Raw genomic sequence first — 55764 nt, forward strand, 5'->3', positions numbered from 1 at the left:
CACGGCATCAACACCTCCCGCAAAGCGAAAAGTGTTACCCATGTCTCCGGTACAAAACGTCACCTATCTCTCAAGTCGGACAGCCCAATAGCTACAGCGGCTTGCAACTCATCCCGAAACTTCCAAGATCGAAATCTCGCACAGAAACCGGGCTGTCAAAAGCCGCGCCGGTTGGACTGCATTCGCCGCTTACTTCTCGAAATCCGGGCGCAGGTGCGAATAAGCGCCTTCAAAAAATAGGGATGGACCGCTTCGGCGGGCTTTTGGTGTCGCCACACGGCATACCAGCAAAAGAGGCCCGTCGCTCCGCCAAGCGCCAGGCCTCAATGTCGCGGCCTGTTTCAGGGGACGCGCGACAGGAACCGTCTTAGAAGTCTCAATTCTTCTTCACAATCCAAGAAGTTATCCCTCACCGTCATGGGCCCTGAGTTTCAGGGGCCTCGTCGCGATCAACTTATCGCGATCAAAAAAGAGGCCCGCTGCTTTTTCAAACAACGAGCCTCTGTTGGGCCGCTTGGCGGAGCGACCGCATGCAAATTCGCCTTTCGTGCATGAACGTCGAATGAACAAACAGCTTTTTCTGCCGCCGAGAAACAACCCGTAAAAATCAGGAGAGCGGCATGGATCGGAAAGCCGCCTCAGTCGTTATTCAACCATACAACAATGGAGGATAACATGCTGAAGGGTATTGCATTGTGGGCTATGGGCGTTCCGATCTTCGTGATCATTCTGCTTTATATGTTCGTGTTTTAAGCCAATCCGCAGTCTCTGACGCGGAAAAGGCCCTGAAACGAAAAAGGCGACCGCTTTGACGGTCGCCTTTTGTTTGTTTGAGGGGGGCGTGTCAGCCCAGATCGCCGATCAGCCGCGCGGCCGTTGCGCCGTCGGTGCGGCGGATGTCGATCTCGTCGCGGTGCTTGGCGAGGAGCTCGCTGGCCAGCAGTTTTTCCGCAAGATCGGCGGGCAGTGAGAGAATGACCCGGTCGCCCTGTTCTTCCGACGCACCGACACTGCGTTTGCCGGCGATCATGCCGCCCGCGACCGTGTTGTTGGTGTCGGGATCGATCAGGATGAAGGAACCGGTCGCGCGGTTCTGTTCATAGGGATCGAAGATCGCCGTCTCATCGAAGGAAAGCCGCACCTTGCCGATGGCGTTCATCGGCAGTGCGGTTTCATGCGCCTGCCATTCGCCTTCCTTCAGGTTCAGCTGGCTGACGGGCTGCACGCTGACGCGCTGGCGGCGGCTGCCGCTTTTGAGCCAGTAGCGCTTGCCCGCTTCGATGCCGCCGGGCTGCAAGGCCACGATCTGCGCGTCGAAGGCAAGGCCCGTCTGTGGCTGCGCCTCAATGGAAACGATCATGTCGCCGCGCGAGACGTCCACCTGACGGTCGAGGACGAGCGTGACCGCATCGCCCGCCACGGCGGCATTGCGCACCAGATCGAAGGTAACGATCTGCTTGACGTTGGCGACCATGCCGGAAGGCAGGACGACGACGCTGTCGCCCGGCTTCACCGAACCGCCGGCAACCGTACCCTGATAGCCACGGAAACTTTCACCCGGCCGCGAGACGCGCTGCACCGGAAGGCGGAAGCCGCCGGACTGCGCGGAGCGAACGGTGGCCAATTCCAGCGTTTCCACCAGCGTCGGGCCTTCATACCAGGGCATGGCGGCCTTGCCGGAGAGAACGACGTTTTCACCCTTCAGCGCCGACATCGGAATGGCGGTGATCTGCTTGATACCGAGGTTGGAGGCGAAATCGCGGAACTCGTGGGCGATCAGTTCGAAACCGGCTTTGTCGTAATTCGTCAGGTCGATCTTGTTGACGGCCAGCACGAATTGCCGGATGCCCATCAGCGCCGCGATGGTGGCGTGGCGGCGGGTCTGTTCCAGAATTCCGGTGCGGGCATCGACGAGCAGCACGGCAAGATCGGCGGTGGAAGCGCCGGTCGCCATGTTGCGGGTATATTGCTCATGGCCGGGCGTGTCGGCGACGATGAAGGCGCGCCGGTCGGTTGCGAAATAACGATAGGCGACATCGATGGTGATGCCCTGTTCGCGCTCGGCCTGCAAACCGTCGAGCAGCAGCGCGAAATCGGGCAGGCCGAGATCGTTCTGCTTGCCGCTGTCGCGGTGCAGCGTGGCGGCCTGGTCTTCCTTGACGGCCTTGGTGTCCCAGAGAAGACGACCGATCAGGGTCGATTTGCCATCATCGACGCTGCCGCAGGTGATGAGACGAAGCGGACGCGTGTCGCGGGCCGCCTTCGAATGTTCGGCAAACGGCAGAATGGTGGCGGAAGAGGAGGGGGTGTTGGCGGCGGCGGTGCTCATCAGAAATACCCCTCGCGCTTCTTCTTCTCCATGGAACCGGACTGGTCGCGGTCAATCGCACGGCCCTGTCGTTCGGAAACGGTGGCGATTTCGAGTTCCGCGATCACCTCCTGAAGCGTCGCGGCTTCGGAACGGATCGCACCGGTGAGCGGGAAGCAGCCGAGCGTGCGGAAGCGGATCGAGCCATGCTTGATCTCTTCGCCAGGCAGCAGTTCCAGACGCTCGTCTTCGGCAAGGATCATCATGCCGTCGCGTTCAACATAGGGACGCTCGGCGGCGTAATAGAGCGGCACCAGCGGAATGTTTTCCGCCTCGATGTAACGCCAGATATCCACTTCGGTCCAGTTGGAGAGCGGGAAGGCGCGCACGCTTTCGCCCTTGCGGACCATGCCGTTATAGATGTTCCACAGTTCCGGGCGCTGGTTGCGCGGGTCCCATTTATGGTCAGGCGTGCGGAAGGAATAGATGCGCTCCTTGGCGCGGCTCGCTTCCTCGTCACGGCGTGCGCCGCCAAAGGCTGCGTCGAACTGGCCGGCGTCGAGAGCCTGACGCAGCGCCTCGGTCTTCATGATGTCGGTGTAAAGCGCCGAACCATGGGTGAAGGGCGTCACGTTTTCACTCGCACCGCGCGGGTTGGTATAGGAGATCAGGTCAAGATCATATTCCTTGACGATCTTGTCGCGGAATTCGATCATTTCCTTGAACTTCCAGCCCGTATTGACGTGCAACAGCGGGAAGGGCACGCGGCCGGGGAAGAAAGCCTTGCGCGCGAGATGCAGCAGCACGGAACTATCCTTGCCGATGGAATAGAGCATCACGGGATTATCGAATTCGGCGGCGACTTCGCGGAAAATATGAATAGCTTCGTTTTCAAGCGCCTTCAGATGGGGATCGAGCGGCGGCTTGGATGCGACAGTATTCTTGCTGTCCGTCTCGTGGACTGCGTTGGACATTGTGAACTCCGGAAATGGTCTGAATGATTATCGTTGCGGGATGGCGGAAACGGCGGGTGTCTGCTCCGCACCGGCGACATGAAGACCGCATTCGCGCTTCTCGTCGTTTTCCCACCACCATCGTCCGGCGCGCTCAGGCTCGCCGGGCTTGATGGCGCGCGTACAGGGCTCGCAGCCGATGGAGGGGTAACCGCGCTGATGCAACGGATTGACGGGAATGTTCTCCTGGGCGACATGCGCCCGGATGAGGTCGATATCCCAGTCAGCCAGCGGATTGATCTTGATGAGATTGCGATCCGCGTCGAATTCGGCAAATGGCGTCGTGGCGCGATTGCCCGACTGTCCGCGACGGAGGCCGGTGATCCAGAAGGCGGCGCCTTCGAGCGCCTTGCCAAGCGGGATCAGCTTTCTGACATGACAGCAGGCGTGACGGGCTTCGACGCTTTCGTAAAAACCGTTCAGGCCGTATTTTTTGGCATAGGCGTCGATATCGTCCTGCTCCGGTCGGAACCGGCGGATTTCGATGCCGAAACGCTCTTCGGTTTCGTCGATGAGATCGACAGTTTCCTTGAACAGCCGGCCGGTTTCGAGCGTCACGACGTCGATCGGCAGGCGGTGCGTGCCGATGGCGGCCGTAATGACCTGATCCTCGATGCCGAGGCTGGTGGTGAACACCGCCCGCCCACCAAGGCCGGCGATAAACGAAAGCCGACCCGAAAGATCGAGCCCGGCAAGCGTGGCGTCGAGAGAAGCGGCATCGGCGGAGGCATTTGCTGAATTGATCGTCGCTGAATTGATCGTCATTGTCACGTCCGGGATTTCCATGGCCGATTATTGTTGAAATCCGGCTATGCGAACAGAAATGACAGTCTTTGTGCGCTGCACTTCAGAGCAAAAATGCCTCACGCGCACGATCTATGAGCAAAAGATGCCCGTTCACCTTCTTTGCAGCTTGGATTTGAATTGTGACAACTTCTGCGCTAAGCGGGAATTGCCGGGTATCCGGGCTTGTGGTCTACTGGTTTTACGATGATTTCGCAGAAGGCAAAATACGCGCTGAGGGCGCTCCTTTCGCTGGCCAAGGCCGACGGCGCCTGTCCTGTGCAGATTTCCGACATTGCCCGCGAACAGGCCATTCCGAAAAAGTTTCTGGAACAGATCCTGCTCGAAATGAAGAAGGAACGCCTGGTCGAAAGCCGGCGCGGCAAGCAGGGTGGTTATCTTCTGGCGCGCCCGGCATCGGACATCACCTTCGGCGAAGTGCTGCGCCTCATCGACGGGCCGCTCGCGCCCTTGCCCTGCCTGTCACAGACCGCCTATCGCCGCTGCGAGGATTGCGATGGCGAAAAGCAGTGCGAAATCCGCCACGTCTTCGCCCGCGTGGCCGACGCCACCCGCAACATTCTTTTCAACACCACCATCGCCGATGCCGTGGCGGGTGTTGAAGTGCCCGAGCTTCTGACAGCCTGACGAAAAAATTGTCTAAAACCTCATAATATTTTCCGCCATAGCGGCAAAAAATCATCAAAAATGTGAAACGCTTTTGCATTCAGCAAAGTTTTACACGACGCTTGTTGCGCCTTTCGCTTACGCTGCGCTGTTTTTGTTGCCCGGAAAAACGCTCTCGGGAAACAGTTTTTCGATCGTATTCGGCCTCATTGACCAACTCTACCCAACCGGTAGAGTTAAGCCGTCGCAATCAGGAGGGAATACCGATGTCCAAGCTTCTGTCCGGTTTGAGCGTTGTGGCGCTTGGCCTTTCACTGGCGCTTGGCGGCGCTGGCTCGGCCGCTGCGCAGACCAAGCTGCTCAACGTGTCCTACGACCCGACCCGTGAACTCTACAAGGATTTCAACGAAGCCTTCGCCAAGAAGTGGAAGGCCGACACCGGCGAGGATATCACCATCCAGCAGTCGCATGGCGGCTCCGGCAAGCAGGCCCGTTCGGTTATCGACGGTCTGGAAGCCGACGTGGTGACGCTGGCGCTGCAGAGCGATATCGACGCCATCGTTCAGAACTCCGGCAAGATCAACAAGGACTGGCGCACCCGCCTGCCGCATAATTCCTCGCCTTACACCTCCACCATCGTCTTCCTCGTTCGCAAGGGTAACCCCAAGGGCATCCATAATTGGGGCGATCTGGTGAAGGGCGATGTGCAGATCGTGACGCCGAACCCAAAGACCTCTGGCGGCGCGCGCTGGAACTACCTGGCGGCCTGGGCCTGGGCGAACGAAGAGTTCAAGGGCGACAAGGACAAGATCGAGGCCTATGTCGGCGAGCTTTACAAGCGCGCCCCGGTTCTTGATACCGGTGCCCGTGGCTCCACGGTGACCTTCGCACAGCGCCAGATCGGCGACGTGCTGCTCGCCTGGGAAAACGAAGCCTATCTCGCCGGTCAGGAATTCGGCGCTGACGCTTTCGATATCGTCGTGCCGCCGATCTCGATCCTTGCGGAACCGCCGGTCGCCGTGGTTGACGCCAATGTCGATGCCAAGGGCACCCGGAAGGTGGCAGAAGCCTATCTGCAATATCTCTATTCCGACGAGGGCCAGAATATTGCGGCGAAACACTTCTACCGCCCGTCCAATCCCGCTGCGGTTTCCAAGGATCTGCTCAAGCAGCTGCCCGAGATCAAGCTCGTCACCATTGACGACCCGCAGTTTGGCGGTTGGGCGAAGGCGCAGCCTGAACATTTCGGTGACGGCGGCATCTTCGACCAGATTTACAAGCCCGCCAAGTAAGCGGATGATGGGGTGAAACGTCGTCATCCGTCCGCGGGGACAAGGCGATGAAAGCCTGATCGACCGGACCTCGTGCCGGTCGATACTTTGTAATGGACGCCGGGAATACCGGGTCCCATAGGGCATTTTCAGGACAACCGACCCCGGTTTCTGTCCTGAAAATAAAATAGAACAAAGTTTATCCGGAGCCTTGATGAGCAATAATACATCCGGAAACAGGTGGAAATGGCGGCAGTCGAGCGTCATACCGGGCTTCGGCCTGACGTTTGGTTACACCGTGACCTATCTGTTTCTCATCATTCTTATTCCGCTGGGCGGTCTCATATGGTCCACGGCGAAACTCGGTTTTTCAGATTTCATTGCAATCGCCACGGATAGCCGCACGCTGAATGCGCTGCGTGTCAGTTTCGGCACGGCATTTCTTGCCGCGCTGGTCAACGCCGTCTTCGGCGTCATCGTCGCCTGGGTGCTGACGCGATATCGCTTCCCCGGCCGCCGCTTTGTGGACGCCATCGTCGATCTGCCCTTTGCCCTGCCGACGGCGGTGGCGGGCATCGCGCTCACCACGCTATATGCTAACAGAGGTTGGGTCGGCTCGCTGTTCGAACCCTTCGGCATCAAGATCGCGTTTACGCCGACCGGTATCGTCATTGCGCTGATCTTCATCGGCCTGCCCTTCGTGGTCCGCACCGTGCAGCCTGTCATGGAGGAGATCGACCGGCAGGTGGAAGAGGTGGCGGCAACGCTTGGCGCCAATCGTTTTCAGACTATCAGCCGCGTTCTTTTGCCAAGCCTCACGCCCGCCATCCTCACGGGTTTCGCGCTCGCCTTTGCGCGCGGCGTTGGGGAATACGGCTCGGTCATCTTCATCGCCGGCAATATTCCCTACGTCTCGGAAATCGCGCCGCTCCTCATCGTCATCCGGCTGGAGGAGTTCAATTATGCGGCCGCGACGGGCATCGCCACCATCATGCTGATCATCTCCTTCGCCATGCTGTTCCTCATCAATCTCATTCAGGCCTGGAGCCGAAGGAGGTACGGTTATGTCTGAGACCGTTTCCCGCACATCCCCCCGGCCGTTCCGCGATCCCGCCAGCGAGAGCCTTCCCGCCCGGCTGGCGTTGATTGCGATAGCGTTCCTGTTCCTTGCGGCCTTTCTCGTGCTGCCGCTGGTCTCGGTCTTCTTCGAAGCCTTCCGCAAGGGCGCAGACGCCTTCTGGGAGGCGATTGTCGAACCCGACGCACTCTCCGCCATCCGCTTGACGCTGCTCGTCGCGGCCATTTCCGTGCCGGTGAACCTGATCTTCGGGGTGATGGCCGCCTGGGCGATCGCGAAATTCGAGTTCAAGGGCAAGGCGTTCCTGATCACGCTGATCGACTTGCCGTTCTCGATCTCGCCGGTCATCTCAGGTCTGGTCTATGTCATCCTGTTCTCGTCCCATAGCGTGCTCGGGCCATGGCTGAAGAGCTACGGCATAGAAATCCTCTTCGCCGTGCCCGGCATCGTGCTCGCCACCATCTTCGTCACCTTTCCCTTCGTCGCGCGCGAACTTATCCCGTTGATGCAGGATCAGGGCAATGGTGACGAGGAGGCGGCGATTTCGCTCGGCGCCTCCGGCTGGCAGACCTTCTGGTACGTCACGCTGCCCAATATCAAATGGGGTCTGCTCTACGGCGTTCTGCTCTGCAACGCCCGCGCCATGGGGGAGTTCGGCGCCGTCTCTGTGGTGTCAGGTCATATTCGCGGCGAGACCAACACCATGCCGCTGCATGTCGAGATACTCTATAATGAGTACAATATCGGCGCGGCCTTTGCTGTGGCGACGCTGCTCGCCGGTCTGGCGCTGGTGACGCTCGTTCTCAAAACCATTCTCGAACTACGCTTTGGCGCGGGCAACGCAGCCGGCAAGCATTGAAAGGCATCTTCATGGAAGTGAAAGTCTCCGGCATCACCAAGCAGTTCGACCGCTTTCCGGCGCTGAACGACGTGTCGCTCGACATTCGTTCCGGCGAGCTGATCGCGCTGCTCGGTCCTTCCGGTTCCGGCAAGACGACGCTTTTGCGTCTGATCGCCGGTCTCGATCAGCCGACGACCGGCCAGATTTTCTTCGGCGACGAGGATGCCTCGCACCGCACGGTGCAGGAGCGCAATGTCGGTTTCGTGTTCCAGCATTACGCCCTGTTCCGCCACATGACGGTGGCCGACAATATCGCCTTCGGTCTCAAGGTACGCCCCTCCGCCACGCGTCCGCCGAATGCGGAAATCCGCAGGCGCGTCTCCGAACTTCTCGACATGGTGCATCTCTCCGGCCTTGAGAAGCGTTACCCCTCGCAGCTTTCCGGCGGTCAGCGTCAGCGCGTGGCGCTCGCCCGCGCCGTCGCCATCGAGCCGAAGGTCTTGCTTCTCGACGAGCCCTTCGGCGCGCTGGACGCCAAAGTGCGCAAGGAGCTGCGCCGCTGGCTGCGCGAGTTCCACGACCGTACCGGCCACACCACTGTCTTCGTCACCCACGATCAGGAAGAGGCGCTGGAACTGGCTGACCGCGTCGTCGTCATGAGCCAGGGCAAGATCGAGCAGGTCGGCACGGCGGATGATGTCTATGACACGCCCAACTCCCCCTTCGTCTTCTCCTTCATCGGCGAATCCTCCAACCTGCCGGTGGCGATCCGCGACGGCCACGTGCTGTTTCAGGGCGAAAGCATCGGCATCGACGAGAACGGCACAGGCGAGGGCGAGCTTTTCTTCCGTCCGGAAGATGTGGTGTTGACTGAGGAGAAGGACGCGCTTTACGGCAAGGTCACCACCTGTCGCCGCCTCGCGGGCGCCCGCATCGCCGAAATCGACATCGCCAATAACGGCCACGAGCCCTATCACCTCGAAATCGAAGTGCCGCTTAACGCCGCCGTGGCCGTGGGCGCGCAACTGCGCTTCCGCCCGACGCGGTGGAAGGTGTTCGGGAAGAAATAAGGGAGACGTGACCGCAGTTGGCAGTTGATGATTTCAACTGCGGTGAACTGCGATGTGATTAAGGAGATTTTCTCGTCGCGAGAGAACCGCACCGGCACTCGAGGCGCAGATCTCCCCAATACTCAAAGCAATACGCAGAAACGGAAAAGGGCCGCCGAAGCGACCCTTCCATGAGTTTGGTCCTGTTTACAGACCCGGGACTGTTTCTCAACGTTCCGAAGGCAAAGAAGTTTACGCCGAGGGCTGCCCCGTCGCAAAACCACCCTTTCCATTGCCTGCACCAGAGACCGAAATCTCACTAGACATTGGATCACCTCCTTCCGATACGTTGAACATAATTAGAAGGTAGTACGATTCGTCAGTAATGCAAGGGGCACTCGTCACGACACCTTCATCACGATCTTGCCGATATGGCTGCTGCTTTCCATCAGCCGGTGCGCTTCCGTGACCTCGTCCAGCGTGAACACCCGGTTGATCACAGGCGCGACCTTGCCGCTTTCGATGAGCGGCCAGACCTGCTCGACAAGCTCATCGCGGATGGCGCGCTTCTCGTCGGCGGTGCGGGGCCGCATGGTCGAGCCGGTGACGGTCAGGCGTTTGACCATGATCGGCCGCAGGTCGACTTTTTCGGCCGTCGCACCACCCAGAAAGGCGATGATGGAGAGGCAACCGTCCTTAGCGAGTGCGGCAAGGTTCCTTTCGAAATAAGATGCACCGATCATGTCGAGAACCACATCGACGCCCTTGCCGCCGGTTTCGGATTTCACGACCTCGGCGAAATCTTCCTCGCGGTAATTGATCGCGCGCTTAGCGCCGAGCTTCACGCAGGCCTCGCATTTTTCCGCTGAGCCCGCCGTGGCGTAGACTTCCGCGCCAAAAGCCCTGGCGAGCTGGATGGCCGTCGTGCCGATGCCGCTGGTGCCGCCGTGGATGAGCACGGTCTCACCCTCCGTCAGGCCCGCCATCTGGAAGAGATTGGCCCAGACGGTGAAGAAGGTTTCCGGTAGCGCGGCCGCTTTGACGGCATCGTAGCCCTTGGGGAAGGGCAGGGCCTGCCCGGCGGGAACGGCGCAAAATTCGGCGTAACCGCCGCCATTGGCGAGCGCGCAGACCTTGTCGCCTGGCTTGAATTCGGTGACGCCTTCACCCAGCGCAACCACCTCGCCGGCGATTTCCAGCCCGAGAATCGGGCTTGCACCTTTTGGCGGCGGATAGATGCCCTGTCTTTGCGCGACGTCGGGACGGTTGACCCCAGCCGCCTCGACCTTCACCAATATCTCCCCCTTGGCGGGTTTCGGTAAAGGCGCTTTTGAAGACTGCATCACTTCCGGGCCGCCATGGGACGGCAGGTCGATGAAGCGCATTGTTTCGGGCAGGGTCTTGGTGTCGGACATGGGCAGGGGCAACTCCTCACTTGTCGGCCTCACCCGAAGATGTAGGTCAGATGTGTGCTCGAGGGAAGGAGGCCGTTGGTCGCGAGTGTCAATTTGTCTCGCCGAATACCCTGACGACGAGACCGCCTTCGTTTTCCTTGGCGGCCGCCTTCACACCGGCAATCTCGCTGCCGATTCGTTCGGGATTGGCGATGATCGACCCTTTCGGCAAAGTGAGGACACCGATGGAACAGCGCAGCAGCGCAAAGTCCCGTTCATCGCCGTTGCGGTCCTGCCCCTTCATGCATCCGGCAGCACGGTCTTCGTCGGAATAGAGCCCGGCGACATCGTCGTGGAAATCGCTGAGCAGCCGCTCGAGGATTTCCGTCAATTCCTCCACAGACCAGTCACGCACGCCGATGAAAAAATCGTCGCCGCCAATATGACCAAGGAAGCAGTCGCCAGCGAAGAAGTAACGCCGCATCAGCGCTGAAAACAGGGTGATGGCGTGGTCACCGGCGTTGAAACCGTATTTGTCGTTGAAGGGTTTGAAATTATCGAAGTCGCAATAGCAGAAGAAGCGCGTCTCGTCGCCGTCGCTGCAGCGGTCGGTAATGAAGCCGCCAATCGCGCGGTTGCCGGGCAGCGCCGTCAGCGGGTTCTGGTCCTGCGCCATCTTCAGCTGTTTTTCATTGATGACCTTGATGAGCGAAGCGGCGGAAACGATGCCGGCATAACGCATGTTTTCTGTGAGGATGATGCAGGCGCTGCCGCCCATGCTGGCGAACATGTTCATCAACTGGTCCGCGTCGGCATCGAGGCCGACGATCGGTGCGGGGTCGACGAAATGGGAAATGGTGCGCTCATAAATCTTGTTCTTGAGCAGATCGCGGCCAAAGGGCCGGTAGATATATTCCTTGAGGTGATATTCGTTGATGACGCCGCGCGGTTCGCCATTGGCGTTGAGAACCGGGAAGAATGCCTGCTGCGGGTTTCTGCGGAACAGTTCGAACACGCTGTCGACGCTGTCATGTTCGAACACGGTGGGAAGGCGTTCTATTTCCCGGCGGATCAGAATCTCGTCCAGCGTCTGGCTGTTGCGCCGCGCCACGCCCATGCGGTTGAGGTGCGGAAAACTTTCGGGCAATTCGCTGGTGAAGACCGTCGGTCTGGCGATCAGCCAGCCCTGCACCAGATCGACGCCGAATTCGCGGCAGGTCAAAAACTCCGCCTCGGTTTCGATACCTTCCGCAATGACCCTGACGCCGAGAATATGAGCGATATTGACGATGTTGCGCACAAGGTGCTGCTTGCGCGGCAATTGGTCGACGCCCGTGATGAAATGCCGGTCGATCTTCAGGTAATCCAGCGGGAAGTCGCAGAGCAGCTTCATCTCTCCATGGCCGGCGCCGAAATCGTCGATCGCCAGCTTGAAGCCTTCCTTGCGCATGCGGGCGATCAGCGCCGTGAATTCCGGCACGCTGGTATTGTCGAAACGTTCGGAAAGCTCGAAGCAGATCGAGGAGGCCGGTATGCCCGCCCGCGCCAGATAGCCGACGAGCTTGTCCAAAATGGCGTCGCCATGCGGGATCAGCCGCACATCGAGATTGAGAAACAGGGTGGCGGAGGAGAAGTCGGGCAGCGTGGAGAATTTCGCGAGCGCGCGGCTTGCCAGCATCTGCTCGAAGGCCTTCAACTCGCCATCTGCGGCAGCCTGGTCGAGAAGCGCCAGCGGACTGGAAAAACCGAGCCGGTCATGGCCGCGCATCAGCGATTCATAACCGAAGATCGTGCCTGTCGTCGCCTCGACAATCGGCTGAAACGCCGTTTCAAGCACCAGTTTCGCCATGGGAAACATATGCCCGGAGGCAAAACGCCTTATGACATCGTTCTCCAGCGTGACGGCCTGCATTTCTATTTCTCCGCTGTTGCCGGTCCCTTTGGTGGCGCGCCGTATGGAATGCGCCATCGGGAACCCGTCTCTTTTGCGGCGAACAATCGCAGATTACAGGTCAACAAAAGCTTTCACGACTGTGAAGCTTTGATGAACGTTTTGTTACAACCCTTTCAATATGGAAGGTTGTTACGCCGGGCCTTATGCCCGGCGGATATGCCCGGTGTGTGCGGCATAAAGTTCCGCAACATTCATGCGTTCCCGGTCCGCTTCGACAGGTTCGGTCGACGTTGCGCCGACGCCATGTTCGGCGGAGGCAGCCCATAGTCTCAGCGCTGCCCTGACGACCTCGCTGCCGGATGCGTAAGCGCCGCAATTCACGGCCTCGCGCATTCTTGCTGCCTGTTCCGGGGAAATCGACACTGTCACCATTGGCATGATATCACTCCCTTCTTTAAACACTGCGAACGGTCTTTCGATGTATGGGATCGGGTGCCGTCGTGGTCTATGGCGGGCGTTTTTATCGTCTTTCGTCTGGCGCCGCTTCCAGCGAAATTTATATCGTCATCAATATTAGCACGAAACGCGTTCCATTCCCAATTCGCAGTAAATCACGGTTTAGTTTTTCCCGCGTGAGCCGGGCGGCGGCGTGGCTCGCCATGCTGGGCGGATAAGCGGCAACCTAAAGCTCCCCGGCGGCAGAAAATATGATCTATCGCAAATCAGCGACAAAAAATGGCGCGTTTTTTATTGATTGATTGATCAATCAAGAATATTTTGCCCGCCATCAAGGAGACGCTTATGCCCAAGATCGGAATGGAGCCTTTGCGCCGCAAGGCGCTGGTGGATGCGGCACTGCGCACCATAGGTCACCATGGTTCGCTGAATGTGACAATGTCCGACATCGCCCGGGAAGCGGGCGTGTCGGCGGCCCTTGCGCATCATTATTTCGGCAGCAAGCAGCAGCTGCTTCTGGAAACCATTCGCAGCCTGCTGCGCGATCTGAGGCGTGATGCCGTGGCGGCATTGATCCGCGCCTCCGGTCCGCGCGAAAAGCTGAGCGCCATCGTGCATGTTTCCTTCCAGAGCGACCAGTTCACGCCGGAAACGGTGGCGGCGTGGCTTGCCTTTTATGTCGAGGCGCAGCGCTCGGAAGAAACCCGCCGCCTGCTGGTCCTTTATTCCCGCCGCCTGCGCTCCAACCTCATGGCGAGCCTCAACCGGCTCTGCCCGCCCGATGATGCCGCGCGCATTGCGGAAGGGGCGGCGGCACTGATCGACGGGCTTTATATCAGGCACAGCCTGCGTTCCGCGCCGCTCGGCCTCGCTTCCGCGCCGGCGCTCGTCGAGGACTATTTCGACACGCAGCTCAAATCTTTTCCCGATGGACAGCGCGCCAAGCCGTCCGTCCGTATTCTCTAGGAGACTTCGACATGACCATCGCCACGCCGCTCAGGGCGCAGCCGAAAGCCTCGCATTTCATCGACGGGGACTATGTCGAGGACAAGACCGGTACGCCGTTCGAAAGCATCTTCCCTGCGACGGGCGAGGTGATTGCAAGGCTGCATGCGGCAACACCCGCCATCGTCGAGCGCGCCATCGCTTCGGCCAAGCGCGCCCAGAAGGAATGGGCGGCGATGAGCCCCATGGCCCGCGGTCGCATCCTCAAGCGCGCCGCCGATATCATGCGCGAACGCAACGATGCGCTTTCCACGCTGGAAACGCTGGATACCGGCAAACCCATTCAGGAAACCATCGTCGCCGACCCGACCTCGGGTGCGGATGCCTTCGAATTTTTCGGCGGCATCGCGCCTTCGGCTCTGAATGGCGATTACATCCCCCTCGGTGGCGATTTCGCCTATACCAAGCGCGTGCCGCTCGGCGTCTGCGTTGGCATTGGCGCGTGGAACTATCCGCAGCAGATCGCCTGCTGGAAGGCCGCGCCTGCGCTGGTCGCCGGCAACGCCATGGTCTTCAAGCCCTCGGAAAACACCCCGCTTGGCGCCTTGAAGATCGCCGAAATCCTCATCGAAGCCGGTCTGCCAAAGGGCCTGTTCAACGTCATTCAGGGGGATCGTGATACCGGGCCGCTGCTCGTCAACCACCCGGATGTCGCCAAGGTTTCGCTCACCGGCTCAGTCCCGACCGGCCGCAAGGTGGCTGCCGCCGCCGCCGGGCATCTGAAACATGTGACGATGGAACTCGGCGGCAAGTCGCCGATGATCGTTTTCGACGATGCCGATATCGAAAGCGCTGTCGGCGGGGCCATGCTCGGCAATTTCTATTCCTCCGGCCAGGTCTGCTCCAATGGCACGCGTGTCTTCGTGCAGAAAAAGGCGAAGGAACGTTTCCTCGAAAACCTGAAAAAGCGCACTGAGGCGATGATCCTCGGCGATCCCCTCGATTACGCCACTCATCTCGGCCCGCTGGTCTCCAAGGCCCAGCAGGAGAAAGTGCTTTCCTATATCGAGAAGGGCAAGGCGGAAGGCGCGACCCTCATCACCGGCGGCGGCATTCCCAACAATGTCGCGGGCGAGGGCGCCTATGTTCAGCCGACCGTGTTTGCCGATGTGACCGACGACATGACCATTGCCCGTGAAGAAATCTTCGGCCCAGTCATGTGCGTGCTGGATTTTGACGACGAAGAAGAGGTTCTCGCCCGCGCCAACGCCACCGAGTTCGGCCTCGCCGGCGGCGTCTTCACCGCTGATCTCGCCCGCGCTCACCGTGTGGTGGATCAGCTGGAGGCGGGGACGCTGTGGATCAACACGTACAATCTCTGCCCGGTGGAAATTCCCTTCGGCGGCTCGAAACAATCCGGCTTCGGACGCGAGAATTCGGCGGCGGCGCTGGAGCATTATAGCGAGTTGAAGACGGTTTATGTGAGCACGGGGAAGGTGGACGCGCCTTATTGATGGGGCGGTGCGTGGGGCTTCACCCCCCTCTGCCCTGCCGGGCATCTCCCCCTCAAGGGGGAAAATCGGCAAGCGGCGCCACCACCACTTCATTCGCTAACGTTGAGATGGGCGCGACCTCGCCGCAGATCGATCTCCCCCCTTGAGGGGGAGATGTCCGGCAGGACAGAGGGGGGGTGAAGCCACAGGCGCAGATGTTCATTCTGGAGATGTTTCGAAATGCAAGCAGATTACGTCATCGTCGGCTCCGGTTCCGCAGGCTCCGCCATCGCCTATCGCCTGTCGGAAGATGGCCGCTATTCCGTCATCGTCGTCGAGGCCGGCGGTTCCGATTTCGGCCCCTTCATCCAGATGCCGGCGGCTCTCGCCTGGCCGATGAGCATGAAGCGCTACAATTGGGGTTATCTCTCCGAACCAGAGCCCAATCTCAATAATCGCCGCATCACCGCCCCGCGCGGAAAAGTCATCGGCGGCTCGTCCTCCATCAACGGCCTTGTTTACGTGCGCGGCCATGCGGAGGATTTCAATCGCTGGGAAGAGCTTGGCGCGCATGGCTGGGCCTATGCGGATGTGCTGCCTTATTTCAAGCGCATGGAGCACAGCCACGGCGGTGAGGAGGGCTGGCGCGGCACGGAAGGGCCGCTGCATGTACAGCGCGGGCCGGTCAACAATCCGCTGTTTCACGCCTTCATTCAGGCCGGCGCGCAGGCCGGTTTCGAACTGACCGACGATTATAACGGCTCCAAGCAGGAGGGTTTCGGCCTGATGGAGCAGACCATCCATAATGGCCGCCGCTGGTCCGCCGCCAACGCCTATCTGAAACCGGCGCTGAAGCGCGGCAATGTCACGTTGGTCAACGGTTTCGCCCGCAAGATCGTCATCGAGAACGGTCGTGCCGTGGGTGTCGAGATCGAGCGAAGGGGCGTGGTGGAAACCATCAAGGCCGGTCGTGAAGTCATCGTGTCCGCATCCTCCTTCAATTCGCCGAAACTGCTGATGTTGTCGGGCATCGGCCCTGCCGCGCATCTGAAAGACATGGGCATCGAGGTGAAGGCGGATCGTCCCGGTGTCGGCGCCAATCTTCAGGATCATATGGAGTTTTATTTCCAGCAGGTCTCCACCAAGCCGGTCTCGCTTTATTCATGGTTGCCATGGTTCTGGCAGGGCGTAGCCGGTGCGCAATGGTTGTTGTCGAAAGGCGGGCTCGGCGCCTCCAACCAGTTCGAGGCCTGCGCCTTCCTGCGCTCCGCACCCGGCCTGAAACAGCCTGATATCCAATATCATTTTCTGCCCGTCGCGATTTCGTATGACGGCAAGGCGGCAGCGAAAAGCCATGGTTTCCAGGCGCATGTGGGTTACAACCTGTCGAAATCGCGCGGCAATGTCACGCTTCGCTCCGCCGATCCGACGGATGATCCGGTCATTCGTTTCAACTATATGAGCCATCCCGAAGACTGGGAGAAATTCCGCCATTGCGTGCGCCTGACGCGGGAAATCTTTGGCCAGAAAGCATTCGACGAATTCCGTGGCCCGGAAATCCAGCCGGGTGAGAATATCGAGACCGACGAGCAGATCGATGCCTTTCTGCGCGAGCATCTGGAAAGCGCCTATCACCCCTGCGGCACCTGCCGGATGGGCGACAAAAACGATCCGATGGCGGTGGTCGATCCCGAGTGCCGCGTGATCGGCGTCGAAGGACTGCGCGTTGCCGACAGCTCGATCTTCCCGCACGTGACCTACGGCAACCTCAACGGCCCCTCGATCATGACGGGCGAAAAAGCCGCTGATCATATTCTCGGCAAAACCCCGCTGCCCCGCTCCAATCAGGAGCCGTGGGCGAACCCGCGTGCGGCCGTCAGCGACCGGTGAGAATCAATGATAATCATCCTCGCGCTGGTGGCGAACGGCGGCTATTGTGACGGTTTCCGGGCTGTCGATGCGAAACAGCACGATATAGCCTGATGAGCCGAAAGGTATGAGGAGTTCGCGTATCAGGCTGTTGTCAGGGGATGCCTTGCGGCAGCTGAACGGGAAGTCGGTCAAAATCTCGAGGCCCGCCCTGACAGCGCGGATCGCCTTGTCCGCGACATCGATATCGTAAACAATCAGAAAATCATAAATGCGATCAAAGTCATCTAACGCTTCCTGGGTATAGCGAAGCGAATATGTCATTTGCGCTTTGCAGCCTTTGCCGCATCGAGCTTCCGTTCCATCATCGAGAGGACATCGTCGGTCGTATAGTACACGCCTGTTCGTTCAGCCTCTTCTAGCGAAGCCAAGCCCCGCGCAATGAACTCCGCCTGCGATTTACGGATTTCTACCTGCCGTCGTACGGAATCTTCAACGAAAGAGGAGAGCGTCTCGCCATCCTTCAGCACGCTTTCCGCTGCTTCGCGAAAATCGGCCGTCACCCGCAGCGAGGGAAGTGTCGCCGTTTTCATGTTGCATCTCCTTGCGTTGCAATTGCGATGCGCAACTTGACCCGGCTGGATGGAATTGTCAAATGCAAAACTTGCAATCACCGTCCGGGAGGCCGATAACGAACACCCGCCTTGAACACCAATTACCGATCCGGATTGCCATGCCCGCCGATTACAAAAAGCTGAAGATGCTCCGCCGTTCCCGTGTCGTCTGGGGCTCATGGCGGGTGTGGAGGCCGAGGGCGGTTTTCTGGATAGGTGCGATTGCGGTTGGCCTTATCAGCGTCGCTTTTGCCTGGGCGGCGGATCGGGCCCAGCACCTTTTCTTCGCGGCAACCTCATCGGGGGAATGGGCGTTTCTGCTGCCGCTCATCATCACGCCGCTCGGCTTCACGCTCTGCGCCTGGCTCGCGATCACGGTTTTTCCCAATGCCGGCGGTAGCGGCATTCCGCAGGCCATCGCTGCGCGGCACCTGCGGGAAGATGCGGACCGTTCGCGGCTTCTGTCGCTGAAGCTCGCTTTCGGCAAGGTGGTGCTGACGGTCGCCGGTCTGCTCTCCGGCGCGTCCATAGGCCGTGAAGGCCCGACCGTTCAGGTTGGCGCTTCGATCATGCTGCAGGCAGCCCGCTGGGGCGGCATGGCGCAGGCGAAGGGCCTCATTCTCGCCGGTTCGGCGGCAGGCATTGCGGCGGCCTTCAACACGCCGCTTGCGGGCATCGTCTTCGCCATCGAGGAAATGAGCAAGACCTATGAATCCCGCGCCAATGGTCTGGTTCTCACTGCCGTCATCCTGTCGGGCCTTGCCTCGCTGGCTCTGGTCGGCAGCTATACCTATTTCGGCACCAGCTCGGTCATGGCGAAAACGACGATGGACTGGCTGCTGGTGCTCGTCTGCGGTGTCGGCGGTGGTGCATTTGGCGCTCTTTTCAGCTCTGGCGCCCTGCGCCTATCTGCGCGCATCCGCCGTTTCGCCCAGACCATGCCGTTAAAGCGGATGCTGGCAGTGGCGGCGGCCTGCGGCCTTGCCTCCGCGGCAATCGGAATAGTGTCTGGAGGCGCCACCTTCGGAACCGGTTACGAACAGGCGCGTGCCGCAATCGAGGGCGAGGCCGCGCCTACCTTCTTCTTCATCGAAAAACTGGCGGCGACGTTCCTTGCCATGATCTCGGGCATTCCCGGCGGCATTTTCGCGCCGTCCTTGTCCGTGGGCGCGGGTTTCGGCAGCACCATGGCCACCTTGCTTGGCACCAGCATCGGCCTTGGCGCCATCGTCGGCATGGCGGGTTATTTTGCGGGCGTGGTGCAGGCGCCGATGACGGCCTTTGTCATTATCCTTGAAATGACTGGCAATCATGAAGGCGTCATGCCCATCATGGCCGCATCGATGCTGGGATATCTGACATCGCGGCTTTTCTCCCGCGAGCCGCTTTATCATGGCCTGTCGCGGGTCTTCATCGCCCAGAGCATCCGCGCCCGACGCGCCGCTCAGGCCAGCGAAACGTAACCGTTTACGCGCGGATGCCCGCCACGCCGAAATAACCGAGCCCCGGTATCTTTACGCCGGGCCGGCTGAAATCGATGCCGGCGACAAGGCCGAGAAAATTCACCTCGAGACCGCTGCGGGCACCCGCCGAAACGCCGAACAGGCCGCCAAGCGAAACGCTTACATCCTTCCAGTCGTCGGCGATGTGGTAAAACGCGCCGTCCGGCAGATAATCGCGACCGACCGCATCCGGCGGCAGCACGACGCCGAGTTCCGGCACGCTGCGCAGCACATGGGCGACGAAGGTGTTGGAGTTGGGGCCGGGATAGATGCGATAGCCGCCCGGCTTGCCGTAGGGATAGTCGGCAATCGCCTTTTCGATCTTCGGGATCAGCTTTTCCGCTTCCGCGCCGTGAATGGCCACCACCTGACGCGGCATGTTGGAATACCAGTAGGCATCCGCCGCATAACCGTTGTGGCGGATCGGCGTGCCCCAGCCCACCTTGTCATAACGGTCATAATTTGTGGCGTCCGGCTTTTTCAGCACGACCCAGGCATGGCTGGCGACCGAGCCCTTGAAACCGCCGGTCATGGCGGAAAAGACGTAGACGGCGGCTTCTCTGTTGCTGGACGCGGCCGGCAGCATGCCGGAGGACGACCATCTCGCGGCATTCCAGCCGCGCGGATGGTCCTTCATGGCCCACAGGCCGGCCGATGCCAGCGCGGGAAGCAGATAGATAACGGCAATCGCCAGCAGCAGACGTTTTGCAAATTTCACTGATAGCCCCGTGCATCGAAAAATCAATTGCGGTATCAACCACATGAAATCAGAATTTTTTGAGGCCGCAAAAATGAACAATTCCGTTACCGTCGAAGTCACCAGGGGTAATCTGGTCGAAAGCCGCCATCATGGTCTTGCCGTGGTGGTGGATGGCGATGGCGGCGTGCTGTTTTCGGCTGGCGATATTGAGCGCGGCATCTTTCCGCGTTCCGCCTGCAAGGCCATGCAGGCGCTGCCGCTGGTGGAAAGCGGTGCTGCGGATGCCTATCAGTTCGGCAGCCGCGAACTCGCACTTGCCTGTTCCTCCCATTCCGGCGAGGACGCGCATGTGGAACTCGCCGCTTCGATGCTGGCGAAGGCGGGCAGGGACGTGGATACGCTGGAATGCGGCGCGCATTGGTCTTCCGACCAGAAAACCATCATCCATCAGGCCCGCACGCTGGAAAAGCCGACGGCGCTTCACAATAATTGCTCCGGCAAACATTCCGGTTTCATCTGCGCCTGTTGCCACGCTGGCACTGACCCAGAGGGTTATGTCGGTTACGATCATCCGCTGCAGCAGGAAATCCGCGCCACGATGGCAAGCCTGACGGGTGCTACTCTCGGCCATGACAATTGCGGCGTGGACGGCTGCTCCATCCCCACCTATGCCGTGCCGCTCAAGGGGCTGGCCCATGGTTTCGCGAAAATGGCGACGGGCAGGGGGCTGGAACCGGGCCGTGCGAAAGCCTCGCGTCGTCTCATCGAGGCCTGCATGGCTGAACCCTTTTACGTGGCGGGCACTGGCCGCGCCTGCACGAAGCTGATGCAGATCGCGCCGGGAAAAATCTTCGCAAAGACCGGCGCGGAGGGCGTCTTCATCGCCGCTCTGCCGGCAAAGGGCATCGCCATGGCGGTGAAATGCGAAGACGGCACGACGCGTGCGGCAGAAGCCATGGTTTCGGCATTGCTCGCCCGCCATTTCGATGAAGGCAGCGCCGAACAACAGGCACTGAGCGGCATGGCGAACCGGCAGATGCGCAACTGGAACGGCATCCATGTCGGCGATGTCAGGGTCGTCGGTCTCTAAATAACCTTTGACGCGGCCGTTTGCCGGCACGATGATGGTGCGCCCTGCGTGTGACGGCCATCCCTTGGTCGCCGCGGGTCGGCGTCCGTACGAGGAAGAAACGGGCGCTTCATTGCTTTGGAGGTCGCATACCCATGTTCACACTGTTTTTTTCTCCCGGTTCCTGTTCCCGCGCCAGCCATATCGTGCTTGAGGAATCCGGCCTGCCTTACAAGGCCCACCGCGTCAATTTTGCGGAAGGCGAGCAACGCTCCGAGGCATTTTTAAAGATCAATCCCAAGGGCCGCGTGCCGGCGCTGGCAACGGCAAGCGGCGTGCTGACGGAGACGCCCGCCATCCTCGCCTTCATCGCCCAGATGGCGCCTGAGAAGAAACTCGCCCCGCTCGACGATCCCTTCGAATTCGCGTTGATGCAGTCCTTCAACTCCTTCATTTCTTCGACGGTGCATGTCGCCCATGCCCACGGCCGGCGGGGCAGCCGCTGGGCGAATGAGGAAAGTTCGCTGGCCGATATGAAGGCGAAAGTGCCGCAGACCATGGGCGAGTGCTTCGAACTGATCGAACATGGCATGCTGCACGGCCCATGGGTTCTGGGCACCGCTTATTCGGTTGCCGATCCCTATCTTTTCGTCATGTCCGGCTGGCTGGAAAGCGACGGCGTGGATATTGCCCGCTTCCCGAAGGTGCACGACCATTTCCGCCGCATGAACGACCGGCCGGCGGTGCAGCGGGCGCTTGCGGGCGAGAGGGGTTAATAGTTACTGTCGTCATCCTCGGGCTTGTCCCGAGGATCTGCAACGTATTGATTTTATTTGACGTGGTTGGATCCTCGGGACAAGCCAGAGGATGACGTTGAGTACGGAGGGACGTCTCCAGTCCGCGCCCAAAGCTCGTGTCAAGCCGCCTCGGCGGCCCGGCTGTCCCACATGGTCTTGAACGCCGTGCGGGCCTGGCAACGATCCAGCCAGGCTTTCAGCGCCGGATGGGCATCGAACAGCGGTTTGTGGCCCTGCGCGTAACGAACGATTTCCGCCGCGTTGAGATCGGCCACGGTGAAACGGTCTCCCACCAGATGATCATGGGTGGCGAGATGCTGCTCCAGCACCCGGAAGGGGCGCTTCAGCAGGCGGGCGGCGACGTCGATAACAGCCTTACCAGTATCGCTTTCCGACAGGCCCTCGGCGATGGCGGAGGAAATCTTCAGCGAATTGGTCTCGATTTCGGTGGCGGCGAAGAAGGACCATTGCAGCATCGCCGCATCTTCCTTCAGATCGACCGGCGCAAGCGGTCCGCCATATTTGCGGGCAAGGTAGAGATTGATGGCCATGGATTCGTAAAGCACCATGCCGTCATCCTCAATGCAGGGAATGGTACCCATCGGGTTGACGGCGAGAAATGTGGGAGACAGCGTGTTGAGCGGCGCATCCGCAGCCAGCGGATCGGCAAGGCGGCGGGCCTGTATGACGGGCACATGCTTGAATTCTATGCCCAGTTCACCCGCAAGCCACAGCGTGCGCGTGGCGCGGGAACGGTAGACACCGTAAATCGTCAACATCGAAATTACCCCTTGACCAGTTCGATGCGCCGCACGTTACGGTTTCGTCGCTTTAAAGTGAAGTTGCAGATCCTTGGGCCAACTATGATTTTTTCTGATCCGCGAATAAGTCCGTATCCGGTGACAGGCGATATTCGAAACGGTCGATAAAGCGTTCGAACAGGCGGGCGAATGTCTCCACATCCTCTGCCGGCCAGCCATCCATCACGTCCTCGATGACGCTCATCTTGGTCCGGCGCATTTCCTGCAAAAGGCTGGTGCCGAGCGGCGTAATCTCGACAATGCTGCGGCGGCCGTCTTCCTGGGAAACGCTGCGTTTCAGCAGGCCGCGTCCCACCATATCCGCCACCACCCGGCTACCGCGTGAGGGATCGATGCGCATGCCCTCGGCAATCGCACCCACGGTAACATCGCCTTCGGTGCGGCGCAGAATGTCGAGAACGTCTATATGGGAGAGTTCAAGACCCGGAGCGAGCTTGGCAAGCGCCATGCGGCCGATGATGCGGCGGCCGATCATGATGCGCATGCGCGTCATCGTATTGCCGATCCGCTTGATGTCCTCGGGCAGATCCTCGTTCCAGTTTTCCTCGCTCGCCACGCTTTGCCGTTCCTTTCATTGCCAGTTCGCGATCACATTTAGCGCGAATAACATGGATGTCAAAAACTTGCCATTGACATATATGTGCTGATAGCACACAAATTGCCGTAGCAAAACCGCCGTAGCCAACGAGATTTTTCATGGATATGTCCACCGCCCCCGTGGCGCCGCTTGTGTCGGATCATCGGCGCAGGCTCATCGTCTTTCTGTTCCTGATGCTGGCCATGTTCATGGCAACTCTCGATAACCAGATCGTATCGACAGCGCTTCCCACCATTGTCGGTGAATTCGGCGCGCTGGAGCGTTTCGGCTGGATCGGCTCGGCCTATCTGCTGGCGACCAGTGCTGTCATGCCTGTCTATGGCAAGCTCGGCGATCTGTTCGGCCGCAAATATGTGATGATCGCGGCGGTCGTCATCTTCACGCTGGGTTCGCTGGCCTGCGGGCTGGCATGGTCGATGGACAGCCTGATTGCCGCCCGCGTGTTGCAGGGGCTTGGCGGCGGCGGCATCATGGTCTCGATCTTTTCCGTCAATGCAGATCTGTTCGAGCCGCGTGAACGCGCCCGCTACCAGAGCTATTCCAGCCTCACCATCATGGCGTCAGGCAGTGTCGGCCCGATCCTCGGCGGTACGATGAGCGACCTGTTCGGCTGGCGGTCAATCTTCCTCATTAACCTGCCGCTCGGCATCATCGTCATTGCAGGGCTGGCATTGATGCTGCCTTACCGCCGCCCGGCGCGCCAGCCGAAGATCGATTATCTCGGCGCGGTCCTTTTGGCGGCCACCATTGCCAGCGTGGTCTTCTGGGCTGACAGCAGCGAATTGTTCGGCTCGCTCGTCGCAGCCCCCAGTCTCGGCATTATCGCTTTCGCCGTCATCGCCGCTTTTCTCTGGGTGCAGGTGGAACGCCGCGCGCCGGAACCGGTGGTGCCGCTCAGGCTCTTCAAGGACAGCACCTTTCCGCTCTTGATGATCGTCTCGCTGACCAGCGGCGGCATCGGCATCGGCATGGTCAATTATTATGCCCTGTTCCTGCAGACCACCACCGGGCTTTCGCCTTCCCATGCCGGCCTGTTCTTCATCGCCGTCACCGGCGGCATCGTCATGGGCTCGCTTTCGGCCGGACGGCTGATTTCGATCACCGGCGTCTACAAGCCCTTCTCTGTGGCGGGCCTTATCATCAACGTCATCGCCATGCTGCTCTTCACGCAGATGCATGCCGGAACGCCGCTTTGGATGATTGCGGTCCTCATGTTGGCACAAGGCTTTGCTGTCGGGCTCGGCCAGCAGGCGCCGATCATCGGCGTGCAAAATTCCGCGCCCAAGGCGGATATCGGCGCGGCGAGCGGCGCGGTGACGCTGACCCGCATGGGCGGCGCGGCGATTGCCATTTCTGTCTATGGCGCCATCGTGTCCTCGAGCCTGAAAGGCGTCGCGGTCAATATTCCCGGTGTCGGCAAGATCGAGGAACTGACGCCGAAAATCCTCTCCGAACTCCCCGCCGCCTCACAGGCCGCCGTCGCCGCGCTCTACTCGGATGCTTTTACGCCGCTGTTCTTCGCGGCCGCCGCAACCGCCGCCATCGGCCTTGCCGCGGCGCTGATGCTGAAGCCGGTGCGGCTACCGGCGGCGGTTGAGGCGAAGCCGGCCGAAGGGGCGGGGGAGTAAAGGCCGTCACGCAATACGGTTCGATGGGATTGATGCGCCTTGTTCACGTTGCTCACCATACCTTCATCCCTGTGACGAGCGCATAATGAGGGAAAGGACGGGCCGTGCAATGTGTTTCACCATCACGGTCCTACACAACAAAAACACCGCCGCTGGAAATTTAATGCACGTTCCGCGTTATGCTCGCAGCACTTTAGATTCGCGCGGGCGGCCCTATCTCAATGAATATGAAGCCGGAACAGCTGTTGAATTCCACGCCCAAGGGCCTTTATTGCCCGGCGGGTGATTTTTATATCGATCCCGTCCGCCCGGTGGCGCGGGCGCTCATCACCCACGGTCATTCCGACCACGCCCGCGCCGGCCATGGCGCGGTGCTGGCCACGCGCCAGACGCTGGATATAATGCGCATCCGTTATGGCGAGGATTTTTGCGGCAGCGAGCAGGCGGTCGCATTCGGCGAAAGGGTGGAGGTAAACGGCGTTACCGTCGGTTTCCATCCAGCAGGCCATGTGCTGGGTTCGGCGCAAATCTCCGTGGAAATGAACGGGATGCGCATCGTCGCCTCGGGAGACTACAAGCGCGGCGTGGACCCCACCTGCGCGCCCTTCGAGACGGTGCCCTGCGATGTATTCATCACAGAGGCCACCTTCGGCCTGCCGGTGTTTCATCATCCGCTGCCGCGCGTGGAAACGGCCAAGCTGCTCACCTCCATCAAACAGTTTCCCGACCGCACCCACCTCGTCGGCGCCTATTCGCTGGGCAAGGCGCAGCGCGTCATCCGGCTTTTGCGGGACAACGGTTATTCCGATCCCATTTATATTCACGGCGCGCTGGCACGGCTGTGTGATTATTACGTCTCGCAGGGCATCGATCTCGGCGATCTGCGCCCCGCGACGCTCGAAAAAAGCGATCCCTCCGCCTTCAAGGGCGCGATCGTCGTCGGCCCGCCCTCCGCCTTTCAGGAACGCTGGGCACGGCGCTTCAACGAACCGCTGATCGCCTTCGCGTCCGGCTGGATGATGGTGCGGCAGAGGGCGAAGCAGGGCGGAGTAGAGCTGCCACTGGTGATCTCCGACCATTGCGACTGGCCGGAACTGCTGGAGACGATCAAGGAAATTTCCCCGCAGGCCGTCTGGGTCACCCATGGCCGTGAGGAGGCGCTGGTGCGCTGGTGTCAATTGCAGGGTATTGCCGCCAAGCCGCTGCATCTTGTCGGTTACGAGGATGAGGGGGACTGAGATGAAAGCCTTCGCCACGCTGCTCGACCGTCTCGTTCTCACCCCGTCGCGCAACGGGAAACTGAAGCTGCTCACCGATTATTTCCGCGATACGCCCGATCCCGACCGGGGTTACGGTCTGGCGGCGATTGCCGGCACGCTGGACCTCAAGAGCGTCAAGCCGGCCATGCTGCGCGAATTGGTCATGGAGCGGATGGACGAGGTGCTGTTTCGTTATTCCTATGATTATGTCGGCGATCTTGCCGAGACCATCTCGCTGGTCTGGGGCAATATCGGTGGCGCGGATGACGCCGAGGCGCAGGATCCGCGCCTCGGAGAGGTCGTAACGTTGATGAATTCGCTGGGGCGTACCGAGGTGCGCGGCGCGGTGCGCGACCTCTTGGATAGGCTCGATACGTCCTCGCGTTTCGCTTTCCTCAAACTCGCAACCGGCAGCCTGCGCATCGGCGTTTCGGCGCGGCTGGCACGGCAGGCGCTGGCGGATTTTGCCGGCAAAGACATCACCGAGATCGAAACCCTCTGGCACGGGCTGACGCCGCCCTATACGCCGCTTTTCGCGTGGCTTGAGGGGAAGTCCGGGCGGCCGGTTCTGGCCACGCCCGCCATTTTCCATTCGGTCATGCTGGCGACGCCGGTTTCCGATGGCGATCTCGATGCGCTGGACCCGGCCGACTATGCCGCCGAATGGAAATGGGACGGTATTCGCGTGCAATTGTCCCGCGCCGGCGCCACGCGAAAACTCTATTCCCGCTCCGGCGACGATATCTCCGCCGCCTTTCCCGATGTTCTGGAGGCAATCGATTTCGAAGGCGTGATGGATGGCGAATTGCTGATTGGAGGCACGTCGCGCTCCAACAATCTCACCCGCACCTTTTCCGACTTGCAGCAGCGGCTGAACCGCAAGACGGTGACTGCGAAGATGCTGGATGATTATCCCGCCTTCATTCGCGCCTATGACCTGCTGTTCGAGGGCGAGAACGATATTCGCGCCGAAAGCTACATGGAGCGCCGCGGCCGCCTCTCGGATATTATCGAGCACGCGCCGCATGATCGCTTCGACCTCTCGCCGCTGATTGGCTTTTCCAGCTGGCAGGAACTCGATACGCTTCGTGCCGCACCGCCCGATCCTGTGATCGAGGGCGTCATGATCAAGCGCCGTGACAGCACCTACCAGGCCGGGCGCGCCAAGGGCCCCTGGTTCAAGTGGAAACGCGATCCTTATAATATCGACGCCGTCATGATGTATGCTCAGCGCGGCCACGGCAAAAGATCGAGCTATTATTCCGATTTCACCTTTGGCGTCTGGGCGGAAGGCGAGGATGGCGAACAGCTGGTGCCGGTCGGAAAGGCCTATTTCGGCTTCACCGATGCGGAGCTGGAGGTGCTGGACAAATTCGTGCGCGACAACACCGTCGAGCGTTTCGGCCCGGTGCGGGCGGTGCGCGCGACGCCGGATTTCGGTTTCGTGCTGGAGGTGGCCTTCGAAGGCATCAACCGCTCCACCCGCCACAAATCCGGCGTGGCCATGCGCTTCCCGCGCATTTCGCGGCTTCGCGCCGACAAGGTGCCGGCGGAGGCGGACAGGCTCTCGACTCTGGTGGCGATGATCGACGGCGTGGAAGGGTAAAGGCGCCTTGACCGTCCCTCATCCCCCGCGGCAGGCGCAGGAACGGAGAGACGCTGTCCCGAAATTGCCATGATGGCTGCGAATACATTGTTGTCATTCGCGAATCCGTGATTGGACAGCCTCCAGCCGCAGTGTTGAACTGCTCTAGTAACCATCCCCCGCAGGTGACCATATGGCAGACAAACGCTTTCTTTCCCAAGCCTTCGGACAGGAAAAGAGCGGCGCCATCTCGCCAGGCCTGACGCGGCGAAGCTTTGTGGCCGGCGCCATGGGGCTGTCAGCGTCCGCATTTTTACCACCCCGTGCGAAAGCGGGCATTGCTGCGCCAGAGGTGCTGCCGCTGGAGCGGCAGGATTATGCGGTGGCGCGTCGGCATTTCCACACCCATCTCCTGCGAAAAATGCCGGCACCGGAAAAATCTTCCGCGCTCGGCACGCCGCCCGGGGCGACACGGATCACCTATCCGGGCGGGCCGGACGGTTCCATTGCGCTTGTCGCGTGGCTCTCCCGCTACCAGCCCTCAAAAACGCTAAAGCCCGCCGTTCTTTTCCTCCACGGCGGCAACGCCACCGGGGACGGCCATTGGGCGCTGATGAAGCCCTATTGGGAAGCGGGCTATGTCGTGCTTCTGCCATCCTTCCGTGGTGAAAACGGCCAGAGCGGCAATTATTCCGGTTTTTACGACGAAACGACGGATGCGCTGGCCGCCGCCGCCTATCTGGAAAATCTTCCCGGCATCGACAGAAACCGCTTCTTCATCGCCGGCCATTCCAATGGCGGCACGCTGACGCTTCTGGCCGCGATGAGCCGGACGTTTCGCGCCGCAGCACCCATCTCCGCCGGCGTCAGTTCCTGGCGTTATTTCAACCGCTATAGCGACGAGATCTGTTTCGACGAGACCGACGAGCGCGAATTCATCATGCGCTCCTCCGTCTGTTTCGGCCCCAGCCTCAAATGTCCGGCGCTGCTTTTGCGGGGCACGGAGGAACGGCCTTTCGATGCCGATCACCAGCTTTTCGTGGATCGCGCCCTGACATCGGGTTTCAAGGTCGACAAAAAGCTCTTGCCCGGCACCCATAATGGTGTTGTGCCGCATGCGGTCGAGGAAAGCATCCGCTTTTTCAACAGTTTCGCCTGAGGCGCCAGTTTCGCCTCCAGCAGAAAGGCCGCCGCTAGTTTTTGACGATTGCGGTTTTGGCCTGCTCCGCCCACCATGCGCCGTCCTTCTTGTCGGCATATTGGGCGCGCTTGTTGGTGAACTGCCCCTGGGTACACATTTCGCGGTAATTGCGGACAGGCAGGCCCAGTTCCTTGACGACGGCATGCACCACCGTCGGGCCGGTCATGTCATAGACGCTGACGAGCGTCCCGTCTTCGATATTCTGGGCAATACGATCGGCTATCAGCCTGAGCGCCGGGTGGCCGGGTTTTGATGCCATGAAGTAATTTGTGATTTCGCCGTCTTTCATGGCAATGAAAACGGCTTCTTCATCCGTGCCGATCACATCTTCCGGGCGAGCCGCAAAATTGGAATCGATATCGAGATAGATGCCGCCTTCCTGCAGAAGCACCAGAATACGCCAGAAATCGGCCTTGGCGGCGCCCACCTGCAGGCGGCGGAAGGCATCGGCGTAACGTCCGGGAAAATGCCGGTCGATATAGGCCTGGCATGCCTCGTCATCATGATAGCGATATTCGAATTCCGGCGTCAGCCAACGGTTGAACAGGAAATTCGCATAGATCGGCGTCGTTACCCGGTTGGAGTAATTGGTCTGCCAGATGATGCGGGGAATGGCTTTTTCCGATTTCGGGCTGCGCCTGGCGGGCCGATACTGCGGAAGCGTTTTTCTTCTGCCGGGCCGCAAAAACAGATCGATGGAGAAAATAACCTTCACGATATTGCCGCCGATTTTGATCGCGCGATACGCAATGCGGTTATAGCCAGTCTTTGCCAATGTCAGCGCTCCTGCGCGTGGAATCGTTTGTCACGCGCGTGGAAAACGGCGGTACGCGGTATGTATTGGACGCAATTAGTTTGTCAATATGCCGTAAATAAGACGGCCGGGCCTCGATGGACGAGGCCCGGCCGTCGTGCACGCAAATGGAATTTCAGCCCTTGCGGTTGAAATAGCCGAGCAGCCGCATAGCGTTGGCGGTGACCAGAACCGTCGCGCCGGTGTCGGCGAAAACGGCGAGCCACAGGCCTGAAACGCCGGTTACGGTGGTCACCAGGAAGACCGCTTTCAGACCTAGCGCGATGGTTACGTTCTGGCGGATATTGCTCATGGTGGCGCGTGACAGGCCGATGAGGCGCGCGGCGTCGCCGACATTGTTGCGCATCAGCGCCGCATCCGCCGCCTCCATCGCCACATCCGTACCGGAACCGATGGCGACACCGACGCTGGCGGCAGCAAGGGCAGGGGCATCGTTGATGCCGTCGCCCACCATGACAACGGTTTTCTTTTCGGCCAGCTTGCGGATTTCCTCGACCTTGTTTTGCGGCAGCAGTTCGCCGCGCGCCTCAAGGCCCAGCTTGTTGCCGATGGCGCGTGCGGTGCGGGCATTGTCGCCCGACAGCATCAGCGAGGAAATGCCCATATCCTTCAGCGCTTTCACACCTTCGGCCGCATCCTTGCGCGGCTCGTCGCGCATGGCGAAGAGGCCGCTTGCCGCGCCGCCGGTCATCACGACAGCCACCGTCTTGCCTTCGCTTTCCAGCGCGGAAATGCGATCGGAAAGGTCCTTCGAGAGCGTTCCGACCTCAGTCGCAAAGCGCGGTGCGCCGATGAACAGCTCCTTGCCGCCGACAGTGCCCTGCATGCCGCGACCGGAAATCGCCTTGATGTTGGAGCCGGGCAGGGGCTTCACGCCGGCCTTTTCGGCATGATTGACGATGGCGCGGGCGAGCGGGTGGCTCGACTCGTTTTCGATGGTCGCGGCCTGCGCAATCAGTTCGGCCTCGTTGCCGTCAAGCGCGATCACATCCGTCACGACGGGCTCACCGAGCGTCAGCGTGCCGGTCTTGTCGAAGGCGACGGTTTCGGTGCGCGCCAGCATCTCGATGACAGCGCCGCCTTTCACCAGCATGCCGTGGCGCGCCGCAGCCGAAAGGCTGGAGGCAATCGCCGCGGGAACGGAGATGACCAGCGCGCAGGGGCAACCGATCAGGAGCAGCGCGAGACCGCGATAAATCCAGGTATCCCAGTCACCAAGACCGACAAGCGGCGGCACGATGATGGTCAGCACCGAGATCGCGACGATCAGCGGCATGTAATAACGCGAGAAGCTCTGGATGAAGCGCTCGGTCGGGGCGCGGGCATCCTGCGCTTCCTCGACCAGCGTGATGATCCGGGCAATGGTGTTGTCTTCCGGCGCGCGGTCGACACGGATGCGCAGCGAACCGTCATGGTTGATCGAGCCGGCGAAGACTCGGTCGCCCTTTTCTTTCGCGACCGGAATGCTCTCGCCGGTCATCGGCGATTCGTCGACGCTGGACTGGCCTTCCATGACTACGCCGTCGGCGGCGATACGGTCGCCGGGGCGCGCCACGACCACTTGGCCGATGCGCACCTGATCGGCGGAGATCTGCCGAAGCGATCCGTTTTCCTCCACCATCGCGGTTTTTGGCAAGAGCGAACCGAGCGCCTTGATGCCGGAGCGAGCGCGGGCGGCCGCAAAACCTTCCAGCAATTCGCCGACGGAGAAGAGCAGCACGACGATGGCCGCCTCTTCCGCCTCGCCGATGATGATCGCGCCGATGGCGGCAATCGTCATCAGCATCTCAATGGTGAAGACCGCGCCGAAACGGGCGGCGTTGACGGCGTTCTTCGCGATGGGGAAAAGCGTGGCGAGCGTCGCGACGACGAAGGCGTAACTTCCCCAGGCCGGGAAGGTCAGTTCCGCCGCATAGGCAATCGCGACCAGAATGGTGCCGGTGAAGGTGTTGCGCGCCTTGGCGGTGCGCCACCATGCACCTTTTTCGTCCGCGCCATGGGCGTGCCCTATCTCGGCGCTCTGGCTTGCGGCGGCAGGCGCGGCAGCGTGGGAGTGGCCCGCATGGTCGTGTCCGTGATCGTGACCTGAATGATCATGGCCGGAGTGATCGTGGTCATGCCCGTTGCAGGAATGGTGCTCGTGTCCCGAATGGTCGTGTGCTGCGTGATCATGCCCGGAATGGTCGTGATCGTGATGGCCACCGCATGTCGCGTGATCATGGTCATGTTCGTGCTTATGATCCGGCGTCTTTTCGCGTGCGGTCTTTTCCTGCGGCAGCAGAGCGGGTTTGAAGCCGAGCTTGCGCAGCGTATCCTCGATTTTGTCGACCGGGGTCTTGTTCTCGGCAAGCGAGAGGTTCAGCCTTTCGCGGGCCACCGAAACCTTGACGTCGCCGACGCCGGGCAAACGGGAAAGCGCGGTTTCGATCTTGGCCGCGCAGCTGCCGCAATCCATCCCGCCGACTGAAAAGATCAGCGCGTTGCTCTTGTCCGCGCCCGTTTCGGCCTCGTCATGGTGGTGGCCGCCGCAGGAGGAATGATCATGATGATCGGCTTCGACCTTTGCAGCAGGCGCTTTGTCGCGCGGCAGCAGAGCGGGCTTGAAGCCGAGCTTGCGCAACGTATCCTCGATCTTTTCGACCGGAGTCTTGTTCTCCGCCAACGAAAGGTTCAGCCTTTCGCGAGCGACGGAAACCTTGACGTCGCCGACGCCGGGCAGGCGGGAGAGCGCGGTTTCGATCTTCGCCGCGCAGCTGCCGCAATCCATGCCGCCGACCGAAAAGGTCAGGTCCTCCGATGCTCCGTTCAAACTGCCGCGTGTCGAAATATTCATGGTTTCGCTCCTGAATTCCACTCGACAGCCAATCTGGCACCTCTAGCAACTAGAGCTTCAAGAGGAAAAATGCGGTTTTTCGATTTTTTTTGAAAAAACGACGCCAGCTTCGCGCCAGCCGCGGGGTCCATCATGCCGGCAGATTGGATTCCATGAAGCGGTTCAGATGATAGCACTCCTTTTGAAAAATGGTCGCCGGGCGGCCTCTCTGATGGCTCTTGCGGTTCTGCCGCTGCTGGGCGGTTGCCTTTTCGTGACGGATACGACCCGGATGGACCCGGATGTTTTCGTCAGGGAAACGGCGCCGGTGTTCAATTTCAACTCCGTCAGCTCCAATCGCCAGCCGGAACTGCCGCCGCAGCCGGGCCAGCTTTCGACGCGCCCGCCGGATCTGTTCAGAACCCGCTTCCATCAGGAATACGGTCCGCCAGTGCGCGGGCAGGGGCTGCAAGCCCCACAGGTGCAAGGTTATAACGCCCCTCAGGGACGTGGTCAGGCCATGGCTTATGGCCTGCCGGTTTCCAATCCGCTGCACCGGGTCATATATGGCCCGATCCGCGACGATGATCGCTCGTTGCCGGCCATTCCCTATGGCCGCATCGATCCGCGTTATCTCAGGCAGGAAGTGAGCTACCAGACGGCGGAAGCGCCGGGCACCATCGTGGTCGATACGAAACAGCATTTTCTTTATCTCGTGCAGTCCGGCGGCAAGGCGATCCGTTACGGCGTTGGGCTGGGGCGCGACGGTTATGCCTGGTCGGGTCGCGGCAAGATCCAGTGGAAGGCAAAATGGCCGCGCTGGACGCCGCCGGATGAAATGGTCAAGCGTCAGCCGGAACTCGCCTCCATCTCCGCTGCCAATGGCGGCATGACGCCAGGCCTCAACAACCCCCTCGGCGCGCGCGCGCTTTATATTTTCAAGGACGGCAAGGACACACTGTACCGCGTGCACGGCACGCCGGACTGGCAATCCGTGGGCAAGGCGACGTCCTCCGGCTGCGTGCGCATGCTCAATCAGGATGTGATCGATCTCTATGAGCGTGTGCCGCAAGGGGCGCAGATTGTGGTTATCTGAACACGTTCTAAAAGAAAGAGTTGCCAGACCCATTCCGCCGGCGCCTTGTGACTGGCTTTTAGCGGTCGGTTAACTATTTTCGCAATACGCATGAAACGGAACAAATGACGTACAACGGCGGTATAGCCGTTCGAAATGTGGGACAACCCGGCCTTATGACAAGTACCGACACAGATTTTTCCAGACGCACCTTCCTTTCCCTTCTCGGCATCTCCTCCGCTTCGCTTCTCGCAGGCTGTGCCTCATCCGGTCCGGGAGGCGCCATCCGCCAGCAGGCAGGCACCATCGGCAGCGATTTCCGGCAGATGTTCTCGCCGGGCGTCAGCGATGCGGAACTGGCCGTCATGTACGGCTCTGTTGAGGATGGCGGTTACGTCATTCCCGCCGTGCCCTATCAGAAGATCGACCGCCGTTATTATCGCCAGCGGGTTGTCGATCCGACCGGCGAACGCCCCGGCACCGTCGTCGTCGATACACGTTCGCGCTTCCTTTACGTGGTGGAGCCGGGCGGCAGCGCCATGCGTTACGGCGTCGGCATCGGCCGCGAAGGTTTCGCCTGGTCGGGCGAGGGCGTCATCCAGTGGCGTCAGAAATGGCCGAAATGGACCCCGCCGGACGAAATGGTCGCCCGCCAGCCGGAACTCACCAAATATTCTTCCAAGAACGGTGGCATGCCGCCCGGCCTGAAGAACCCGCTCGGCGCGCGCGCCCTTTATATCTTCCAGAACGGCAAGGACACGCTCTACCGCCTGCACGGCTCGCCGGAATGGAACTCCATCGGCAAGGCCGTCTCCTCCGGCTGCGTGCGCCTGATGAACCAGGACGTCATCGATCTTTACGACCGCGTGCCGCAGAAGGCGCGTGTGGTGGTGTGGCAGTAAAAATAAAGAGGCCCATCCGGCCTCTTTTTACCAAGCTTCTCGATCACCCACCAAAAGTGGGTGATCTTTTCGATAGCTTCGCAGCTTCCGAGTATCTGGCCAGGTGCTTCGCTATCCGGTTCCGGTCACACACCGGGCAACATGGCTTCAGACCTTTGCCTGTCAACATCGCCAGATTTGTTTGACAGGTCGAGCATCGCAGGACTGAAGGATTTGCATCGTAGACGATGCCACCTTTCCATGGAAAATTTATGTTTGGCTGGTTCGCCTCAAGACGTGCGAATTCCTCCCAGTTAAAACTATTTGAAAGAAAAGCTCTTTCCAATTTTTCGAGCTTAAAAAATGGCTCTAGTCCTCCATCGCGGGATTTTCCTGAAAAAATAAAAGCTTTAAGCGATGTTGATCCAGACACCGGTTCGATCGTATCGAGGGTGATCGTTGATGAAAATGACGGCCATATTGTCAACGTCTCGAGAAAATCTAATTCCTGTATACCATCGATAGTCTTTAAGGCGTCGCAACCATAGAGCCAAAGCGATCTAAGTTCTCCAAATCTCTCTATTCCTTTCAAGTCTTGCAATTTATTTAGCTCGAGAAGGTATAGATGTGTGACGTGATCCGATACTGGAATTTCCGTAAATGTCGCTGATTTGATATTTTGAAGGCACCAACGCAATTGGTGCCCTGCCGGAGTTTTATCAATTTTGCCGCGCGAATGGAAAACCGTTTCGTTTTCTTTTCGCAGCTCGTCAAGTTCATGGAGTATATTCTCGAAATAGACCAAATTATTATACCATAATTTGCACACTCTTATTGAGCGAGATGGGGGGGCGAACGGATTGTGAATCGATGCCGGGTATGAATCAAGTCTTGGCAAGACCTTCCTTCAACGCATTCACCCGGTCCCGCAGCTGGGCCAGTTCCTCCAGCCCGCAGCCGGTGGCGCCGCCGATTGCCGCCATGATCTTCACGCCCTCTTTCTTGAGGTCGGCGCCTTTAGGCGTCAGCGCCACCAGCACCTGCCGCTCGTCCACCGTGCCGCGTTTGCGGGTGATCAGCCCCGCATGTTCGAGCCGTTTCAGCAGCGGCGACAACGTGCCCGAATCGAGGCCCAGCATTTCGCCGAGCGCCTTGACGGTGGATGTCTCCTTTTCCCATAGCGCCATCATGACAAGATATTGCGGATAGGTCAGCCCGATCGGGTCGAGCAACGGCTTATAGGCGCGCGTGAAGGCGTGCGCCGCGCCATAAAGGGCAAAACATATCTGCTGGTCCAGCCTCAACAGGCTTTCCATTGTCTTCTCGTCGCCCGCTGCGTCCATTTTCCTGCTCCAAAATCAACCGGGAGGGGAACAATCAGCCCCCGCTTTCGGTTCCTGCCGCATGGATGCGCGGCGAAATTTCTTGAAAATTATCGCAAAAAACAAAATCGCATTCAATGTGCAAAATTATATTGCGCACAATTTAATTGTGGTCTACAAGATATTCACACCAACCCGAAGGAGTAAATGCCATGCCCATTCTCTACACGACCAAAGCATCCGCCACCGGTGGCCGCGCCGGCAACGCCAAGTCGGAAGACGGCGTTCTCGACGTCACCCTCACCGTTCCGAAGGAACTGGGCGGCGATGGCGCCCGTGGCACCAATCCGGAGCAGCTTTTTGCGGCCGGTTATTCCGCCTGCTTCCTGGGCGCGCTGAAATTTGTCGCCGGCAAGGAAAAAGTAAAAATTCCTGAAGACACGACTGTGACGGCGACCGTCGGCATCGGCCCGCGCGAAGACGGCGGCGGTTTCGGCATCGAAGTGTCGCTGAAGGCCAATATTCCGGGCGTCGAGCGCGAAGTTGCCGAAAAGCTGGTTGCCGCCGCTCACATCGTCTGCCCCTACAGCCACGCCATGCGCACCTCCACGGAAGTGCCGGTCTCGGTGGCCTGATCCAATTCGCGGGAGCAATCCATGTGAACAATGAGGCCGGGTTTATCCCGGCCTTCTTGTTTTCAGAAAGAAAAATGCTATATTCTTTCCAAGGAAAGGATATGCGCCATGAATATTCACGCCAAGAGCGCCATGGATCCCGCCTCACAGGGCAGGGTCGTTACCAAGGCCGTTATCGCCGCCGCCGAGCGGCTGGGCCTCAATGCCGCTCGCACGGCCGATATTCTCGGCGTTTCCGCCCCCACCGTGTCGCGCATGAAGCGGCTCGATTTCCTGCTGGAACCGGGCGCCAAATCCTTCGAGCTTGCGGTGCTGCTGATCCGGGTTTTCCGCTCGCTGGATGCGATTACCGGTGGAGATGAGGCAACGGCCAAAAACTGGCTGCGCAATCACAATACGGCGCTTGATGCCGTGCCTGCCGAAAGGCTCACCACCATTACCGGATTGATCGATGTCCTCTCCTATCTGGACGCCCGACGCGCTCCTGTCTGAAAAACGCACCGTATCGGGAAAATACTGGCGGCTGGTGGAAGCGCAGCATCAGGTTTCCACCATGAAACTGGTGGATACGGTGGAGGAGCAATCGCTGCTGGAAGATATTCTGGAGACCAGCAAGCGGCCGTTTCCGCCTGATTGCGCCGGTTTCGATTATCTTCTCGCCACGCCCTTCCGGTATGGAGCCGCCTATCCGCATGGTTCGCGCTTCCGTCGCGCGGGCTATACCGAAGGCGTTTATTACGCCGCCCAGAAGGTGGAGACGGCGCTCGCCGAAATGGCCTTTTACCGGCTGCTGTTTTATGCCGAATCGCCCGGAACGCCGCTGCCCGCCAATCCCGCCGACTATTCCGCCTTCGCCGCCCGTATCGCCACCGATGCGGCGCTCAACCTGACGAAACCGGAACTGAGCCGGGATACTCGCCTGTGGACCGATCTGCAGAATTACGAGCCATGCCAGGCGCTGGCCGATCAGGCACGTCTGGCGAAGATCAAGGCGATCCTCTACCGTTCGGTGCGCGATCCCGCCGGCGGCCTCAACATCGCAGTTCTGTCGCCGACGGCTTTTGCCGCGAAGACGCCGGTCGAACGGATGAGCTGGCGCATCCACCTGTCGAAAACGGGAGTTCAGGCGCTCTGCGAATTTCCGATGCGCAGAACGGGTTTTGCGGTTTTGGATTTCGCCGGCGATCCACGCCTCGCCAGCCTTTTGGGCTGACGGGCGTTTGCTTTTCAAAACCATCAGGCCGAGGCGAAAAATCCTTCGGGATCGTCGACTTCCACCAGCCTGCGCTTGTCGATCAGCCAGAAGCGGGTTCCGACCGTCCGCACGAAACTCCTGTCGTGCGAGACAAGCACGCAGCTCGCCTCACGGCTGACGATTTCCACCTCCAGCGCTTCCTGCCCCTCAATATCCAGATGGTTGGTCGGCTCGTCCAGCAGGTAGAAATTCGGCTCCGCCAGCCTGAGCGCCAGCATGGCAAGCCGCGCCTTCTGCCCGCCGGAAAGGGCGGCGATGCGGCGTTTCTGCATTTCCATGTCGATGCCGGCGCTGGCAAGCAGGCCATGGATGCGCTGGTCGCCAATGTCGAAGCGGCGGGACAGCAGTGAAACGGGCGTGCTGTCGTCATCGATCTCGGCGAGCGACTGGTCGACATATCCGGCCACCAGCGAGGGCGTCGCCTTGATGCCGTCCTGTATCTGGCCTGCGCCCGATACAGCCGCCTGCAGAAGCGACATCAGTCTTGTCTTGCCGACGCCGTTGCGGCCGAGAATGACGATTCGGTCGCCCTGGCGGATAAATTGCCGGCCGGTGCGAAACAGCACTGTTCCGTCCGGCGTCGAGACCGGCACGTCCTCCAGAGTGACCAGAACCCTGGCATGGGTGCCGCGATTGGCGAGCTGGATCTTGCCGGCGGATCGCTCGATATGGGCGGGCCGCGCCTTTTCCTCGATCTTTTCCGCCCGCTCGCGCAATTGCCTGGTCTTGACGGTCAGCAGGTCGCTGCCGGAATTGATGCCGATATTGTTGAGCTTGGCGGCCTGCCGGCGCAATTGCTGCGCGGTTTTCATGTCGCGCTGGAAACGCCGCTCATCGGCGGCATCCTCCTCCTCCAGCGCCGCGCGCGCATGGCCATAGGGCAGGCGGAACAGCGCCGAGTTTTCCGGTCGCAGAAAGAGGGTGGTCCGGGTGACATTGTCGAGAAACGCCCGGTCGTGGCTGACGATGATGACGGCCGTATCGCGCGGCAATTCCCCAAGCCAGCTTTCCAGCACGTTGATTTTTTCGAGGTCGAGATGGTTGGTCGGCTCGTCGAGCAGCAGCACGTCAGGTTCGGTGATCCAGGCTTTGGCCAGCATGGCAAGCCTTTGCCAGCCGCCGCTCAGTTCTTTCAGCCGCCGCTCGCGGAACGGTTCGGGCACCAACATGGCATCGAAGATGATGTCGGCGCGCCAGCTGTCGCTGTCGATCGTGTCCGCCGGCAGGGCGGAAAGCACGGCGTCGCGCATCGTCCGTTCCATTAGCGGCGAGGGTAGGTGCTGGTGGACGATCGACTGCGTCAGCCCGCGCAGCCGGGTGATGTCGCCGCTGGTGGGTTCCATGTCACCCGCGAGGCAGTTAAGCAGGGTGGATTTGCCACAGCCATTGGCGGCGACGATACCGATGCGGTCTCCCGCATTGATGGTGAGGTTGAGATTGAAAAAAAGCGGCTTGCCCAGAATGATTCCGAGGTTGCGCAGCGTGATGATGGTCATGATGTCGTCTCTGGCAAAGACGGACCCGTACCGTTGCCTGCGCGTGCAGGACGGGTTTCGGTTCTCGGTGATCCGTCGTGAAACTATGCGCAATGGCAGACAAACTGCGTCCTGCGCGGCCTTTTAGGCAAACCAGAGGGTGGTTGTTCCGGTCAGCCCTGCAAACGTGTCCGCAGGGCAAAAAGGTGGCAGAGCTGACGATTGCGCCAGAAGCAGGAAATATCCATGCGAAGCCTCCTTTCTTGAAACGTGTTGAACCACCTGACCATTACCAGCGGTGGTGATCCATGGCAACCCGATTAGAGAAGGGTGAAGATTTGGGAAGGGCGGTGCGGCCGGATCAATCCCTGACGGGAGGGTGACAGGTGCCGCACCGGATCATTTTACGCGGATTTGTTCAGCGCGCTGGCATCATTGTTTGCCGACACGCGCGCGCAGTTCTTCCACATGGGCGGCGATCTCGGGCGTCACGGCATCGCCGAAGTCTTCCATCTCGAACATCGGGCGGATTTCGATTTCGCTCTTCTCCAGCATCGGGTTCGGGCAGCGCTTCACCCATTCCACGGCCTCATCCATGTCCTTCACGTGCCATATCCAGAAACCGGCGACCAACTCATTGGTGTGCGGGAAGGGGCCATCGACTACGGTGCGGCTGTCGCCGTCGAAAATCACGCGTTTGCCTTTGGAGGAGGGGTGCAGGCCATCGCCGGATTGCATGATGCCGGCATTGACCAGTTCCTCGTTGAATTTCCCCATCGCCTCAATTAGCTCCGTCGTTGGCATCACGCCGTCTTCGCTGCTTTTGGTGGCTTTCACAAAAACGATTGCACGCATGATCATTCCTCCTTGATTGCGCTTTCTTCGTAGTGTCGCTCCCCGGCACGACGGCCGGATGACATTTTCGCCGACAAAAGTGGCGCCATGCCGTCAATCCTGTCAGCCGAGGTCGACAAGATCGCGGCGCAACCTTTCAGGGTCGCCGCTGCCGATCTTGGCTTCTATTTCCGCATGGGTCTGCTGCCAGATGGGGAAGGCGGCGGCGAGCACGGCCATCCCGTCAGCCGTCAGCCGCAACCGTTTGCCGCGCTTGTCCTTCGGGTCCTGCTCAATGCTGACCAGCCCGCGCCGTTCCAGCGGCTTCAGCGCCGCCGTCAGCGTCGTGCGGTCCATCGCCAGAAGATTGGCGACCGGCCCCATTGGCGGCGGCTCCGGCCTGTTCAGCGACATCAGCAGCGAAAACTGGCCATTATTGATGCCCACCGGCTTCAGCGCATTATCAAACAGCCGTGCCAGCGCCCGCGCCGCGCGCTGCGCATGCAGGCACAGGCAGGAATCGCGCACAAGAAGAGTTGTCGAAAAAGGAATCGCGTTGGCGTTTGACATGCGCTAAATATGTTGATATCAACCTAAATAGTCAAGCGGAACTTGATGCTCTGTGGCTCCATTTCTCGGATTTCAACACAGAGATGCGCGGCGCCCGCCACGGAGAGGCCAAGCCGCAGTGAAAGACGGATCCAAGGAGGAAAGATCATGTCTCATCCCGTCGTTTCGAAAGAGGAGTGGCTTGCGGCCCGCCGCGATCTGCTGGTGAAGGAAAAGGAACTGACCCGCGCCCGCGACAGGCTGAACGAGGCCCGGCGTGCGCTGCCTTGGGAAGAGGTGACGAAGGATTATATCTTCGATGCCCCTTCCGGCCCCAAGTCGCTCACGGAACTGTTCGGCGGCTGCAGTCAGCTCATCGTCTATCACTTTATGCTGACACCGGACTGGGAGGAGGGCTGCGTCGGTTGCTCCTTTTTTGCCGATCACGTCGATGGTGCGCTGATCCACCTCAAGCATGGCGATGCGGGTTTCGTCGCCGTGTCGCGTGCGCCGCTTGAGAAGATCGAAAGCTACAAAAACCGCATGGGCTGGAAATTCCCCTGGGTTTCGGCCGAGGGCGGCGATTTCAACTATGATTATCAGGCCTCGTTCCGCGACGAGGACATGGCCAAAGGCGAAATCACCTATAATTACCGTAACATGGCGCCCTATGGCGACCTGAAGGACCTGCACGGCATCAGCGTTTTCGCCAAGGGCGATGACGGCAAGATCTACCATACCTATTCCACATACGCCCGCGGTGCGGAACAGACGCTCGGCACGCTGATGCTGCTCGACCTGGTGCCAAAGGGCCGTAATGAAGATGAGGTAATGGATTGGGTGCGTCGCCACGACCAGTACGAGGACGCGCCGAAGGCGGCGGCCTGCTGCCACTGAAAATGGACGGATGAGGAGGAGAAGACAATGGAAATGGAAATTGCCAAGCCGCAGAAGGAACATGAATTCCTCAAGAGAATCGTCGGGGACTGGGTCATGACCTCCAGTTCCGGCCATGAGAACTATGACGCCAGCGACCCGTCGCAGCAATTCACCGAAACCGTCCGCTCCGTCGGCGGTCTGTGGATCATCGGCAACGGCACCGGCAAGATGCCTGATGGTACGGATATGACGGCGGTGATCACGGTCGGCTTCGACCCGGCCAAGGGCGATTTCGTCGGCACCTGGGTAGGATCGATGATGACCAATCTCTGGGTCTATAAGGGCTGGCTGGAAGATGACGGCAAGACCCTGACGCTGGAAGCGGAAGGCCCGGCCTTCGACGGTTCCGGCGGAACCGCTACCTATCACGACGTGCTGGTGCTGCATGACGACAATCACCGCAGCTTTTCCGGCAGCGTCAGGCAGCCGGACGGCACATTCAAGACCTTCATGACATCGGAATTCCGCCGTAAGGCCTGATGCCCGGCCGGTATTGCCCGTCGACAACAGCGCCGCCGCGTCCTGCGGCGGGTGCGCGCCGAACACCTCGCCAAACCGTCCACAGGAGACGACAATGTCCGATACGCATGGAAAATTCATCTGGGTTGAATTGATGACGCCCGACATGGAAGCGGCCGCCCGCTTTTACGGTCATGTCGTCGGCTGGCAGACCAAGGATTTCGGCTCGCCGGAAATGCCCTATCTCGTGCTGGAGGCCGACGGCTGCGGCATGGGCGGGGTCATGGAACTGACCGACGAACACAAGGGTCAGGGCATTCCGCCCAACTGGACCGCTTATGTCGATGTCGACGATGTGGACGCCACGGCGAGGCTTTTCGCCGAGAAGGGCGGCGCGGTCAGGCGTCCGCCGCAGGATATTCCCGAAATCGGCCGCTTCGCCGTTGTTGCCGATCCCTTCGGCGCGGTGCTCTGCATCATGACGCCGCAGCCGATGGAAACCGGCGGCTTCCCTGAAGACAAGCAGGCAAAGCAGGGCCATGTCGGCTGGTATGAACTCTTCACCGACAATGTCGACGAGGCCATGGCCTTTTATGGTGAAGTCTTCGGCTGGACCAAGGACCACGATTTCGACATGGGCGAAATGGGCCCCTACCGCATCTTCGCCCATAACGGGAAGGCCGTCGGCGGCGTCATGAAACGCATGCCGGAGGTTCCCGTCTGCCATTGGGGTTATTACTTCAACGTGGACGGTATCGATGATGCCGTCACCCGCGTCAGCGCCGGCGGCGGACAGGTCGTCAACGGCCCGATGGAAGTGCCCGGCGATAGCTGGATCGTCAATTGCGTCGATCCCCAGGGTGCCTATTTCTCGCTGGTTTCCCAGAAGAGGTAATCATGTTTTTCCGACGATCTGCCGGGGTAATATCCGGCAGATCAGCGCTCCCTCGACAAGCGGACATGATCGATGAAGGCGCGCAGCTTCGGCGCGAGGTTTCGACGGCTGGGGTAATAGAGATAGAACCCTGCGAAGCTGGGTGAATAGTCTTCCAGCATGGGAACAAGCTCTCCGCGCTCCAGATAGGGCCGGAACGTCTCTTCCATGCCGAAGGTGATGCCCGCACCGGCACAGGCGAGCTTTATCATCAGTTGCATGTCGTTGGTGGTGAAATCAGGCTCCACCGCCACGGCAAATTCCCGGCCGTTTTCCGCAAATTCCCACCTGTATGGCGCCACGCCCGGGCGGGGTCGCCAGCCGATACACCTGTGCTCTATCAATTCGCGGGGCTGCGTCGGCAGGCCGAAGCGGTTCCGATAGTGCGGTGAGCACACGGCCAGCTGCCGTTGTGGAACCGAGACGGGAACGGCGATCATATCCTGTTCGATAAGCTCTCCCAGTCGCACGCCCGCGTCGTAATGCTCCGCAACGATATCGAATTCCTCATCCGTCACGACGATGTCGAGCTGCACCTGTGGATGCGACTCGGCAAAACTCGCGAGCAGGGGGCCGGATAAGAAGCGCTCGGCAATGGAGGAAACGGCGAGCCGAAGTTGACCGCGCACCGTGCCGCCGAGCGATGAGGCCGCCTGCGCTGCAAGCGAGATCGCGCCTATGGACGGCGAGGCATCGGCGTAAAGCTGCTGTCCCGCTTCCGTCAGGCTGACGCTGCGGGTGGTCCGTTGCACCAGTGCAATTCCCATTGTTTCTTCGAGCTTGCGAATGGTCTGGCTGACAGCGGAACGGGTCACGCCCAGCCTGTCGGCAACGGCGCGAAAATTCCGTTCCTCGGCAACAAGGCAGAATGTCGAGACAGCGTTGAGATCAATATTCATTGGTTAGAAATTCTATCCATTGAGTTAATTATTGACGAGGTTATCACGACAATGCCTGAGCGTTATCTTCCCTGCAACGGTCGGTTTCGAAAAAAACGGCCGTAACAGCAAGGAGATAGCCATGACACTGAACAAAGTTGTTCTCATCACCGGTGCATCGAGCGGGATCGGTGAGGGGATTGCCAGGGAACTGGCCGCCGCCGGCGCGAAGCTGGTGCTCGGCGCGCGCCGGATGGATCGCCTCGAGACACTGGCCGAAGAGCTGCGGCGGACGGGGGCTGACGTCGTCGTCCACCCGCTTGACGTGACCGACAGGCACAGCGTTGAGGCCTTTGCGGAAGCGGGGCGCAAGGCTTTCGGGCAGATCGACGTTATCGTCAACAATGCCGGCATCATGCCGCTGTCGCTGATGTCGTCGCTCAAGGTCGATGAATGGGACCGGATGATCGACGTCAACGTCAAGGGCGTGCTTTATGGCGTTGCCGCCGTGCTGCCGGAAATGACGGCGCGTGCCTCCGGCCATATCATCAACATCGCCTCCATCGGTGCGCTCGCCGTTTCGCCCACGGCAGCGGTCTATTGCGCGACGAAATTTGCGGTTCGCGCCATTTCGGACGGGCTGCGTCAGGAAAACCGCGACCTGCGGGTCACCTGCATTCACCCCGGCGTGGTGGAAAGCGAACTTGCCCACACCATCACCGATCCGGAGGCTGCGGAATTGATGCAGACCTATCGGGCCATCGCCCTGAAGCCCGACGCCATCGGCCGCGCGGTGCGTTACGCCATCGAGCAGCCCGACGATGTGGACGTCAACGAAATCGTCGTGCGACCCACCGCCGCCTGAGGAGGATGTGGCAATGAATATTGTTTCAACGTCAGTTGCGGTTCTGCTCGCAGCGGCTTCCGCCGAGGCCGAGACCCGCAAAGCAGATAACGCCATGGAGCTGACAATGACCGAAACCGCTGAAACCAAGAACCACCCTTATGTCGGCATGTGGGTCACCGGCGATGGGCATGTCCGTCAGGAGCTTTTGCCCAATGGTCGTTATGACGAGGCGCGGGGCAGCCGCAAGAGCGCCTATCGGGGACGATATGAGGTGAAGGGAAACCATATCGATTATTGGGACGATACCGGTTTTACGGCGGACGGTGAATTCGTCGACGATGTGCTCCATCACGGCGGCATGATCTTCTATCGCCAGAAGTGACCGCGACGCCAATAAAGCGCCGCCCGTCTCATCGAGAACGGGCGGCGTCTCCATTTATCGCTTCAGACTTCCCAGAATCCCGCGCACGATGGCGCGGCCGACGGAGGTGGCGACCGAACGGGCAGCACTTTTCATCGCCGCCTCGATCACCGTTTCGCGCTGGTAGCCGGACCGGCGGGCGCCGCCGCTGCGTGAGCCGCTGGAATTTTGCGCGGGTTCGTCATCGCCAAAACCAGGCAGGCGCCAGCGGCCGGAGGCGTTGTCGGACTGGTTTTTGGCGTTTTCCTCTTCCGCGCGCCTGGCGGCCTCGGCCTCTGCCGCCTTCTGGGCGCGGGCAGCGAGGATTTCGAAGGCCGATTCCCGGTCGATATCCTTGTCATATTGCCCGGCCACGGGGCTCACATCGATCAGGGACTTGCGCTCCGCATCCGTCAGCGGCCCGACACGGCCGGATGGCGGACGGACCAGCGTGCGCTCGACAATGGAGGGGGCGCCCTTGTCGTGCAGGGTGGAAATCAGCGCCTCACCGGTGCCGAGTGTGGTGATGGTGTCGGCGGTGTTGAAGGCCGGGTTCTGGCGGAAGGTGTCAGCCGCGGTGCGCACCGCTTTCTGCTCGCGCGGGGTGTAAGCGCGAAGCGCGTGCTGCACGCGGTTGCCAAGCTGGGCGAGAACGGTTTCCGGCACGTCGAGCGGGTTCTGCGTCACGAAATAGACGCCCACGCCCTTGGAGCGGATGAGCCGCACGACCTGTTCCACGCGCTCGACCAGCACCTTCGGCGCGTCGTTGAACAGCAGATGCGCCTCGTCGAAGAAGAACACCAGTCGCGGCTTTTCCGGGTCGCCCACTTCCGGCAGCTCCTCGAACAGTTCCGAAAGCATCCAGAGCAGGAAGGTGGCGTAAAGGCGCGGGTTCATCATCAGCCGGTCGGCGGCGAGAACCGAAATCGTGCCGCGCCCATCCGTACCCACACGCATGATGTCGGCGATTTTCAGCGCCGGTTCGCCGAAGAAATTCGCCGCACCCTGCTGTTCCAGAACCAGCAGCCCACGCTGCAGCGAACCGACCGAGGCCTTGGAAATCAGGCCGAACTGGTTGGAAAGCTCGGTTGCGTTTTCGCCCATATAGTTCAGGAGCGATTGCAGGTCCTTGAGATCGAGCAGCGGCAGCCCGCCCTGATCGGCGATCTTGAAGGCAATGTTGAGCACGCCTTCCTGCGCTTCGGAAGCGTCCATCAGCCGGGCGAGCAGCAGCGGTCCCATCTCGGCGATGGTGGCACGCACGCGATGGCCTTTTTCACCGTAGAGATCCCAGAAGATCACCGGCGATTTGCCATAGGCAAAATCGGTGAAGCCGATCTGTTCAGCGCGTTTCTGCACCCAGTCCTTGGCTTCGCCCTCAGCGGCGATACCGGAAAGGTCGCCCTTGATATCGGCACAGAAAACCGGCACGCCGGCCTTTGAAAAACCTTCGGCCAGCACCTGCAAGGTCACGGTCTTGCCCGTTCCCGTCGCGCCGGTGATGAGGCCGTGGCGGTTGCCGAATTTCAGTTCGAGATATTCGCCCTTGTTCAGGCTGTCGTCCGGATTGCGGCTGGTCCCGATATAGAGCTGTCCGTCCTGCAACATCGACCATTTCTCCTGCGGCTGGTGCCTGACCCTTAAAATCGCGGTGGATTTTGTAAAAGTCATGTCCGAATTTAAAGCGTCACCACCATGTTGTGGCCACTTCTGACGATAGCGGCCTTTTCATAGTTTGGTTGTGATGATCTTATAAGGACAGTTTCAAGGCGCAACAACTGCTTGATGGCGATGAAGAAAAACCGCCTGGTGAAAGTTGCCGCACCTGTCCGTGGCCGCTTGAATGCGGCTCCATATTGTTTTACGTTGACGTTAACGTCAGTTATTCGATGTTGGCGTCGTTTTTCAACAGGAGGCAAGAATGAACGAAGTCGTGAGCCAGATCGCCGAGAAGGCGGGAATAAGCCCCGAGCTGGCCGAAAAGGCCATTGGCATGATTCTCGGTTTTCTTCAGCGTGAGGCCGCAGACGGCCCGATCGCCCGCATGATCGAAGCCATTCCCGGCGCCAGCGAACTGGTGGCGCAGTTTAATGGCGAAGGTGCGGGCGGTGGCGGTCTGCTCGGCGGCCTGATGAGCGCGATCGGCGGCGGTGGCATCATGGGGCTGGGCCAGCAACTGATGAGCCAGGGCCTCGGCATGGGCGAAATTTCCACCATCGCCAAGGAAACCATCGCCGTTGCCCGCCAGCATGCGGGTGATGAGGTCGTCGACCAGGTGATCGCCTCGGTTCCGGGCCTCAGCCAGTTCGCCTGAGGCGAAACTACTCAGTAGCGGGGCGCGGCGGCTGTTTATTGAACAGGCGCCGCGCCTCTTCTATTTCGGCATGGTGCGTTTCCGCCCATATCCACACGCCGCAAAAGGCGCTGCCCAGCGTGCGGCCGAGGTTTGTCAGACCGTAATCTACATGCGGCGGGATGACGGGATGCACGGTGCGGCGCACCAACCCGTCGCTTTCCATCTGCCGCAGCGTTTTCGTCAGCATCTTCTGGCTGATATTGCCGACCAGCCTGCCGATCTGCGTGAAGCGCAGCGTGCCATGTTCTTCCAGCACTTCCAGAATGAGCATCGTCCATTTGTCGGCCACCTTGGCAATGATGTCCTGAACCAGCGCCTCTATTGCCGGATCGGTATCCGTGGGCGGCGGAACCTTGCGCCGGCTCTCGATGGCCGGGTCGGCGGCGTGCCGTTTCATTTCACACTCTCCTTTTGGTAAGTATAAATCTTTTGGGTGCCTACTTTCGATTGGAGAGCATAATAGCTAACTTCCTTTCAGCCAACAAGCAAAGGATGTTGCAATGAAAATCGCTGATAACACCATTCTCATCACCGGCGGTGGTTCCGGCATCGGCCGCGCGCTGGCGGAAGCGTTTCACAAGGCCGGCAACCGGGTCATCATTTCCGGCCGCCGCAAGGCCGTGCTCGACGAGGTGACGGCCGCCAATCCTGGCATGGCCTCGATGGTGATGGACGCGACGGACGCCGCGGGCATCCGCGCGTTTGCCGAAGCTCTGGTGAAGGCCCATCCCACCCTCAACGCCGTCATCAACAATGCCGGCATCATGCGGCCGGAAGACATCGCCGCAGCACCGGATTATCTCGACACGGCCGAAGAAACCATCGCCACCAATCTTCTCGCGCCCATTCGCCTGACGGCGGCGCTTCTGCCGCATTTCCTCAAGCAACCTGCCGCAACTGTTTTGACGGTCTCGTCCGGCCTCGCTTTCGTGCCCATGGTGCTGACCCCCACTTACAGCGCCACCAAATCGGCCATCCACGCCTATTCGGTCGCGCTGCGCGAGCAGCTGAAGGAAACGGCGGTAGAGGTCATCGAAATCGTGCCGCCCTATGTGCAGACGACGTTGATGGGCGAGGGACAGGCGAGCGACGAAAGGGCCATGCCGCTCGACGCTTTCATTTCCGAGGTGATGGATATTCTTGAAAATCGCCCGGATGAGAAGGAAGTGGTGGTGGAACGCTGCAAGCCTTTGCGTTTTGCCGCGCAGAACGGCAATTTCGATCAGGTCTTCGCCATGATCAACCATATGCATCCGTAAAGGGCAGCATCTGTCGCGACTGGACATCCTGTGATAGCGTCGCGCTCTTATTTGTGGAGCGCGCGCATTCATGGCCCAAGGCCGGTTCCTGATGCCGAAAACCAGTCTGTCCGGCGTCGTTGCCGTGGCGGCGGATAGCGACCGTTGCTTTCCGCGCCATATGCATGATCAGTTCGGCATCGGTCTCATCCATCGCGGCGCGCAGAAATCGCTCTCCGGCCGTGGCATGGTGGAAGCGGGCGCCGGCCATCTCATCACCGTCAATCCGGGCGAGGTGCATGACGGTATTCCGCTCGGGGAGGGCGGCCGCGCCTGGCGGATGCTCTATCTCGACATCGATATCGTCCGCGACGCTGTTGCCGATATCGGCGAGAAGGATCGAGGTTCGTTCGAATTCGCCCATCCCGTCGATATCAGGCCGCTGGCGAAGCGGTTCAATGCAGTCTTTGCAGCCATGACGGCAAGGGAACGGCCGGGCGAAACCCTCGATAGTGACGAGACCCTGCTGACGCTTCTGGCGGGTGCGATGGAGACCCCGGCCAACTCGCCTGTCGTGGCGGCGCCCGCCACCATAAGGCGGGCGAAAAGCAGCATCGATGACGACCCCGCCCGGCCGTTCCGCCTTGCCGATCTGGCAAGGGAGGCCGGCATGAGCCAGTTCCGCTTCCTGCGGGCTTTTGCGAAGGCCACGGGCCTGACGCCGCACAGTTACCTTCTCCAGCGCCGCGTCCATCTGGCGCGCCACGCGCTGGCTGGTGGCACCTCGCCCGCCGAGGCTGCCTTTATTGCCAGTTTTGCCGACCAGAGCCATCTGAACCGCGTTTTTGTGCGACAATTCGGCGTGACGCCGGCGGTTTATCGGGCGGCACTTTCGTAAGGTATGTTAGCGCAAATGGGGAATAGCCTTATGCGGCAGCCTTGGGATCCGGGGGAGCGCGGGACGCACCTCTCCACCCTCATCAAGTCAGTCGTATTTTCTCGTTTTGAAGTGAGCTGGAATGAACGGAACCGGACGGAACCGGACTAGGCCGACACCGTAGCCTCCCACTTTGGCACCGGCCTCCGAGCACCAATGCCGCAATTTCATCCAAGACACCCACCCCACGCGCCATCATGCTCCTGTCCTCCACCCACAGGACATACCCGCACCATGACACCCGAATTCCTCATCACATCCTTCATTGTCGCTGCCTCTCCCGGAACCGGCGTGGTCTACACGCTGGCCGCAAGCCTCTCGCAGGGGGCGAGGGCGAGCGTCGTTGCGGCCTTTGGTTGCACGCTTGGCATCGCGCCGCATCTGCTCGCCGCCATCACCGGCCTTGCCGCCATCCTGCACACCAGTGCGCTGGCTTTTGGCGTGGTCAAATATCTGGGGGTTGCCTATCTGCTTTATATGGCGTGGAACACGCTGCGGGAGAATGGCGCGCTGAAGATCGACGATACCAGAGAACCCCGGAAGGCCGCCCGCATCATCGGGGAGGCAATTCTCATCAATCTGCTGAACCCGAAACTGTCGATCTTTTTTTTCGCCTTTCTGCCGCAGTTCATCGCGCCGGATGAGGCTTTGCCGACATGGCGCATGATCGATCTCGGGCTGATCTTCATGGCCATGACGTTTCTGGTCTTTGCGCTTTATGGCTGTTTCGCCGCCTCGGTCCGGCGGCAGGTGGTGTCACGCCCGGCGGTCCTCGCCTGGCTGCGGCGCAGCTTCGCGGCCGCTTTCGTGGCGCTGGGTGCGAAGCTGGCCTTGACCGAACGATGAGACCAAAGCGGAGGGGAGGCCGCCTCAATCGTCCCAGTCGGGCGCGAGGTGGCCGGGATTGACGATGCGGCCATTCGGCTTTGCAAGCGCGTGGATCGCCCGCATTTCCTCTTCCGTCAGCACAAAATCGAAAACATCGAAATTTTCCTTGAGGCGGCTTTCCGTCGCCGTCTTGGAAAGCGCCACGATATCCGGCTGCTGCACCGCCCAGCGCAGGGTCACCTGCGCGGCGGTCTTGCCGTGTTTTGCGCCGATATCCTTCAGCACGGGATCGTTCGGCACCTTGCCGTCGGCCATCAGATAATAGGCCGTCACCGACATTCCGTGCTTGCGCGCCGCCGAAATCACCTTCGTCTGGTCGAGATAGGGGTGATATTCGATCTGGTTGGTGGCAAGCGGCGTGTCGGACAGTTTCACCGCTTCTTGCGTCAGCGCCACGTTGAAGTTGGAAATGCCGATATTGCGCGCCTTGCCGGCCTTGCGCGCCGCGTTCAGCGCGCCCATGCGCTCGGCAAGCGGCACATCGCTCTTCGGCCAATGCAAAAGCAGCAGATCGACATAGTCGGTCTTCAGCTTTACAAGACTTTCATCGACGGAAGCGAGAAAATCGTCGTGGCGGAAACGGTCCACCCAGACCTTGGTGGTAAGAAAGATATCATGTCGGGAAATGCCCGATTGCGCGATGACCTCGCCGACGGCGCCCTCGTTCTTGTAAATCTGCGCGGTATCGATATGGCGGAAGCCGAGTTTCAGTGCCTCCGGCAGAATGCGCCTGACATCGTCTTCCGGAATGCGGAAGGTGCCGAAACCGAGGGCGGGAATATTCGCGCCATTCGCGCTGACGTCATACATGGATATTTCTCCTGTCATTGAAGTGATGGCCGGCAGAGACAGCCGGTGGGGGACGTTTCCTTACTAACTCGTTACAGCGTAATCGGTTTCAAGGTTTTGCCATAGCGGGAAACCGCGCTCGTTGCGGATTGGTCGTTCCGGCGCTACCAGTCTCAAACGCGTCGCGCCCTGGCGAACCAGGCAAGTTCAACGCAGGAGTATCAAGTGTCACGCTCACAACGGCTTCTCGATCTGTTGCAGATCCTGCGCTGCCACCGCATGCCGGTCAGCGGCGCGGCCCTTGCCGCTGAGACCGGCGTCAGCCTGCGCACGCTCTACCGCGATATAGCGACGCTTCAGGCACAGGGTGCGGATATCGAAGGCGAGGCGGGCGTGGGTTATGTGCTGCGCCCCGGTTTCCTGTTGCCGCCGCTGATGTTTTCGCAGCAGGAAATCGAGGCGCTGGTACTCGGCTCGCGCTGGGTGGCGGGTCGCGCCGATGCGGGATTGGCGCAGGCCGCCCGCGCCGCTCTCGTCAAGATCGGCGCCGTCCTGCCCGATGCGCTGCGCGAGGAACTCGATCATTCCACCCTGCTTGTCGGTCCGGGGCAGAGCCTTGCGGCCATCCATGTCGATCTGGCGGCCATTCGCGATACGATCCGCAAGGAAAGCCGGGTCGCCATCACCTATCGCGATGAAAAGGGAGACCTGACGGAACGGGTGATCTGGCCTTTCGCGCTTGCTTTTTTCGATCTGGTGCGGGTGGTGCTGGGCTGGTGCGAGACACGGCAGGACTACCGTAATTTCCGGGCCGACCGCATCGAAGATTTCCGTCCCCTCGACAGCCGTTATCCGCGCCGCCGCCAGGCGCTGCTGAAAGAATGGCGCGAACGGGAAAAACAGCGGCGGCGGCATCATGCTGACAAAAACTGACAGCAGCGGGGTCTAGGAACCGTTCATCCGCAACACAGGAGAACAGCAATGACCCACCCTGATTTCACCATCCTTTACGTCGACAACCCGCCGGCCAGCACCGAATTTTACAAGGCCCTGCTGGGTGTCGATCCCGTCGAATCTTCCCCGACATTTTCCCTATTCGTCCTTGCCAATGGCATGAAGCTCGGCCTCTGGTCGCGGCACACCGTGGAGCCCATGGCATCGGTGACAGGCGGTGGCGGCGAGCTTGCCTTCCGGGTCGAAAACGATGCGCAGGTGGATGAGACTTTTGCCGGGTGGAAGGCAAGAGGCATTGCCATGCTGCAGCAGCCCGCGAAAATGGAGTTCGGCTACACCTTCACGGCCGCCGACCCGGACAGCCACCGTCTCCGGGTCTATGCCTTTGCTGGTTAGAGAGAATGCGTTGAGGACTGTTTGGCTAAGGAAGCCTGACCTTTTTCATCGTACTCCGTATCCCGTAGGCTCCTCATCCCTGTGCTTGTCACAGGGATCCAGCCAGCCCAAGTCCTTGGGCTGAAAGAACTCTCCCCGCCGCGCAGACGAGCGTCGGCTGGATTCCTGTGACAAGCACAGGAATGAGGATTGAGAGGATGCGCCAGTATGCGAAAAACGCGGCATCGTGTAGCGTGCCCTACTTCTTCACCGCCACCACAAAAAGCCGTGGAAAGCGCAGGAGCAAACGGCCGTCCGCCATCGGCGGATAGGCCGCCGTGATGCGCCGCGTGTAATCGGCGAGGAAGGCTTCGCGGTTTTCCTCGCCGACGGCGGTGAGATAGGGGCGCAGTCCCGTGCCCTTGACCCATTCGACGATGCTTTCCGCATCCTTCATCGGATGATTATAGATGGTGTGCCACACATCCACCCGCGCGGATTTCGGTGTCAGCGCATCGAAATAATCCGAAGGCGCGGGCAGGGGTTTGCGGCGCAGCCTGCCATCTGCGAACGTGTCCTTCCAGGACCCGTTCGCCCCGGTCTCCTCCATGGCGCGATGCGTCGGTTCCTGCAGGTTGTCAGGCATTTGCACGGCCAGAACGCCGCCGCTTTCCAGCTGGTCCATCAGTTGCGAAAGAACGGCGAGATGATCCGGCACCCATTGGAACACGGCATTGGCGTAGAGCAGGTCTGCCTTCTGCGCCGGCTTCCACGTGGCAAGATCGGCCTTTCCGAAACTGGTGGTGGGCAGCCGGTCCGCCGCCTTTTCCAGCATGTCGTCATCGCTGTCGATGCCGGTAATGACATTGACGCCGTAACGGTCGGTCAGAAGCTCGGTGGAATTGCCGGGTCCGCAGCCGAGGTCATAGCCGTTCAGCACCCGCTCCAGCGGCACCTGCGCCAGAAGATCCCGCGCCGGACGCGTCCGCTCGTCTTCGAATTTCAGATATTGCTGTGCGGACCATACCATTATTTTTCTCCTGCAGACTGCCGTCAGATCCTCAGCATCGCATGGGCCACATTGCCCCGCCATCATCCGATCAATGAATTATGGTGATGAATTCATTCATCAAGTTTTTGTTTCACCTTATAAAACGTACCTGCGGGGCAGTCGCTTTGTTATTTTCCATCAAAATCAGAAATCACTGCAATTAAAACTTGACCTCGTCAGGGGAGAGGCATTCACTCCGGCCGATTTCCAGCACACGCCCAGTTGAGAGCGCGCAGCGTTCTTCATCCGGCAATGAATCAGAAAAAAGACGGAGCGTTTTATCGAACGAAAACGCTTGAGACAGGAGACCATCATGAGCGTCGATACCGCACCCCGATCAACCACCTGGACCTATGTTGACGGTCAATGGCTGCCCGGCAACCCGCCGCTCATCGGCCCGACCTCGCATGCCATGTGGCTGGCCTCCACGGTGTTCGACGGTGCCCGCTGGTTCGATGGCGTGGCGCCCGATCTCGATCTGCACTGCCAGCGCGTCAATCGCTCCGCCGTCAATATGGGCATGAAGCCGACCATGACGGCCGAGGAGATCGAGTCCCTGGCGCTGGAAGGCGTCAAGAAATTCGACGGCAAGACGGCGATCTACATCAAGCCGATGTATTGGGCCGAACACGGCATGCCCGGCAGCGTCGTGGCGCCCGATGCCGGTTCCACCCGTTTTGCGCTCTGCCTGTTCGAAGCGCCGATGGATGCCGGCAAGCCGCTGACGCTCACCGTTTCGCCGCTGCGCCGCCCTTCGCCGGAAACCGCCATGACCGACGCCAAGGCCGGCAGCCTTTATCCCAATAGCGGTCGCGCCATTCTGGAAGCACGCTCGCGCGGTTTCGACAATGCCCTGATGCGCGACATGAACGGCAATGTCGCCGAATCCGCCTCGGCCAATATCTTCATGGTCAAGGACGGCGTCGTCCTTACCCCGGTTCCCAACCGCACCTTCCTTGCCGGCATTACCCGTTCGCGCGTGATCGGTCTTCTGCGCCAGGCCGGTTTCGACGTGCGCGAAGCGACGCTTTCGGTCGAGGATTTCCGGGAGGCCGATGAAATCTTCTGCTCCGGTAATTATTCCAAGGTTTCGCCCGTCGTGAAGCTCGATGATCGCGAATTGCAGGCAGGCCCGGTCGCGCGCAAGGCGCTCGATCTCTACATGGACTGGGCGCGTCTCGGCGCGGATGTTTAAGGCCGGGTAAACCCCAATTTTTCAAAAGGCCGCGGCGGGCTCATCCCTGCCGCGGCCTTTTATTTTGAACCGCATTATTTCCCATAAAAATTCAGGGGAATTTAATCCAATTTTAGAGGACCACTGGTTAGCTTGCGGCATTACCGATCCGGGCTAATGGGGGCCGCCAAATGTCTTTCAGCATACGTAATATACTTGTGGGATTTTTTCTGCTCGTCGGCATCGCGCTGGCGGGCTTCGTGGGCAATGGCATGTTGCAGTCCGTACAGCGTGCCCGCAGCTTTTCGGAGGTGGCGCAGCTCGTTTCGCTGGACAGGCTGCTTTTCAACGCCTTGCTGAACTTTCGCAGTGAACGCGGCAACAGCGCCTCGGCGCTGACGGTCGACCCGGCGAAGACGGCCAGTACCATCGCCAGCGTGCAGGCGTCGCGCCAGAAGGTGGATGCCGCCATGGGCGCCTTTCTCGAACAGTCCGCCACGCTCGATCAGGCTGGCCTCAAGGCCCCGCTTGGCCGCGTGAAGGATGTCTACACGCAATTCCTGGAGCTGCGCAAAAAGGTTGACGCCAACGTGACCCTGCCGCTCGACCGTCGTGAAAACGGGCTGGACAAGACCGTGCTGGCGCTCGGCCAGGATTTCCTGACGGCGCTAGAAGCGGGCTCGACGGCGGTGGAAGGTGAGGTTCGTTCGCTGGACCAGAGCCTGACCGGCCTCATCCAGTTGCGGTCCTATGGCTGGTCGGCGCGAGCGCTCGGCGGCAGCGCCACCGTTGTCATCAATGCGGTCGTGGCCCAGCAGCGGCCGCTGACCCCGCAGGAAACCCAGCAGCTTGGCAATTTCGATGCCGGCGCGGCTTTTGCCTGGAAAGCCACCGGCGACCTCGTCGCGCATGAATCGACGCCGAAGGCACTGAAAGATATCTATGCCGTTGCCGACAGAACCTATTTCAAGGGTGATTTCGTTGCGCAGCGCGCAAAGCTGATCGACGATCTGAACAACGGCCGCACGCCAACCTTCACCATCGATACATGGCGCAATACCGTCACCGAAAGCCTCGATACGGTTGCGAAAATCGCCT

The 55764-nt window shown here is 60.2% G+C and carries 56 protein-coding genes (1 of these 56 only partly in view); 33 read left to right on the forward strand and 23 right to left on the reverse strand.

Annotated features, from left to right (window positions below; translation table 11 throughout):
* Window positions 1–844 precede the first annotated feature (844 nt).
* Genes cysN through O9X91_RS20870 form a run of 3 tightly spaced genes read right to left on the reverse strand, consistent with a single transcriptional unit; the run spans window position 845 to window position 4107 of the window.
* Window positions 845–2329, reverse strand: coding sequence for a sulfate adenylyltransferase subunit CysN (gene cysN / locus O9X91_RS20860; RefSeq protein ID WP_077982774.1), 1485 nt, complete (start codon window positions 2327–2329; stop codon window positions 845–847).
* Window positions 2329–3282 carry a sulfate adenylyltransferase subunit CysD gene (cysD, locus tag O9X91_RS20865; protein WP_077982773.1) on the reverse strand — a complete coding sequence of 318 codons (954 nt, stop codon included), beginning with the start codon at window positions 3280–3282 and terminating at the stop codon, window positions 2329–2331. Before cysD ends, cysN begins: the two co-directional genes overlap by 1 nt.
* A gap of 27 nt (window positions 3283–3309) precedes the next feature.
* On the reverse strand, window positions 3310–4107 hold the full coding sequence (locus tag O9X91_RS20870; RefSeq protein WP_142912376.1) for a phosphoadenylyl-sulfate reductase: 798 nt from the start codon (window positions 4105–4107) through the stop codon (window positions 3310–3312).
* Window positions 4108–4311: 204 nt separating this feature from the next.
* Between O9X91_RS20870 and O9X91_RS20875 the strand changes: the two genes are divergently transcribed.
* From O9X91_RS20875 to O9X91_RS20895, 5 genes are all read left to right on the forward strand, one after another.
* Window positions 4312–4752, forward strand: coding sequence for an RrF2 family transcriptional regulator (locus O9X91_RS20875; RefSeq protein ID WP_046798546.1), 441 nt, complete (start codon window positions 4312–4314; stop codon window positions 4750–4752).
* Window positions 4753–4997: 245 nt separating this feature from the next.
* Window positions 4998–6023 carry a sulfate ABC transporter substrate-binding protein gene (locus O9X91_RS20880; RefSeq protein WP_142912377.1) on the forward strand — a complete coding sequence of 342 codons (1026 nt, stop codon included), beginning with the start codon at window positions 4998–5000 and terminating at the stop codon, window positions 6021–6023.
* A 193-nt stretch (window positions 6024–6216) separates the two neighbouring features.
* The gene (gene cysT, locus O9X91_RS20885; RefSeq protein ID WP_142912378.1) at window positions 6217–7074 is read left to right on the forward strand and encodes a sulfate ABC transporter permease subunit CysT; all 858 of its coding nucleotides are present in this window, start codon (window positions 6217–6219) and stop codon (window positions 7072–7074) included.
* Entirely contained in the window at window positions 7067–7939 is an 873-nt protein-coding gene (cysW, locus tag O9X91_RS20890) for a sulfate ABC transporter permease subunit CysW (RefSeq protein WP_137409912.1), read from the forward strand. Before cysT ends, cysW begins: the two co-directional genes overlap by 8 nt.
* 11 nt (window positions 7940–7950) lie before the next feature.
* On the forward strand, window positions 7951–8991 hold the full coding sequence (locus O9X91_RS20895; protein WP_142912379.1) for a sulfate/molybdate ABC transporter ATP-binding protein: 1041 nt from the start codon (window positions 7951–7953) through the stop codon (window positions 8989–8991).
* Between the two features lie 380 nt (window positions 8992–9371).
* Here the strand turns inward: O9X91_RS20895 and O9X91_RS20900 are convergent, their stop codons facing one another.
* From O9X91_RS20900 to O9X91_RS20910, 3 genes are all read right to left on the reverse strand, one after another.
* Window positions 9372–10385, reverse strand: a complete 1014-nt coding sequence (locus tag O9X91_RS20900; protein ID WP_162520403.1) for an NAD(P)H-quinone oxidoreductase — start codon at window positions 10383–10385, stop codon at window positions 9372–9374.
* Between the two features lie 88 nt (window positions 10386–10473).
* On the reverse strand, window positions 10474–12276 hold the full coding sequence (locus O9X91_RS20905) for a GGDEF domain-containing protein (RefSeq protein WP_142912380.1): 1803 nt from the start codon (window positions 12274–12276) through the stop codon (window positions 10474–10476).
* Between the two features lie 183 nt (window positions 12277–12459).
* Window positions 12460–12696, reverse strand: coding sequence for a ribbon-helix-helix domain-containing protein (locus O9X91_RS20910; RefSeq protein WP_077982768.1), 237 nt, complete (start codon window positions 12694–12696; stop codon window positions 12460–12462).
* 363 nt (window positions 12697–13059) lie between these two features.
* Here O9X91_RS20910 and betI point away from each other — a divergent pair, with 363 nt between their 5' ends.
* The 3 genes from betI to betA all read left to right on the forward strand — a co-directional run bounded on the left by betI (window position 13060) and on the right by betA (window position 17042).
* Window positions 13060–13680 carry a transcriptional regulator BetI gene (gene betI / locus O9X91_RS20915; protein ID WP_077983026.1) on the forward strand — a complete coding sequence of 207 codons (621 nt, stop codon included), beginning with the start codon at window positions 13060–13062 and terminating at the stop codon, window positions 13678–13680.
* 11 nt (window positions 13681–13691) lie between these two features.
* Window positions 13692–15173 carry a betaine-aldehyde dehydrogenase gene (gene betB, locus O9X91_RS20920; protein ID WP_142912381.1) on the forward strand — a complete coding sequence of 494 codons (1482 nt, stop codon included), beginning with the start codon at window positions 13692–13694 and terminating at the stop codon, window positions 15171–15173.
* A 219-nt stretch (window positions 15174–15392) separates the two neighbouring features.
* Window positions 15393–17042, forward strand: coding sequence for a choline dehydrogenase (betA, locus tag O9X91_RS20925; protein ID WP_142912382.1), 1650 nt, complete (start codon window positions 15393–15395; stop codon window positions 17040–17042).
* Window positions 17043–17045: 3 nt separating this feature from the next.
* Here betA and O9X91_RS20930 read toward each other — a convergent pair whose 3' ends face one another.
* Window positions 17046–17345 (reverse strand): type II toxin-antitoxin system RelE/ParE family toxin, encoded by a 300-nt coding sequence (locus O9X91_RS20930; RefSeq protein ID WP_142912383.1) that lies wholly within the window; start codon window positions 17343–17345, stop codon window positions 17046–17048.
* Entirely contained in the window at window positions 17342–17614 is a 273-nt protein-coding gene (locus O9X91_RS20935; RefSeq protein ID WP_142912384.1) for a YlcI/YnfO family protein, read from the reverse strand. Before O9X91_RS20935 ends, O9X91_RS20930 begins: the two co-directional genes overlap by 4 nt.
* Window positions 17615–17754: 140 nt before the next feature.
* Between O9X91_RS20935 and O9X91_RS20940 the strand changes: the two genes are divergently transcribed.
* On the forward strand, window positions 17755–19098 hold the full coding sequence (locus O9X91_RS20940; RefSeq protein WP_269833733.1) for a chloride channel protein: 1344 nt from the start codon (window positions 17755–17757) through the stop codon (window positions 19096–19098).
* Window positions 19099–19102: 4 nt separating this feature from the next.
* On the opposite strand, the gene O9X91_RS20945 is transcribed toward O9X91_RS20940, so the two are convergent.
* A complete protein-coding gene (locus tag O9X91_RS20945; RefSeq protein WP_162520405.1) occupies window positions 19103–19855 on the reverse strand; it encodes a DUF3750 domain-containing protein in 753 nt (250 codons plus the stop codon).
* 73 nt (window positions 19856–19928) lie between these two features.
* Between O9X91_RS20945 and O9X91_RS20950 the strand changes: the two genes are divergently transcribed.
* Entirely contained in the window at window positions 19929–20927 is a 999-nt protein-coding gene (locus tag O9X91_RS20950) for an asparaginase (RefSeq protein ID WP_269833734.1), read from the forward strand.
* A 134-nt stretch (window positions 20928–21061) separates the two neighbouring features.
* Window positions 21062–21682, forward strand: coding sequence for a glutathione S-transferase family protein (locus tag O9X91_RS20955; protein ID WP_077982763.1), 621 nt, complete (start codon window positions 21062–21064; stop codon window positions 21680–21682).
* Between the two features lie 140 nt (window positions 21683–21822).
* On the opposite strand, the gene O9X91_RS20960 is transcribed toward O9X91_RS20955, so the two are convergent.
* Entirely contained in the window at window positions 21823–22482 is a 660-nt protein-coding gene (locus O9X91_RS20960; protein WP_269833735.1) for a glutathione S-transferase family protein, read from the reverse strand.
* Window positions 22483–22564: 82 nt separating this feature from the next.
* On the reverse strand, window positions 22565–23080 hold the full coding sequence (locus O9X91_RS20965; RefSeq protein ID WP_077982761.1) for a MarR family winged helix-turn-helix transcriptional regulator: 516 nt from the start codon (window positions 23078–23080) through the stop codon (window positions 22565–22567).
* Between the two features lie 140 nt (window positions 23081–23220).
* Here O9X91_RS20965 and O9X91_RS20970 point away from each other — a divergent pair, with 140 nt between their 5' ends.
* The 4 genes from O9X91_RS20970 (at window position 23221) to O9X91_RS20985 (ending at window position 28753) form a co-directional block, all read left to right on the forward strand.
* Window positions 23221–24750, forward strand: a complete 1530-nt coding sequence (locus O9X91_RS20970; protein WP_269833736.1) for an MDR family MFS transporter — start codon at window positions 23221–23223, stop codon at window positions 24748–24750.
* A 227-nt stretch (window positions 24751–24977) separates the two neighbouring features.
* Complete coding sequence (locus O9X91_RS20975; RefSeq protein ID WP_162520441.1) at window positions 24978–25988, forward strand: ligase-associated DNA damage response exonuclease; 1011 nt, start codon at window positions 24978–24980, stop codon at window positions 25986–25988.
* 1 nt (window position 25989) lies between these two features.
* A complete protein-coding gene (locus tag O9X91_RS20980) occupies window positions 25990–27615 on the forward strand; it encodes a cisplatin damage response ATP-dependent DNA ligase (protein WP_137409922.1) in 1626 nt (541 codons plus the stop codon).
* Window positions 27616–27787: 172 nt separating this feature from the next.
* Window positions 27788–28753, forward strand: a complete 966-nt coding sequence (locus tag O9X91_RS20985) for an alpha/beta hydrolase family protein (protein ID WP_269833737.1) — start codon at window positions 27788–27790, stop codon at window positions 28751–28753.
* Between the two features lie 34 nt (window positions 28754–28787).
* Here the strand turns inward: O9X91_RS20985 and O9X91_RS20990 are convergent, their stop codons facing one another.
* Complete coding sequence (locus O9X91_RS20990) at window positions 28788–29570, reverse strand: glycosyltransferase family 32 protein (protein ID WP_162520407.1); 783 nt, start codon at window positions 29568–29570, stop codon at window positions 28788–28790.
* Window positions 29571–29724: 154 nt separating this feature from the next.
* Window positions 29725–32442: a heavy metal translocating P-type ATPase gene (locus O9X91_RS20995; protein ID WP_142912388.1), complete on the reverse strand. Its 2718-nt coding sequence runs from the start codon at window positions 32440–32442 to the stop codon at window positions 29725–29727.
* Window positions 32443–32608: 166 nt separating this feature from the next.
* On the opposite strand from O9X91_RS20995, the gene O9X91_RS21000 reads away from it, so the two are divergent.
* Both O9X91_RS21000 and O9X91_RS21005 read left to right on the forward strand, forming a co-directional pair.
* Complete coding sequence (locus tag O9X91_RS21000; RefSeq protein WP_137409924.1) at window positions 32609–33517, forward strand: L,D-transpeptidase; 909 nt, start codon at window positions 32609–32611, stop codon at window positions 33515–33517.
* Window positions 33518–33672: 155 nt separating this feature from the next.
* Window positions 33673–34398: a L,D-transpeptidase gene (locus O9X91_RS21005; protein WP_142912389.1), complete on the forward strand. Its 726-nt coding sequence runs from the start codon at window positions 33673–33675 to the stop codon at window positions 34396–34398.
* 43 nt (window positions 34399–34441) lie between these two features.
* Here O9X91_RS21005 and O9X91_RS21010 read toward each other — a convergent pair whose 3' ends face one another.
* Both O9X91_RS21010 and O9X91_RS21015 read right to left on the reverse strand, forming a co-directional pair.
* Window positions 34442–35182, reverse strand: a complete 741-nt coding sequence (locus tag O9X91_RS21010; RefSeq protein WP_142912390.1) for a hypothetical protein — start codon at window positions 35180–35182, stop codon at window positions 34442–34444.
* Window positions 35183–35261: 79 nt separating this feature from the next.
* Window positions 35262–35720, reverse strand: coding sequence for a MarR family winged helix-turn-helix transcriptional regulator (locus tag O9X91_RS21015; RefSeq protein WP_142912391.1), 459 nt, complete (start codon window positions 35718–35720; stop codon window positions 35262–35264).
* Between the two features lie 191 nt (window positions 35721–35911).
* Here O9X91_RS21015 and O9X91_RS21020 point away from each other — a divergent pair, with 191 nt between their 5' ends.
* From O9X91_RS21020 to O9X91_RS21030, 3 genes are all read left to right on the forward strand, one after another.
* Window positions 35912–36334 (forward strand): organic hydroperoxide resistance protein, encoded by a 423-nt coding sequence (locus O9X91_RS21020; RefSeq protein WP_003509379.1) that lies wholly within the window; start codon window positions 35912–35914, stop codon window positions 36332–36334.
* 108 nt (window positions 36335–36442) lie between these two features.
* Window positions 36443–36826 (forward strand): MbcA/ParS/Xre antitoxin family protein, encoded by a 384-nt coding sequence (locus O9X91_RS21025; RefSeq protein ID WP_191216964.1) that lies wholly within the window; start codon window positions 36443–36445, stop codon window positions 36824–36826.
* Entirely contained in the window at window positions 36786–37547 is a 762-nt protein-coding gene (locus O9X91_RS21030; protein ID WP_269833738.1) for an RES family NAD+ phosphorylase, read from the forward strand. Before O9X91_RS21025 ends, O9X91_RS21030 begins: the two co-directional genes overlap by 41 nt.
* Before the next feature lie 23 nt (window positions 37548–37570).
* Here O9X91_RS21030 and O9X91_RS21035 read toward each other — a convergent pair whose 3' ends face one another.
* The 3 genes from O9X91_RS21035 to O9X91_RS21045 form a co-directional block, all read right to left on the reverse strand.
* Complete coding sequence (locus O9X91_RS21035) at window positions 37571–39085, reverse strand: ABC-F family ATP-binding cassette domain-containing protein (protein WP_269833739.1); 1515 nt, start codon at window positions 39083–39085, stop codon at window positions 37571–37573.
* Between the two features lie 411 nt (window positions 39086–39496).
* A complete protein-coding gene (locus tag O9X91_RS21040; protein WP_077983018.1) occupies window positions 39497–39919 on the reverse strand; it encodes a YciI family protein in 423 nt (140 codons plus the stop codon).
* A gap of 102 nt (window positions 39920–40021) precedes the next feature.
* Window positions 40022–40468, reverse strand: a complete 447-nt coding sequence (locus O9X91_RS21045; RefSeq protein ID WP_077982750.1) for a MarR family winged helix-turn-helix transcriptional regulator — start codon at window positions 40466–40468, stop codon at window positions 40022–40024.
* A gap of 147 nt (window positions 40469–40615) precedes the next feature.
* Here O9X91_RS21045 and O9X91_RS21050 point away from each other — a divergent pair, with 147 nt between their 5' ends.
* From O9X91_RS21050 to O9X91_RS21060, 3 genes are all read left to right on the forward strand, one after another.
* Window positions 40616–41344, forward strand: coding sequence for a DUF899 domain-containing protein (locus O9X91_RS21050; RefSeq protein ID WP_269833740.1), 729 nt, complete (start codon window positions 40616–40618; stop codon window positions 41342–41344).
* A 27-nt stretch (window positions 41345–41371) separates the two neighbouring features.
* Window positions 41372–41866, forward strand: coding sequence for a DUF1579 domain-containing protein (locus O9X91_RS21055; RefSeq protein ID WP_142912394.1), 495 nt, complete (start codon window positions 41372–41374; stop codon window positions 41864–41866).
* A 94-nt stretch (window positions 41867–41960) separates the two neighbouring features.
* A complete protein-coding gene (locus tag O9X91_RS21060; protein WP_269833741.1) occupies window positions 41961–42740 on the forward strand; it encodes a VOC family protein in 780 nt (259 codons plus the stop codon).
* A gap of 41 nt (window positions 42741–42781) precedes the next feature.
* Here O9X91_RS21060 and O9X91_RS21065 read toward each other — a convergent pair whose 3' ends face one another.
* Entirely contained in the window at window positions 42782–43678 is an 897-nt protein-coding gene (locus O9X91_RS21065; protein ID WP_137409928.1) for a LysR family transcriptional regulator, read from the reverse strand.
* 121 nt (window positions 43679–43799) lie between these two features.
* Here O9X91_RS21065 and O9X91_RS21070 point away from each other — a divergent pair, with 121 nt between their 5' ends.
* Both O9X91_RS21070 and O9X91_RS21075 read left to right on the forward strand, forming a co-directional pair.
* Window positions 43800–44522, forward strand: coding sequence for an SDR family oxidoreductase (locus O9X91_RS21070; RefSeq protein ID WP_142912396.1), 723 nt, complete (start codon window positions 43800–43802; stop codon window positions 44520–44522).
* Window positions 44523–44535: 13 nt separating this feature from the next.
* Window positions 44536–44886 carry an Atu4866 domain-containing protein gene (locus tag O9X91_RS21075; protein WP_142912397.1) on the forward strand — a complete coding sequence of 117 codons (351 nt, stop codon included), beginning with the start codon at window positions 44536–44538 and terminating at the stop codon, window positions 44884–44886.
* A 54-nt stretch (window positions 44887–44940) separates the two neighbouring features.
* Here the strand turns inward: O9X91_RS21075 and O9X91_RS21080 are convergent, their stop codons facing one another.
* Window positions 44941–46512: a helicase HerA-like C-terminal domain-containing protein gene (locus O9X91_RS21080; protein WP_077983016.1), complete on the reverse strand. Its 1572-nt coding sequence runs from the start codon at window positions 46510–46512 to the stop codon at window positions 44941–44943.
* 313 nt (window positions 46513–46825) lie between these two features.
* On the opposite strand from O9X91_RS21080, the gene O9X91_RS21085 reads away from it, so the two are divergent.
* Window positions 46826–47218, forward strand: a complete 393-nt coding sequence (locus tag O9X91_RS21085) for a hypothetical protein (protein WP_077982744.1) — start codon at window positions 46826–46828, stop codon at window positions 47216–47218.
* Between the two features lie 7 nt (window positions 47219–47225).
* On the opposite strand, the gene O9X91_RS21090 is transcribed toward O9X91_RS21085, so the two are convergent.
* Window positions 47226–47657 (reverse strand): winged helix-turn-helix transcriptional regulator, encoded by a 432-nt coding sequence (locus tag O9X91_RS21090; protein WP_142912398.1) that lies wholly within the window; start codon window positions 47655–47657, stop codon window positions 47226–47228.
* 103 nt (window positions 47658–47760) lie between these two features.
* On the opposite strand from O9X91_RS21090, the gene O9X91_RS21095 reads away from it, so the two are divergent.
* The 3 genes from O9X91_RS21095 to O9X91_RS21105 all read left to right on the forward strand — a co-directional run bounded on the left by O9X91_RS21095 (window position 47761) and on the right by O9X91_RS21105 (window position 50281).
* On the forward strand, window positions 47761–48519 hold the full coding sequence (locus O9X91_RS21095) for an SDR family oxidoreductase (protein ID WP_077982742.1): 759 nt from the start codon (window positions 47761–47763) through the stop codon (window positions 48517–48519).
* Window positions 48520–48589: 70 nt separating this feature from the next.
* Complete coding sequence (locus O9X91_RS21100; protein WP_142912399.1) at window positions 48590–49396, forward strand: AraC family transcriptional regulator; 807 nt, start codon at window positions 48590–48592, stop codon at window positions 49394–49396.
* Between the two features lie 273 nt (window positions 49397–49669).
* Entirely contained in the window at window positions 49670–50281 is a 612-nt protein-coding gene (locus tag O9X91_RS21105; RefSeq protein WP_142912400.1) for a LysE family translocator, read from the forward strand.
* A gap of 24 nt (window positions 50282–50305) precedes the next feature.
* Here O9X91_RS21105 and O9X91_RS21110 read toward each other — a convergent pair whose 3' ends face one another.
* On the reverse strand, window positions 50306–51133 hold the full coding sequence (locus O9X91_RS21110) for an aldo/keto reductase (RefSeq protein ID WP_142912401.1): 828 nt from the start codon (window positions 51131–51133) through the stop codon (window positions 50306–50308).
* Window positions 51134–51337: 204 nt separating this feature from the next.
* Here O9X91_RS21110 and O9X91_RS21115 point away from each other — a divergent pair, with 204 nt between their 5' ends.
* Window positions 51338–52045 carry a helix-turn-helix transcriptional regulator gene (locus tag O9X91_RS21115; protein ID WP_142912402.1) on the forward strand — a complete coding sequence of 236 codons (708 nt, stop codon included), beginning with the start codon at window positions 51338–51340 and terminating at the stop codon, window positions 52043–52045.
* A gap of 48 nt (window positions 52046–52093) precedes the next feature.
* Window positions 52094–52462 carry a VOC family protein gene (locus O9X91_RS21120; protein ID WP_077982737.1) on the forward strand — a complete coding sequence of 123 codons (369 nt, stop codon included), beginning with the start codon at window positions 52094–52096 and terminating at the stop codon, window positions 52460–52462.
* A 238-nt stretch (window positions 52463–52700) separates the two neighbouring features.
* On the opposite strand, the gene tam is transcribed toward O9X91_RS21120, so the two are convergent.
* A complete protein-coding gene (gene tam, locus O9X91_RS21125; RefSeq protein WP_077982736.1) occupies window positions 52701–53471 on the reverse strand; it encodes a trans-aconitate 2-methyltransferase in 771 nt (256 codons plus the stop codon).
* Window positions 53472–53805: 334 nt separating this feature from the next.
* On the opposite strand from tam, the gene O9X91_RS21130 reads away from it, so the two are divergent.
* The gene (locus tag O9X91_RS21130) at window positions 53806–54687 is read left to right on the forward strand and encodes a branched-chain amino acid aminotransferase (RefSeq protein WP_077982735.1); all 882 of its coding nucleotides are present in this window, start codon (window positions 53806–53808) and stop codon (window positions 54685–54687) included.
* A 170-nt stretch (window positions 54688–54857) separates the two neighbouring features.
* Window positions 54858–55764: the start of a methyl-accepting chemotaxis protein gene (locus O9X91_RS21135; protein ID WP_142912404.1), read on the forward strand. The gene runs 1451 nt beyond the window's last position; the window shows 907 of its 2358 coding nt (coding positions 1–907); the start codon lies at window positions 54858–54860; its stop codon lies beyond the right edge, outside the window.

Source organism: Agrobacterium salinitolerans (assembly GCF_027498475.1).
Lineage (GTDB): Bacteria > Pseudomonadota > Alphaproteobacteria > Rhizobiales > Rhizobiaceae > Agrobacterium > Agrobacterium salinitolerans.

Excerpts from the sequence above, each read along its gene's own strand:
- cysN (WP_077982774.1), bottom strand. The coding sequence starts at position 2,329 with ATGAGCACCGCCGCCGCCAACACCCCCTCCTCTTCCGCCACCATTCTG.
- cysD (WP_077982773.1), bottom strand. The coding sequence starts at position 3,282 with ATGTCCAACGCAGTCCACGAGACGGACAGCAAGAATACTGTCGCATCC.
- O9X91_RS20870 (WP_142912376.1), bottom strand. The coding sequence starts at position 4,107 with ATGGAAATCCCGGACGTGACAATGACGATCAATTCAGCGACGATCAAT.
- O9X91_RS20875 (WP_046798546.1), top strand. The coding sequence starts at position 4,312 with ATGATTTCGCAGAAGGCAAAATACGCGCTGAGGGCGCTCCTTTCGCTG.
- O9X91_RS20880 (WP_142912377.1), top strand. The coding sequence starts at position 4,998 with ATGTCCAAGCTTCTGTCCGGTTTGAGCGTTGTGGCGCTTGGCCTTTCA.
- cysT (WP_142912378.1), top strand. The coding sequence starts at position 6,217 with ATGAGCAATAATACATCCGGAAACAGGTGGAAATGGCGGCAGTCGAGC.
- cysW (WP_137409912.1), top strand. The coding sequence starts at position 7,067 with ATGTCTGAGACCGTTTCCCGCACATCCCCCCGGCCGTTCCGCGATCCC.
- O9X91_RS20895 (WP_142912379.1), top strand. The coding sequence starts at position 7,951 with ATGGAAGTGAAAGTCTCCGGCATCACCAAGCAGTTCGACCGCTTTCCG.
- O9X91_RS20900 (WP_162520403.1), bottom strand. The coding sequence starts at position 10,385 with ATGTCCGACACCAAGACCCTGCCCGAAACAATGCGCTTCATCGACCTG.
- O9X91_RS20905 (WP_142912380.1), bottom strand. The coding sequence starts at position 12,276 with ATGCAGGCCGTCACGCTGGAGAACGATGTCATAAGGCGTTTTGCCTCC.
- O9X91_RS20910 (WP_077982768.1), bottom strand. The coding sequence starts at position 12,696 with ATGCCAATGGTGACAGTGTCGATTTCCCCGGAACAGGCAGCAAGAATG.
- betI (WP_077983026.1), top strand. The coding sequence starts at position 13,060 with ATGCCCAAGATCGGAATGGAGCCTTTGCGCCGCAAGGCGCTGGTGGAT.
- betB (WP_142912381.1), top strand. The coding sequence starts at position 13,692 with ATGACCATCGCCACGCCGCTCAGGGCGCAGCCGAAAGCCTCGCATTTC.
- betA (WP_142912382.1), top strand. The coding sequence starts at position 15,393 with ATGCAAGCAGATTACGTCATCGTCGGCTCCGGTTCCGCAGGCTCCGCC.
- O9X91_RS20930 (WP_142912383.1), bottom strand. The coding sequence starts at position 17,345 with ATGACATATTCGCTTCGCTATACCCAGGAAGCGTTAGATGACTTTGAT.
- O9X91_RS20935 (WP_142912384.1), bottom strand. The coding sequence starts at position 17,614 with ATGAAAACGGCGACACTTCCCTCGCTGCGGGTGACGGCCGATTTTCGC.
- O9X91_RS20940 (WP_269833733.1), top strand. The coding sequence starts at position 17,755 with ATGCCCGCCGATTACAAAAAGCTGAAGATGCTCCGCCGTTCCCGTGTC.
- O9X91_RS20950 (WP_269833734.1), top strand. The coding sequence starts at position 19,929 with ATGAACAATTCCGTTACCGTCGAAGTCACCAGGGGTAATCTGGTCGAA.
- O9X91_RS20955 (WP_077982763.1), top strand. The coding sequence starts at position 21,062 with ATGTTCACACTGTTTTTTTCTCCCGGTTCCTGTTCCCGCGCCAGCCAT.
- O9X91_RS20960 (WP_269833735.1), bottom strand. The coding sequence starts at position 22,482 with ATGTTGACGATTTACGGTGTCTACCGTTCCCGCGCCACGCGCACGCTG.
- O9X91_RS20970 (WP_269833736.1), top strand. The coding sequence starts at position 23,221 with ATGGATATGTCCACCGCCCCCGTGGCGCCGCTTGTGTCGGATCATCGG.
- O9X91_RS20975 (WP_162520441.1), top strand. The coding sequence starts at position 24,978 with ATGAAGCCGGAACAGCTGTTGAATTCCACGCCCAAGGGCCTTTATTGC.
- O9X91_RS20980 (WP_137409922.1), top strand. The coding sequence starts at position 25,990 with ATGAAAGCCTTCGCCACGCTGCTCGACCGTCTCGTTCTCACCCCGTCG.
- O9X91_RS20985 (WP_269833737.1), top strand. The coding sequence starts at position 27,788 with ATGGCAGACAAACGCTTTCTTTCCCAAGCCTTCGGACAGGAAAAGAGC.
- O9X91_RS20995 (WP_142912388.1), bottom strand. The coding sequence starts at position 32,442 with ATGAATATTTCGACACGCGGCAGTTTGAACGGAGCATCGGAGGACCTG.
- O9X91_RS21000 (WP_137409924.1), top strand. The coding sequence starts at position 32,609 with ATGATAGCACTCCTTTTGAAAAATGGTCGCCGGGCGGCCTCTCTGATG.
- O9X91_RS21005 (WP_142912389.1), top strand. The coding sequence starts at position 33,673 with ATGACAAGTACCGACACAGATTTTTCCAGACGCACCTTCCTTTCCCTT.
- O9X91_RS21015 (WP_142912391.1), bottom strand. The coding sequence starts at position 35,720 with ATGGACGCAGCGGGCGACGAGAAGACAATGGAAAGCCTGTTGAGGCTG.
- O9X91_RS21020 (WP_003509379.1), top strand. The coding sequence starts at position 35,912 with ATGCCCATTCTCTACACGACCAAAGCATCCGCCACCGGTGGCCGCGCC.
- O9X91_RS21025 (WP_191216964.1), top strand. The coding sequence starts at position 36,443 with ATGAATATTCACGCCAAGAGCGCCATGGATCCCGCCTCACAGGGCAGG.
- O9X91_RS21030 (WP_269833738.1), top strand. The coding sequence starts at position 36,786 with ATGTCCTCTCCTATCTGGACGCCCGACGCGCTCCTGTCTGAAAAACGC.
- O9X91_RS21035 (WP_269833739.1), bottom strand. The coding sequence starts at position 39,085 with ATGACCATCATCACGCTGCGCAACCTCGGAATCATTCTGGGCAAGCCG.
- O9X91_RS21040 (WP_077983018.1), bottom strand. The coding sequence starts at position 39,919 with ATGCGTGCAATCGTTTTTGTGAAAGCCACCAAAAGCAGCGAAGACGGC.
- O9X91_RS21045 (WP_077982750.1), bottom strand. The coding sequence starts at position 40,468 with ATGTCAAACGCCAACGCGATTCCTTTTTCGACAACTCTTCTTGTGCGC.
- O9X91_RS21050 (WP_269833740.1), top strand. The coding sequence starts at position 40,616 with ATGTCTCATCCCGTCGTTTCGAAAGAGGAGTGGCTTGCGGCCCGCCGC.
- O9X91_RS21055 (WP_142912394.1), top strand. The coding sequence starts at position 41,372 with ATGGAAATGGAAATTGCCAAGCCGCAGAAGGAACATGAATTCCTCAAG.
- O9X91_RS21060 (WP_269833741.1), top strand. The coding sequence starts at position 41,961 with ATGTCCGATACGCATGGAAAATTCATCTGGGTTGAATTGATGACGCCC.
- O9X91_RS21065 (WP_137409928.1), bottom strand. The coding sequence starts at position 43,678 with ATGAATATTGATCTCAACGCTGTCTCGACATTCTGCCTTGTTGCCGAG.
- O9X91_RS21070 (WP_142912396.1), top strand. The coding sequence starts at position 43,800 with ATGACACTGAACAAAGTTGTTCTCATCACCGGTGCATCGAGCGGGATC.
- O9X91_RS21075 (WP_142912397.1), top strand. The coding sequence starts at position 44,536 with ATGAATATTGTTTCAACGTCAGTTGCGGTTCTGCTCGCAGCGGCTTCC.
- O9X91_RS21080 (WP_077983016.1), bottom strand. The coding sequence starts at position 46,512 with ATGTTGCAGGACGGACAGCTCTATATCGGGACCAGCCGCAATCCGGAC.
- O9X91_RS21085 (WP_077982744.1), top strand. The coding sequence starts at position 46,826 with ATGAACGAAGTCGTGAGCCAGATCGCCGAGAAGGCGGGAATAAGCCCC.
- O9X91_RS21090 (WP_142912398.1), bottom strand. The coding sequence starts at position 47,657 with ATGAAACGGCACGCCGCCGACCCGGCCATCGAGAGCCGGCGCAAGGTT.
- O9X91_RS21095 (WP_077982742.1), top strand. The coding sequence starts at position 47,761 with ATGAAAATCGCTGATAACACCATTCTCATCACCGGCGGTGGTTCCGGC.
- O9X91_RS21100 (WP_142912399.1), top strand. The coding sequence starts at position 48,590 with ATGGCCCAAGGCCGGTTCCTGATGCCGAAAACCAGTCTGTCCGGCGTC.
- O9X91_RS21105 (WP_142912400.1), top strand. The coding sequence starts at position 49,670 with ATGACACCCGAATTCCTCATCACATCCTTCATTGTCGCTGCCTCTCCC.
- O9X91_RS21110 (WP_142912401.1), bottom strand. The coding sequence starts at position 51,133 with ATGTATGACGTCAGCGCGAATGGCGCGAATATTCCCGCCCTCGGTTTC.
- O9X91_RS21120 (WP_077982737.1), top strand. The coding sequence starts at position 52,094 with ATGACCCACCCTGATTTCACCATCCTTTACGTCGACAACCCGCCGGCC.
- tam (WP_077982736.1), bottom strand. The coding sequence starts at position 53,471 with ATGGTATGGTCCGCACAGCAATATCTGAAATTCGAAGACGAGCGGACG.
- O9X91_RS21130 (WP_077982735.1), top strand. The coding sequence starts at position 53,806 with ATGAGCGTCGATACCGCACCCCGATCAACCACCTGGACCTATGTTGAC.